This window comes from Nostoc commune NIES-4072 (genome assembly GCF_003113895.1).
GTDB lineage: Bacteria > Cyanobacteriota > Cyanobacteriia > Cyanobacteriales > Nostocaceae > Nostoc > Nostoc commune.
Genome location: NZ_BDUD01000001.1, coordinates 566,941 through 616,754, shown reverse-complemented (window position 1 = coordinate 616,754; position 49,814 = coordinate 566,941). Strand labels below are relative to the sequence as shown.

Sequence of the window (49,814 nt, the reverse complement as noted above, 5' to 3'; positions counted from 1 at the left end):
TAACCCCCAAGAATTTACATAAAGCCCATTCAATATATTTGTGATATATGATCGTGCCAACGATCTAACAACTCAGGGCTGGCGCGATCGCTATGACTACATTGCTGATAAAATATCCAAAATGCGAGAACTTTACCCAGCGATCGAGCCTTACTTAGAAGGTAATTTACAGGTTTCTGACCTTCATATCATTCATTTTGAAGAATCAGGCAACCCCCAAGGTCAACCCATCGTTTTGCTGCATGGAGGCCCTGGTGGTGCATGTCCAGCTTTTTATCGGCAATATTTCCACCCAGAAAAATGGCGGTTAGTCATGTTTGACCAGCGCGGTTGTGGTCAAAGTACGCCTCATGCAGAATTACGAGAAAACACCACTTGGGATTTAGTCAGTGATATCGAAAAACTGCGCCAACATTTAGGTATAGAAAAGTGGGTGGTCTTCGGTGGAAGTTGGGGTAGTACTTTATCATTAGCCTACAGTCAAACCCATCCCTCTCGCTGCACGGGATTAATTCTGCGTGGTATCTTCATGCTGAGGCAAAAAGAGTTGCGCTGGTTTTACCAAGAGGGTGCTAGCTATATTTTTCCTGATGCTTGGGAAGAATATCTCAAACCAATTCCCATAGATGAACGTGATGATTTAATCGCAGCATATTACAAACGCTTGACCAATCCAGATTTAGAAATTCAATTAACAGCAGCGCGTGCTTGGTCAATTTGGGAAGGTAGTACAAGTAGACTTTTCTTAGATCCAGAACTCATGGAAAAGTTTGGCGAGAATGAATTTGCTTCAGCTTTCGCACGTATTGAATGCCATTACTTTATGAATAAGGGATTTTTTGAAACAGAAGATCAATTACTTTTAAATGTAGACCGTATCCGCCATATTCCGGCTGTAATTGTTCAGGGACGCTATGATGTAGTTTGTCCAATGATATCAGCTTGGGAATTACATCGCGCTTGGCCGGAAGCCGAATTTATAGTGGTTCCTGATGCCGGACATTCGATGAGTGAACCAGGAATCAGTAGTGCTTTGATTGAAGCAACAGATAATATTTAATTTGGTTTAATATTTACATTTTTATAGCGTTTCCCAATCATATAAAGTAGATCATAGCCCCCTCCCCGCTCTTCCAGGGTGGTTTCATACAAGCAGAGAAAAAACTTGCTCAAGTTGGCGGACATGATATTAAAGCTGCTTCAATTTCTGATAAGCTAAACTACATCTAATTTGCATATCTAAAATTTATATAACTCTTGTGGGGTGGGCATCTTACCCGCCATAATTATGCAATTTTATTTGTGGAACAGCTTAGTAAATTAGCGTCAGTGTGTAATACCAATTTAAAAAAAGAATGCGACAAATAGACCATTTGTAGAGACGCGATTCATCGCGTCTTTACCCAAGGATGTGTTGCAATCATTAATTGAATTGGTATAAGTATGCAAAGATCAGGGGGACAAGGAAGTAAATTTTTTCGCTTATCTCCCCCTGCTTTGATACCTGAGCAACGAACTCAAATGGCTAGTTAGTTCAGGAAATTTGGAGTACCGTTACCACCATTCTTACCTACAGCAGGAATTTCTAGTAGGTTATCAGCAGCTTTGCCAGTACCATCATTGGCAACAAACATAGAGTTACCTAGATGTCCATTAGGAACGAACAGCTGCGGGTGGTCAAAGGGCGCTTTCTCAGAGACAACTCGCTCATCAGTGAGTCCTTTTAGGAAAGCTACCAAGTCCTCTTTTTCAGTTTCGCTTAATCCCAATGGGCGGAGAACCCCGTCCTGGCGGAAATCTCCACCACGATTATAGAAGTCTACCACTTGTGGCAAAGTCAAATAGCCACCATTGTGGAAGTAAGGAGCTGTGAGTTCTATATTGCGTAGTGCAGGAACCTTAAACTGTCCGTCTGCAACTACTGTGTCATTGGAACTAACTGTAATATTGGGGCTTGAACCAAAAAGTAGTGGGAATTTCCCCAAAGCAGCTACCCCCGACTCCGAAAGCGGATTACCAAATGGGTCTTTACCACCAAGACTGATATCTTCTAGGGTGGGTCTAACACCGATGTTGAAGAAACCTCTGTCTGAGACATTTCTGGGAGTGCTGGTGGTGGCTCTAAGTCTTTGATTTTTGACGTTGCTAACCGAGGCGCTGGTGAGTTCCAACCCACTATGGCAGAAGATGCAGGCAGCTTTACCCTCGAATAGTTGTTTGCCTCGTTGCTGCTGGACGGTGAGGGCAGTGGTATTTCCTTCTAAGAAGCGATCGTAGGGCGTATCGTTGGCAATGAGTGTAGACTCGTACAACTGAACTGCAAGCCCAAAGAATAGCGAGAAGTTATAATCCAACAGCCTGTACTCATTGGTTTGGGAAGAGTTATCTGGTTGGTTAACAAAAGTTCGTTTACCTTCAGCATCAACTTGGATGAGTTGATTAGAGTTCCACCACTCTGGCTTAAAGGCATCTTGAATCAGCTGCTCGTAGGTTTTATCCTTAAGTCCGGGTTGAGGCGAGTTACTGTCTGCACCTAAAACGCTATCTTGTGGATGCACAATCTGTTTGCCTAGTGGTGTGAGTCCAGACAACTTTTGCCCCAGGACTCTGGGGAGCTTTGTACCCCCGATTGACAGAATATTTTCCAGTGGACCCAGCGAGTTGTTGACAAATATAAATTTGCTGAGGTCAATTGGACCAAACTTACCACCAATTTCTTGAAAAGTGCGACCATCAGCAGACGACTCGAAGGAACTGAGTGGCGGGCCGACTGCCTGGGAAGCCAAAGACGCATTATTCAGGCTGACTTTGACAAATTTAAGCTGATTTGGGTTTTCTGCTTTCACTACAGAGGCGTTAGGGTCTCTTAAACCGAAGGGATTCACCCCATTAAAGATATCTTGTGCCCTTCCATCCCAGAAGTTGCGGAAGTTGAATGCTGCATTAATTACAGTTGGCGTATTACGCGGCTGGACGCGGCGCACATTGATACCTGCCACTTTAAACACTGGATCTGGCTCACTTGTTTCTAGGTCTCTTGAGCTACCAGGTATAACACCAACAAATTTTGTATTTGCGACTCCTTGAGAGGAGCTAACATCGTTACTGTCAGATACCACAGTCGTAGAATCATTTGGATTTGACAGCTTGTGAAAGGGAAAATCCTCTTTCCTTAGCTGGTAGTTTGGCGCACCACCTGTATTAAAAATTATATCTGGATTCTCTGTACGATCAGCGTTAACCCGCAAAAGCCCCGGAGAAATCTGATTTATGGATCTATTGTCGGCTCCAGCATGGAAGTGACAAGTAGCACAGGAAGTCACTCCGTCGCTGCCAACTTGTATATCCCAAAAAAGAGTCTTTCCTAACTTGATTGCAGCTGCTTTGTTTTTTACAAAGTCTCCAAGATTATCAGGTTCTGGAACCGATACGCTCTTGAGCGAAACTGGAGGCGACCCCGTAACCTGCGCGGATACACTATTTCCAGCTATTACTGCTACCATAACAATCACACCAATTGCTATAGTCTTTGAAAATCTTGTTCCTAGTTGGTTAAGCTTGCCAAAGCTAAGTCTCCACCATTGGCAGTTTATTTTTGTCATCAAAGATTTGAGCAAAATTCGACCTCTTGAGGTCAGTAGGAAGTAAATTGATAAGCTAGTAATAAAGGTTACTAAGCTTATTATTGGTATAATTCCCATGAGTTTTGTTATTAAATAACACCGAAAATCTTACAATTGTTACCACAATGCCAGATCAAGTAAACTTCAATTAATGCTCGTCAAGCAAGTATCTGTATAACTTACATTGGGCACACAACTTTTATGCAGAAGCAGGCAATTGTTTACAAAAGTTTATAAAAAATTCTGTCTGATAATTTGACAGGGTAATGTCTGTTGAGTTTTCAGCTCTATCTCATAAGTTTTTCGCAGACGACACGCAATATTTATAAAAGTTCGCTAACAGTGCTAAAGCCAATGTTTTCTCCGTAACCCGAAAATGAGAACGGGTAGCACAATGACTGAGGTCATCATGTTCATTGCAGTTTTTTATTGGCGCTCGAAATTTTCAAGTACCTAGAATGACGATTTTTCGTTCAAATTAGATTAATAAGACTAGAGCGTGTTTTCAGAGATTATTTATAAATTGTTTTGACAGCTGGTATCTTTTTTTTTGGCCTGTGCCTAAACTATAAATGCCACTCCCTGCATGAATATCTTACTTGCCTCTTGCCGAATGTTGCAGTAGCCAGCAATGTAACCCCACCATGACGATCGCCAATGGCATCATCAACATTGGAATAATTTCTAAACCTGCCCAACTTGCAATCCAGCCTGCTCCAGTTGGTATGAGCGCTGCTCCAAAACTAGCGATGCTGGTGGCGAAACTAACAGCCGCAGGAACGAGAGCATCTGGTAATCGTTGAGGTATTAACCTTCGCGCTAACCCCAGACGGTTACTCACCAGACTGCTGGTGAATGCTGCTAGAATGTAGCCGCTAATTTGACTCACAAACAGCAGGGTAACGGTGGCTGGAGTCAAGTTATATGTAGACACTATAGAGGGCAGTCCCAATGAAAAAATTTCATCACCATGAATGAAAATGTGATGTGAGACGGATCTATATAGATACTCATCGAAGGAGTATTTTCAAGTCAGAAGAACGCCTAATCCGCCTTCAGCAACACCTATGGCAATAAAGGCATATAAGGCGATCGCTACCCCAATCCACAAAGGCGGTAAGCTGCGTTGATCGTATCCCATCGGATAAAATGCTCTTGCTTCAGACGATTTGGTTGCTTAGATTTACTCAGTTGGTAATCTTCAAAAATAACTTCATACCCATCTCCTCTATTGGGTGGAATAGATAGCTTTATTTATAACTTTACCAGAGGTGCTAGCTTGATTTTTGAGAAATTCAGGCATGATAGATAGTGCATGAATTAGTTTAGCTCGATCTTTGACATAAAAACAGGTACAATCAAAATTAGTTAGCATCCATTTATGAGGATTAAAGCAATAGCTGTCTGCTAGTTCTAATCCTTGATGAATCCACTGATACTCAGGACATATAGCTGCTGTACCACTCATTGCGCCATCAACATGGAGCCAAATGTTATGTACTTGAGCGATCGCACCTATTTCTGTTAATGGATCTATGGCATGAGATGAGGTTGTCCCCACAGTAGCAGCAATATAAAAAGGGATTAACCCAGATTGAATATCTCTAACAATTTGCTGTTGTAGTAATTCTGGACACATTCTATAATCAGCATCAACCTCAATTAAATGAAAATTTTCTGGCTTAATTCCCGCTACTCTGGCAGCTTTCTCAATTGAAGAGTGTGCTTGCGTAGAAGTATACACAACCAGTTGATTAATATCTGCTTTTAACTGTTCTCTGGCTGCTATCAAAGCTACTAAAGAAGCACTACTGGCTGAGTCTTGAATTACTCCTCCTCCTGTGGTCGAAGATTTAAACTGCGAGGGAATAGACCGCTAAATTTTCAATGTTTAGGGGGTATTAAAGCCATTTATTCAGACGCCAGTTATACAGAACTCATCCTGAATTTTGACCATGCCAGTTTTCAAACATCCTTTTGGAGTAATGCAATCCACAACCTCAGAGTGATGTTTGTTTCATTAAATTAAGCCATCTTCACTTTGGGACTTATTAGCAAACATTTAGTGCATTTAGCTGTTAAAAGAGTTCGCTAATCCTCGACCGATTAATCCTACTGTTGCCGCTCCTGGCAATAAGATTCCTTAACAAAACAATGCCTGTGGGCTGGCTCAACCAAGTAACACAAGGTATTAAGCCAAATAATTTCGCTTCTTGCCGTGAAACCACGTAAATTTTTATTCTGAGATGAACATAGGAATAATCGAGCCAAAAAATAGCGGGTTTTTAGAAGTGATGCCAGAGGGAGAAGGCAGCGACTATTGGCAGATTGCAGCTGTACACATCAATGGTCAAGCCTTTTGCCCTAGCCCTCGTCTTTATCGCAGTGAGCAGGTGGCATTAGCACGAGCTGCACAAATTTATGATTGGCTAGCTGACCATGAGCCACAAATTAGCGGTGGCGATTGCTACTGCTTTGAGTTGAAGCTGGCACTGTGGCATCAACCGAAAGTATCTTAGTTGCACTTCTTAAGCTAGAGTTAAAAAACTTTAATATTTGTAATATTTAAAATTAAAAGTTATTTTGCTCTGGTTGTTGAATCATTCCGATGAGAGAACAACAGAGATTGTAGAAGAGGTTAGATGTAATTTAACAACAACCTTTTAAACCTTATGCAGCAGAATTTTTTGATATCAGTCGAGGAAAAAGAAAAAATATTCCATACAGAACTAGTCAAATATGGTGTGGGATATGAACAAGCTCGAAAAGCTGCACAAATTTTAGCTTGCAGTCAACCAGATGAGCTTTTATCACAGCAAGACAGACAAACAGTTATACAAGCATGTAACAAATGGTCAGCAGAGCGTAAACGCTACAAACGCATTACATCTGTTATAGATTCTTGAAGGGATTAAGCAGGTACTGTATGGAAATTTCAATTAATCACGATACACAAACCAACGACTTGCTATTTGCTGATTCAACAAAAGCAAGCATTCTCAACACCAGGTAGAACAGAAGATGGAATCTACGCAAGACAAATGGGCATTAGTCACAGGTGGGAATCGAGGGATTGGGTTTGCGATCGCTCAAGGTCTACTAGTAAAAGGCTATTCGATAATTATCACTTCGCGATCGCTTGATAACGCAAAACTTGCGGCCCAAAAGCTTCAACCAAAGGTAATTCCTCTCGAATTGGATGTCACTGACGATCGCTCTATCAATGAAGCAGTAAAAACCCTGCACCAAAAGATTGATCGCTTAGACGTTTTGATCAATAATGCTGGCGTCTATCCAGACAAGGATGTAAATATTCTTACCATTGACCGTGAGTTACTTGATTCCACAATGAACGCCAACACCTTTGGCGCAATTCGGATGGTGCAGGCATTTTTGCCCCTGTTGGAAAAATCTCCTGATGCTAGAGTTATTAATGTTTCAAGTGGATATGGAGCATTAGGAGGCTTGTCTTACGATGTCCCAAGTTACTGCCTATCAAAGCTAGCATTGAATGGCGCAACGATCATGCTTGCACAAGCTTTGCAATCCCTTGGGATCGTCGTCAATTCCATTTGCCCGGGGTGGGTCAAAACAGATATGGGTGGTTCATCAGCACCGCGAGAGCCAGAACAAGGAGCCGACACTGCAATTTGGTTGGCTACTGATGCTCCACGCAATATAAACGGTAAATTTTTGCGCGATCGTAAAGTAATTTCTTTTTAAATATCAATTGTCGTTATAGTTTTTTTACTTTGAAAAAGTATAAATCTTTTATGGCTGGAAAAACCCCACCTCCAAAGACGTATTAAATAATGGACTTATTTGACCAACATCTTGCAAAAATAAAGACCTCTTGCAAAAGTGCTTTTTGCCCTCTCGTCGGAAAAGGGACTCATGTTAAAGGGGAAGGGGAAAATAACCTTTACCCTTTCCCGACTTCTGCAAGAAGTTTATTGTACTTAAGCAATTGCGGCATTGTCTAATAACTCAAGTGTCAGGTTATTACGCAAACAGGGATATTAATTAGACCTCTTGCAATTGCGGCATTGTCTAATAACTCAAGTGTCAGGTTACTACGCAAATGACGAGAGCAAAATATAAAGAATACATTAAGCTCAGTGCTTATAATATCTCAGTAAGTAAGCGAGAATAAATCAAACTGTATTAAGTAATACAAAATATTTTAAAATGTTTTAGAGCAAGGGATTTAGCCCTTATTTGAGAATTAAAATCATCACTATAAACCTTTAATTATTTACGCCGCTCTACCTACATTTATAAATCGATAACATAAAGATTATGCGAAGATATTTCTGCAATGATAGACATATAAATAATTTTTCGCTATTGTTATCAGGTTATCAGCATGTTGCCTATTTCCAAGTGTCGAATAATAGATTATTTTTCGTTATTAACACTCTTAAAAGATGTTTTAAAATTTCTGAAGGGCATAATTTCGCACTTCTGAATTAAAACAACTTTAAGGAAAATCTAGGTTTTAGCCATATACTGACTGAGATGTTTTCTTGTGCTGGCACTTGAAAGCAAAAGACCTGACTTGCCAATGGGTGGTAACGCCAACGGCAATGACTTTAGCGGCTCAGGCACGGGCGACTACCTGACTTTTCACCTCATTTGGAAAAGCCGACGAAGAACCTAAACCCTTTCTCTATATGAGAGAGGGAAAATTTAGAATATCTCTAGGTCACAGAAGGCTACATGTACACAAGGTTTCAACTCTTTTAGTCCCATAAATACCCAAATTTTGGGCAACTTGAAACTCCATTTCTCCCCCTATTTTTACGACTATTAGTCTGTCCCAAAATTTTTGAGAGGTTAGTGGTGTTAAGATCCCCCACTTCCTTCAAGAAGTCGGGGATCTAGTAGCCCCGCAAAATTAATGGGACAGACCACTAGGGCAACGAAAGCAATTTTCAGGTGGGATTTATAGACTTGTGTGTACACCGTAGCTCATAGGAGGAGAGAGCTTTTCCAAATACGGGGAAAGTCAGGCACGACAATAAATGTAATATTTTATACCAAAAAAGGATTGGATTAACCTCAATGTCTATATTTACCGTAACTAACACCAAGAACAGTGATACAGGTTCTCTGCGGCAGGCAATTTTAAATGCCAATGCCTTGGCAGGAAAAGACATCATTAATTTTGGTGGACTGTTTAATGATGGACTCGCTCATACCATCAGTTTGACTGGTAGCAGTCTGAGTATCACAGATGACCTTAGCATTCAAGGCACAAATCCAGGCATACTAACTATTAGTGATAATAGTGCTGACCGTGTTTTTGACATTGGCAATGGTGTAACTGTTGCAATCAACGGGCTAACCATTACCAATAGCTACAAAAACGCCGGAGGAGGCGGTGCCATCTCCAATCAAGGCACTTTATCGGTGAGCAACACTACCATCACTGGCAATACTGCGGAATACGGCGGTGCTATCTTTAATCAAGGCACCCTATCGGTGAGTAACAGCACCATCACTGGCAATTCGGCGACAAACAACGGCGGCGGCATCTTCAGCTCTGGCATTCTATCAGTCGATAAAAGCACTATTAGTGACAACACTGCATATAGAGAAGGCGGCGGCATCTACAACTATGTTTTTAAGGAGAATGGCAACCGCAATATAGGCATCGTTACCGTGAGTAATAGCACCATTCGTGCCAACACTGCGGAATACGGAGGCGGCGGCATCTTTGGTTACGAGTTTGGCACTATAACGGTGAGTAAGAGCCTCATTAGTGACAACAGTGTTAGTTTCAGGTCTAACTACTACGGCGGCGGCGGCATCTTCAGTTCTGGCATCCTATCAGTGGATAGGAGTAGCATCATTGGCAACACTGCGGAATACGGCGGTGGTATCTATGGTAACTACGAAGGCGCTATAACCGTAAGTAACAGTCTCATCAGTAACAATAACGCCGGCAAGGGGGGCGGCATCTACAGCAGTGTTAGTCTCTCAGTAGAGAATAGTCTCATTAGTAGCAACACTGCGGAATACGGTGGTGGGATCTATGACGATATCAGTCTTAATCAGGGTGATGGCACTATAACGGTGAATAACAGCATCATTAGTGACAATTCGGCAGGTACAAAAGGCTCTGGTGGTGGTATCTACAACGAAGGCACTATAACTGTGAATAATAGTCTCATCAGTGAGAACCACGGCTACTTAGGCGGCGGTATCTACAACGAAGGCACTATAACCGTTAGTAATAGCACCATCGGTAATAACTATGCGAAATACGGCGGTGCCATCTATAACCCAGGCTTTATCATCCCCGGTTACCGTAGCCCAGATGTACTAGTATATGGCAGTATAACGGTGGAGAATAGTACTATCAAACACAATAAGGCTACCACTGGAGGTGGGATCTATAATCAAGGTGTTCTATCGGTAAGTAATAGTATTATTAGTAATAACTATGCTAGAGATTACGGTGGCGGTATCTATAACGAGCCGTTAGGAATCGTTGCCGTGGACTATAGTACCATTAGCGGCAATCAAGCACACTTTGGCGGTGGCATCTATAATACTGCCACCCTAACAGTGGGAAATAGCACTATCAAACACAATAAAGCTTTTGGGATCGAACTTAGTTTTGGTAGTTACGAGTCTGGACGTGGTGGCGGCATTTACAACTCTAGCCCTGGCACTGCTACACTGGACTACAGCACCATTAATTGTAACTTTGACACCCCACGAAAGAATTCAACTAAGGTTATCAAGCTGGATAATGTCGTAGGTAAATTGCTCACCAAAGCTTCACGCGTCAAAGTTTAAAACTTCTAATAAAGCTTAAAGACATGAAGAATTGACTTATAACTTATTGCTGCGGTCAAAAAACTTATCGCTCTAGAATGGAAGTGCATTTTTGTTGGTTCGGAACTGGGGCTATTTTCTTTTGGTAACTCCCAGATATCTCGTGTTTGCTGTTGTTCATTGAGTAATAGCTGAAGATGGTCTGGTAGTTGAGGCTGTTGCCCTAATAACCAAGGTACTCCATCTAATAACTCTCTTTCAACTTGTCCATTAAATATCTGCTCACCGTTGTTAGGCATAAGCTGTAATAAGTAAGTTGGCAAGAAAAATTCAATGTATATGAAGTAGGATATGTTATGTCATTTGGCTAATACACTTGGCTTGTTGACGGGTAACCGTTCACAGGATAGGAAACGCTACAGTCAAAAATGGGTTACTGAGGTAGTAGATTAAGAGGCATGGATGAAAACTGCCTCGCCTACGTGAGCGTTTAGCCGAATGATTTTAGATTTCTCTTCTTTCAATCTAGGCAACAGTGACTGTTTGTTGTTCTTTTCGCTGTACTTCTTTTTTTACCAACGGAATCACATCTCGACCGTAGGCGATCGCATCTTCCACGGGGTCAAAATAGTAGCTTTCTGTAGTAATGATGACTGTATGCGAACAAAGCGCCAAAGTTGGGGGAAGGGGCTTACACACCTACCTTTCTTGCGGAACGCTATGCAAACAGCGATCGCACTCTCATAAATACTACTTATTATCGGTGTTTTTACCGTACTTTATATAAAGAAGCTTTACACACTTTTTGTTAAAAATCAAGAGCTATGTTAATAAAAGTTAAACCCGATTGAATAAAGTTGTAAGAAATAGTAAAAACTTATCGAGATGCAAAAAGCTTTATTTCAAATAATCGAGCATCAAAAACTAAATTTGCGGCAATTTTCCGAATTTACTGGAATTTGGTATTTAAAAATACATATTATCAGATTTTTTTGAGCCAAGTAACTATATTTTGAGGTTTAAGTTTTAGCCGTAAATACCTATTTAGTGAACTACCTACACAGACGCTTCTCTACGAGAGGCTTTCGCCAACGCGTACAGTGTAGGCTTCCTGCCCAACAGAAAGCGTAGTAGTAGATTTCTTGCGTCCTCTATTACTCCGACTTACATCTGGACGACAGGCTTCTTGATGAAGTTGTTCATGGGGGAAACCCCCAACCCGGATTTTATCGCTTTATCCCCCGTTCCAGAGGTCATCAACTCACGTGCAATTCATCTCACGCTCCTATCGACAGTGAGACGTGAGATGAATTGCTGTTTCAGCTAAAATTTTTATGAAATGCTAGTATCTTATAAAAAATTAAATACTGTAAGCTGACTGATTTAGTGTAAATTAGGTAAAAATATAAATTTAGCAAACTCATCATAAATTACTTGCTCTAACGATACTGACAATCAATAAACTTAGCATTTTTCCGAAAAATAGGTCAAAATTAATGTTTGAATTTTTATTTAACCGCATAATAATCTATTGCAAACAATGGGTTATTTCCAGATTTGCTAGTCAAACACGGTTATTATCAAGTACTCCTATACAAATTACTGGATCTTTTATTACTGGCTTATGCCTCAGTTTACTATTTGCTGCGTGTACAGCAAATAATCCAAGTAATACTACAACTGAATCTGCCAATAATTCCACTCAAAATAAAGCATCAGTAGTCAGATTTGGCTATCAGAAATCAGCAATTCTCCTAAAAACTAAAGGGCTTTTAGAAAAGCGATTACAAACTGAAGGTGCATCTGTTGAATGGATTGAATTTCCGGCTGGCCCACAGCTTTTAGAAGCTATGAATGTTGGCAGTATTGACTTTGGGCATACTGGAGAATCGCCACCAATTTTTGCTCAGGCAGCAGGTGCTGCAATCACATATATTGCAGGAATTGCGCCAAGTCCTGCTAGTTCAGCAATTCTTGTTTCCAAAAAATCAGCTATCAAAACAGTCAACGATCTTAAGGGGAAAAAGATTGCTTTTCAAAAAGGTTCTAGCGCCCATTATATGCTGGTACAAATTTTAGAAAAATATGGTTTGAAATATAGTGATATTCAACCCATATATTTACCGCCAGCCGATGCTCGTGCCGCTTTTGTCAAAGGTAGTATTGATGCTTGGTCAATTTGGGACCCATTTTACGCAGCAGCCGAGAAATCTGCTGATGCGCGTGTATTAATTGATGGTACAGGAATTAATAAACAGGGAGGCTTTTATCTTGCTAGCCAAAAATTTGCTAGCCAGCAGCCAGAAATTATTAAGACATTACTAGAAGAAATTCAAAATTTTGAACAATGGGCTGATCAACATCGAGATGAAGTAGCTGCAAATCTCTCTCCCATTTTGGGCATTGATTTGGAAACAATGCAAAAAACTACTAAAAGAAGAAAGTTTGGCATCACACCAATTACTCAAGAATTAATTACTCTTCAGCAGCAAGTTGCTGATAAATTCTATGAACTGAAATTGATTCCCAAAGAACTTAACGTCAAAGAAGCGATGCTTAGACCTGAGCAATATGCAGCTTTTTCACCCAAAACTAATTGAAAAAGGCAGGAGGTAGGCGCATTTTTAGCGCCCACCTACTTACGAGTGTGATGCGTAAAGCCCCCCTTTTCTAAAGGGGGGATATAAGCGAATGGCTGAATTTATTCAGCCGTCAACATTGTATAAAGTTTTCAATCTTCCTAATATCTTATACCAAGCGTGGTAGTATAAGAAAGGAGGAAAAAAGATGCTAGTTTTTGAATTCAAAGCTTATGGAAAGTCAGCGCAATTAGTGGGTGAGATTGGTAAAACGTGCTGATGGCGTATATGTTCAATTTTGCATTGATGTAGACCGTTCTGAAAACATAGAACCAACTGGTAATACAGTTGGTTTAGACGTTGGGCTTAAAGAATATTACACATTGGAAAGCCACATCCGGGCTTTTGGCTACTGGGCTGAGGGTATTCTTTTTGATTCTCTACAGTGTCAGGCATCGAGACAGTTGACCCATCTATTACTTTGACATTTCGACCACACCATAAATATTCTGTTGCTACTTTCTGTTCTAAGCTTTGTGCCGAGAAATTGAAAAGTTTTTCTAATAACTTTTCTGGAAGCCAAGACAAGAGCTTGGCAGTAAGCACTCGTATCTGTTGTTCGCGGAGCGTCTCGAAGAGAAGGGACTTCTACTTCTTCACCAGCTTTTAGGTGCAATTATTTTACTCACAGCATTATTACAAGTTTTATCAGTATCCAGCACTTGTGATAAAAATGCCCATAAAGTTATTAATGGGTCAAATAACCGCTTTTTGTATTTAATTTTTAGCTCCGAGATTGCAAGTCTTATTACAGACTCTGGCAATAGTTCTTTAAACGGTAGTCCCAAACTTTGGCTAAATTTATCCTTGAGGATTTGTACTCGTAGTGTCACAGTAGTATTTATGATGTTTGCTTGCTCGTCTCAAGGAAAGTATTTCATGAACGAGCTTCGCTTTTCCTACCTACCAGAAATTTTTAGACAACTTGTACATCTGATTCCACTTTCTGGTGCAAAGCAAAGCGATGGCGTAGGCGATCGCAAACTCAGCGTGTCTTTCGTGGCGTAGTTTACCGCCGTAGGCATCGCTTCCATGATACTGCCATCTTGGACGACCGCCTGACCCCTCCTCCACTGTTCAATAGCTTTCAAAGCTGTAGCCCTTATTCCGTATAGCTTAGAGCTTTTCTTAGTGCCATTCGATTATCACCTGTATTAAGCGATCAATATTTTTTTGTAGCTCCGGCTAAGTAGTCAGCCCCTAAATTAAAGAAATGTTGTAGTTTATCATTCTAAAATACTACAAATCGACTGATTTACCGTAGTTTATCTATTTAACAGATTTTTTCACACTTACGAGAAAAATGCAAGTAGTGCTTAACACTAGTTTGCTAATTTTTTTACTTTAAAAATATATCTCAATAGGCTTGTTTTTTTAATTGTTTTATGCAATTATCCAAAGTTAATAGCAAAACTGCTAAATACCGATAAGTTTTTGGTACTTTGCTAACAACCACAAATTTAGGCTAATTCAAATTCTTTCTTCTTAAGAGAGCATCCCACTTTTCACCTCTCTTCTCTTGCCTCATGTCTAATCTGGATGTAAAAATTTTTTGGGGTGCTAGTACTCGACCAACCCCAAGATGACGGGTGAAGGCAGTGAGAGAGAACTTCATAAAACAACTAATTGGTAGCTTATGACTGTTACTTTGAAAAATAAAAGCAGCAAAAAATCCCTAGAAGTATTATTCAACAAGAAAATTGCTGATCCAATCATCCCTTGGATAGTACCTTTTATAGTGCTAATACTTTGGGAAGTTGCTTCTAGAACTGGTTTACTTTCCAGCAGAATTCTTCCAGCACCAAGTAGTGTAGTTTTTACAGCATTTAAGTTAGCCTCAACTGGAGAGCTTTTCCAACACATGGGAATCAGTGCTGCACGCGCTATATCTGGTTTTATCGTTGGTGGCGGAATTGGCTTTATTTTGGGATTACTCACTGGGTTTTCTCGCATTGCAGAACAATTGTTAGATAGTTCTTTACAAATGCTGCGTACTATTCCCAACTTGGCATTAATTCCCCTAGTAATTTTATGGTTTGGGATTGGCGATCAAGCTAGATTATTTCTAGTTTCTATAGGTGTATTCTTTCCAATTTATCTTAATACCTATCATGGAATTCGTAGTGTAGATCCCGCTCTAATTGAAATGGGCAGAGTTTATGGCTTAAAAACATCCCAGCTTTTGTGGCAAATTGTTTTTCCAGGAGCTTTATCTTCAATTTTGATTGGCGTCCGCTTTTCTTTGGGGATTATGTGGCTATCGTTAATTGTAGCTGAACAAATTGCAGCAGATTCCGGCATTGGTTATATGGCAATGAACGCCCGTGAGTTTATGCAAACAGATGTTGTAGTGTTAAGTATTGTCATCTATGCACTGTTAGGTAAACTTGCAAATTCTATTGCCAAAGCTCTAGAAAACAAATTTTTATCATGGAATCCTAATTACACATCTGCTGGATAAAATATGAAATCGAAGATTAAACATCGGTTTAGTTTTTGAATGTGATTATATTGATTTTAAAAAATCCATCCATCCAAATTCCCAATACCTAAATCACTCAACAAAAGAGAAATACACATGGTTTCGACTGTACAAGGTTCACAACTCAATATTTTGGATTTAAGCAAAGTTTTTGGAAATAAAACTGTCTTAAAATCATTAAATCTAGAAGTAGCACCAGGAGAATTTATTGCTATTGTTGGGCGTAGTGGTTGCGGTAAAAGTACCTTACTGCGCCTAGTGTCTGGGTTAGATAAACCCACTTCAGGCGGCATATTATTAGATGGGCAACCACTACATAAACTTAGTCAATCTGTAAGAGTAATGTTTCAAGACCCTCGATTACTACCTTGGAAACGTGTGATAGATAATGTGGGTCTGGGTTTGGAAGAAAATTGGCGTGCAAAAGCTGCGCGGGTATTGGAACAAGTAGGACTTAAAGATAGAGCTGATGAATGGCCTTACGTGTTATCTGGAGGGCAACGCCAACGAGTAGCATTGGCCAGAGCCTTGGTGAGTCAACCACAACTATTACTACTTGATGAACCTTTAGGAGCATTGGATGCGTTAACTCGCTTAGAAATGCAACATTTAATCGAGGATTTGTGGCAACAGAGAGGGTTTACGGCGTTTTTAGTTACCCATGATGTAGAAGAAGCTGTAGCACTGGCAGACAGAGTGATAGTAATTGAAGAAGGACGGGTTGCGTTAGATTTACCTGTAAGATTGTCGCGTCCACGAGACAGAGCTAGTGAAGTATTTGTAAATATCAGAGAAGCAGTACTAGAAAAAGTTATGAATAATGAAGGCACTCACGCACATCAATTATTGCAAATGAGTCATTGATACTCTACACCACCTTGACAATCCAACGGCAAAAGTCCATCACCCATTGCATGAATGGCTCACCGTCAAACCCGCCATCAACAAGCGAGGGTTGTTAAACCAATTCGCAATTCGCAATTCGCAATTACGTTTTGTGACGGGGATTTAGACCCCGACACAAAACGTGCTGCCTATCTTGCTGGGGACTTAAACCCCCAAAGTTCGTTAAACGAGATACCTGCTCCTGAGTTTACTGATACCATTTTGGATTTTGAATTTTAGATTTTGGATTGGAAACCGCTTAGTGTATCTGGGTTTTCTCTGTCCATCTGTCGCTGTTTGCCCCCTTCCTTTTCACTAGGATTTGTGTGTACACCGTAGCTTAAAAGGTTTTCAAAAAAAACTTCTTGCTTGGTTAATTAGAATATGTGATACTCTGAAAACTATCAGTAAAGCACGGTGATCCTATCAAATTACAGTAGTTTAAAAGGACAGGACTCATGCAGCTACTATGGTTTATCCCAACCCACGGAGACGGACGTTACCTTGCAACTGCTACAGGTGGGCGGGCAATAAGCTTTGCTTATCTGCGGCAAATTGCCCAAGCGGTGGATGACCTTGGTTATACAGGAGCATTGCTCCCTACAGGTCGGTCTTGCGAAGATGCTTGGATTGTAGCGTCAACACTGGTATCACTGACGCGACAGATGCGTTTTTTGGTAGCGATTCGTCCCGGCTTGGTATCACCTGGAGTAGCAGCGCGGATGGCGGCGACTTTTGATAGACTCTCTGGAGGACGCTTGCTGATTAATGTCGTGACTGGTGGCGATCCCGTAGAATTAGCGGGAGACGGCTTGCATTTGGATCACGATCAGCGCTATGAATTAACAGATGAATTTTTGACTGTATGGCGAGCGATCGCTAGTGGTGAACAAGCTAATCTCCAAGGCGACTATCTTAATATCCAAGATGGTAAGCTGCTGTTTCCACCCGTCCAGAAGCCATATCCTCCCTTGTGGTTTGGTGGTTCTTCTGCCGTTGCTCAAAAAATTGCTGCCAAGCACGTAGATGTCTATCTAACTTGGGGTGAACCACCGGCGCAAGTAGCCGAGAAGATTGCATCAGTTCGCAGACTTGCTTTGTCAGAAGGCCGAACTTTGCGGTTTGGGATTCGCTTACATGTGATTGTGCGCGAAACTGAAAGTGAAGCCTGGGATGCGGCGAATCAATTGATTAAGTATGTAGATGATGAGGCGATCACTAAAGCCCAAAAAACTTATGCCCGGATGGACTCAGTTGGGCAACGGCGGATGACTCAACTACACCACGGTAATCGTGAGGCATTAGAGATTAGCCCGAATCTGTGGGCGGGAGTTGGTTTAGTACGTGGTGGTGCGGGAACAGCCTTAGTAGGCGATCCCCAAACCGTAGCTGCCAGGATATTGGAATATGCTTCTTTGGGCATTGAGTCTTTTATTCTCTCTGGCTATCCTCACCTAGAAGAAGCTTATCGAGTTGCAGAACTTTTATTTCCCCATTTGCCATTAGAGAATCTGCCAGCAGTGGAAAAGCAACATGTCTTGAGTCCATTTGGCGAGATTGTGGCAAATGAAGATTTCCCTAAGGAGCAGCATCAGGAAAGAGCAACGTCCATATCCTAGTAATTAAGAACTAGAAAATTACCAGCCATGTTGCACCAACAAATTGACCAAAAAATCTCAGAAAAAGAAGCGTGGGCATTACGTCGCCAGTTGGGAATACCTAACAATAAACGCTTGTGGGTGCTGGCGTGCATGGATGAGCGATTACCGATAGAAAAAGTATTGGGAATTGCTGAAGGAGATGCTCATATTTTCCGTAATGCTGGGGGATTAGTTACGGATGATGCTATCCGATCAGCGATGTTAACTACACAGTTTTTTGGCACAAAAGAAATCATTGTCATTAATCATACCGAATGTGGCATGATGACAGCATCAGGAAACTTTCTTAGTGAGGTATTGCGAAATCAAGGTATTGACGTGGATCAAGTTAGTGTCGATCCTGCTTTGCCAGAGTTGAAGCTACCAAAAGGCGTTTTTTCCAAATGGATCAAAACGTTTACCGATGTGGATGAAATCTGCACACAGCAGGTAGAATTACTGCGTAATTCTGCTTTAATTCCCCAGGATGTAGTTATTCATGGCTACATCTGGGAAGTAGAGAGTATGAGTTTGCGCCGTCCCTACAAACGCCTGAGTGATCAGGTCAATACAGCATCAGCTATGAATAGCAAAACCACAAAACATACTGAACCGATTTTAGAAATTGGGAGTTTAATTGAATGACAAATATTTTAGCGATCGCTGGTAGTCCAACCCATCCATCTAGAACTTATGGTGTTGTCGAATACACTGCCAAGCTTTTACAACAAGAAGGCTTGCATGTAGACATTATTTCAGTTCGGGATTTACCTGCTGAAGATTTAGTTTTTGGACGTTACGATAGTCCTGCTTTAGAACAACCAAAAGCTTTATTAGCAAAGGCAGATGGTGTAATTATTGCCACCCCAATTTACAAAGCTGCTTACACAGGAGTGCTGAAAACATTTCTAGATTTGCTCCCACAAAAATCATTGACAGGTAAACCTGTATTACCAATTGCCCTTGGTGGGACGATCGCTCACTTATTGGCAATTGAATATGCTCTTAAACCTGTTTTATCTGAATTAGGAGCGCGGCATATCCTAGCTACTATTTATGCAGTAGACAAACAAATTCAACGACAAGCTGATAACAGCGTCGTGTTAGATGAGGAAATTGATCAAAGGCTTAAAGATGTTCTCAAGGAATTTGTGAAAGCTGTAGAATATGATGCCGCAGCGCCTCAAGAATTGGTTCATGCCAATTAAGTAATCAAGTTTATACCTCCGCATTTTTGTAGCAGATAGGTAAAAATTACCTCTCTGCTACCTTTTTTTAAAGTTAATCAGAGCAATACAAATTTATTATATAAATTCAACAGAAAAGCGGGATAAGAAAATTGAATTGAAAGACTAAAAACTTTGCAAGACCGAGTTGTATCGTCGCTACAAAGTTCACCTGACCCTGAGCTTGTCGAGAGAGATAATAATCTTTATTAACTTGCCCTCGAAAAAAACAATTGTGTGTTGCTTCTCTTCTCCGTCGCTTCAAGTGACTTTGCAACGTTACCGGATAGCCCACAGAAAAAAGCTAGGTATAACTTCGTTCTCTTCTCCGTCGCTTCAAGTGGCTTCGCAAGGTTTGTTTTAGCCAAAGATTGGATCTGAATCCAGTTCCCACTGATGTTTGAGCAATTCTTGGTAAGTCGTTTCCCTAATTATCATCTGCTTATAGAGCATCAGCAAAAACTCTTGAGCTTGTTCACGGGACATCTGCTGCACTTGATCAGAAAAGGTTCTAAGGCTAAATTCTTGTTCTAAAGATAATTTAATAGGTTCATTCATCGCTTATTTGGGTTTGCTTATATAAGCAAATATTGCTTTATATAAATAAATATTACGTTAGCTTTACAAAGATCAAAGGGTGGTAAACCGTACTAAGTTGGTTATAAATGCCGTATCTACTGCTGAAAAGCTTGATATCACTGCATTGTGGCAACCCAAGTAAAAACTTAAGTTCTAAGGATTTTTAGCCTCTGTTTGCGGCTGGCGATCGCTCAAAAGAAGAGATGAGCAATATAATTATTCCTTTGGGAAACGGTGGTGATGAAGGGATGGATGAAGGCGGCGGGTATTGCCATCGATGAGCGGCATTTTTGCAAGGTGGCTAAAGTTAAATTACTTTTAAAGCTGACAAATTGCTTTTAGAACTTGTAGCAACTGAGTTGAACGCTCTCTTTCCATTAAATTTAATTCTGGTAACAGATAATAAATAGGCGGATTTCCTGGTTCAAGATAGACAAATTGATAACTTCTACCATTAGCCGTTAATCCCCAAATTGATTTTTGATTATCTAAATTTTTATAAGCATACGTGAGTAGCTGAGGTAAACCTGTTGAAATATCAATTTGACTATTTTTAGATTCAATTAACAGTAGCCAAAAATATGTTTGAGGTTTTGTATGTTTAGCTTTACTAATAGCTAAAATATCAAATCTTCCTTTAATTCTGATATCTTCATCTTCAACTTCAATATCAGCAATATTCTCCTCCAAAACAATTTCGATAGGATAGCGATAAAAACCAGCTAATCTTAGTAAAGGAGCAACTGCAAGGAACTTTACCTGACCTTCGGAAACTTTACCTGCTGTAAGGTAGCGTCGAAAGTCATTTCTAATTTGCAGCATTTCTTGCTGTTCTGCTTCCGTAAGAGGTTCTAGAGATAAGTAGTTAGAAAATGAGTCACTGTATTGTTCTTGAAAGCCAAACAGACGCTGAACTTCTTCTAAGGATAAATTACGAGCGTTGAGAATTGTCATATATTTTATGTTTGCTTGATTAAGGTGCAACCCAATCGAAGTTACCTATATAAAACTTAAGAAACTCCTCTTTAACTTCGTGACTCTGTGTTCTCTGTGACTCTGTAGTTAAATAAAAAACTTTTGAACCGCTCCAGACGCGGAGAGAGCAGAGAGAAAAAGAGGTGTTAAAAGTAATTAGCCAAGTCTTCTTTTAACTTCTTCAGCCAAATTTACTAGTAGCACTTCTACTTGCTCACCTGTTTTCAAATCTTTCAGTGATGACTTTTGCGCTGCTGCTTCTTCAGATCCAATAATTACACAAAATTGAATTCCTTGTTTGTCAGCTAGCTGAAATTGTTTACCCAAGGGACGCTTATCAAAGTTAGTGAGCACATTAATTCCAGCCTGACGCAGATGTTGCGAAACTTTTAAATAAGTTGGCATTAAATCTTCTTGCATATTTACTACCATCACCTGGGCTGGTGTAGCAGCTAAAGTATTAAGAATACCTGCTTTTAACAAGCGACTAATTAAGCGAGTTAATCCTATAGAAATACCTACACCAGGCATTTTTTCACCCAAAAATACTCCGACTAATTCTTCATATCTTCCGCCAGAACAGATACTACCTAAAGCTTCATGCCCTAATAAGGTTGTTTCATAAACTGTACCAGTATAGTAATCAAGACCACGGGCAATGGATAAATCAATACAGAAACGATTTTCGGCAACTCCGAGATTACGCACGCCTGCAATTACCGTTTGTAATTCGGTAATCCCCAGGTTTAATTGCTCGGTTTCTGATAAATTTTGGGCGAGATACTTAAGTTTATCTAATACTTCATCAACAGAACCATCTATTTTAATAAAATCAATAATTTTTTGAGTTTGTTCTCCTGAAACACCCTCTTTTTCTAATTCTTGTTTTACTTTACTTTCACCAATTTTTTCTAAATTATCAACAATACTAATACACGATTTAATTTTATCTTCAGTAATTCCTACTGACTTAAAAAAACCTGTGAGAACTTTACGGTTATTGATGCGAATCAAAAAATCACCAATATTTATCGCTTCAAATATCTCAGTAATAATTGCAGGCATCTGAGCATCATAGAGCAAGCTGAGTTCACGACGAGCAACTACATCAATATCACACTGGCGGAACTGACGAAAACGCCCATCTTTTGCTCGTTCACCACGAAAAACTACATCCATTTGGTAGCGGGCAAAGGGAAAGGTCAACTCATTTAGGTGACGGGCAATATATGCTGCTAATGGAACTGTTTGATCAAACTTTAAAGCTCTTGCTTCTGAACCAGTTTCACCCGATTTATCTCTTTCGGCTTGTCGATTTGGTGGCAGGATGGGGTCAATACCATAAATGATATTGTCGCCTTGATTTCCTTTAGCTTGCAGCACTTCTAAACGTTCTACAGCAGGTGTTTCTATGGGCGTAAATCCATAGCTTTCAAAAACTCTACGGATGATATCTAGCAAATATAATTCTAGACGCTTTTCACTAGGCAGAAATTCTGGGAAACCACTAGGAGTAGAAAAGTTTATTTTGTCACCTTTTGCCATGCGTATACCTTACTAAGTTGCAATTTGAGATGAAACCTTAACGACAGGAAGTCCTGGCTACATATACAAAGTCCGCCTGCGCGGACTGGAGAATAATGAGTGATTATCTCTGAGCGAAGAAATTACTATCTTACCCGTTCTTCTTGAATTAAGGTGCGTTGAAAAATTTTGTTGTTCTTAAACCAATGCCAAGTACGGGCACGATTGTTATTGTCAGGGCTAATATAGATCATTTCGTATAAACTCATTTCTGGGTTTGTTTTATAACTAAACTGCAAAATCACAATTGAATCATCGGCTTCCCAAGCTTTTCCATCTATGCGATCGGTGTCAAACCACAGCTTATTATCTTTATAGCTTCCTGGAAATTCATACTCTTCTTGTTTCCCACCAGACCATTTATAGCGATTGATTTGGTAGTAGGGATGAGGGCCATTTTCTGGAAATTGACAAGTTAAGTGAGACTCATAACTGTCAAGGATTTTTCCGGCTGTATCAACTACTGTATAAGTTCCTACCCAATCTCCTTCATGACGGACAAGCACCGGCATCCCTTCTCGAATATTTGACATAGCAATTCACCTTTTATTGTTCTAACATTTGGAAAAATCAAGTAAAGTAATCGGGAAAAGTTTTAGCTGTACAACCACGCACGGTCTTTTATTACAATGCTTGGAACCTTTAAGCCAGTGACAGGAAATGCCAGTCTTCACTAAATAAGGCATTTTCTAAAATCGAGTCACTTGGCGCTAAGACCGCAACGAGTAACGCCCGATTGGTAATACTTTTAAAAACAGGAATCTCTACCGTGGCATCTACTGGGCGATTTAGAACAGGGATTGCAATGGTATCCATTTTAAATCTCTGTGCAGGTAGTCAGCTACAACTTAATTATGTTCGCATATTATGAGTAGGGAGTGGAGAAGGTTGTCAAAGAGGCTTTAATCATCGCTGGCATAACTTGACGCGAAGCATAACGAATTCCGTTTTTCTTCCAAGCGATGCCTGCTGTGGGCTACGCCTACGCGTTTATCGTCTCGTCGGTTTATAATGTTCTTGTGTATCCACACTAATATCTTTCATCAGTCCCGCCGCCTGCGATCGCCAGTTTACGCTTTTATTGTCCACGCCCTGGCTTGCAATCTGCAAAACCCAACGCCTCTGTGTCGAGAAAACTTGCGATTCTCTTTCAGAGACACTACGTGAACGCCATCTCAATAACTGCTTCGATTGGATATTCAATTTCAGTAGCGCGAGCAATTAGAGCGGCACGAATTTGTTCAGGTAAGCATCCTAAAATAACTTCGGCATCATGGGGGGAAAGTTGCTCTTGGAGTTTTGCTTGCATCACTTTCACTACCGTTTTCTTCCAAGCGATGCCTGCGGCGGGCTACGCCTACGCCTTTTTCATCGGCTTTTAACGGCTAAGTTAAGCGGTGGCTAGTATCCGTTGTATCACCACAAATATCCTTAACTCGTCCACTCCAACGTGTTGTTATACCGGGCTTCCGCGATAAATTCACGACTTCTCTGCCGCTTTCTGCTTCCTTCTTACGTAGGTCTGCAAATATTGCATCTAAATCATAGTTGAAAGACTTCGCATACTCTTCACGGATTTGGTGGATCTCTTCGACAATCTCATCTGTCCACATGACCTAATATCCCATTAGTTCGTTGGGTGTGCAAAGAATAGGCAATACATAGCCAAAATCAAGGCTAATCTCGGCTAACTTACCCTGAATTTGAGCATTAGCAATATGTTTACAATTCCACGTTAACAGATAATCCATGCCGTGGACGGTTGCTGCGGCAATGTGAATTGCGTCTACCTTTGCTTTCGGAGGCAGATTACTCTGGGTTAGGAATTGAATAGCTAAACTTTGTACGGCTTGATTCAATGCCAATAAAGGAAAGTCTTGCAAAATTTCCAATCGTTGAGTGGCGATCGCTGTATCTCCCTTAGCTACTTCGTCTAAAACAGCCTCCGAAGTGTAAAGAGTAAACTACCTACACTGTACGCGAAGCGTCAGTGTAGGCTTTTAGTAGCCCTGAACTATCCGTACTGAGTTCACAGCACAAACAGTTCGAGCCTCTGGGCGAGTTTACAAAATTCACCCCAATAGCAGCAATATTTTTTGCTCCGTTTAAATCAGCGTCACCATTCCAAGAACAAGCTTCATTAGTACATTTGAAACGCTTGTCAGAACGCAATCCAATGTGCAGACATTGATGGCAAGTTTGGCTTGTCCAAGCTGGAGGGACAGCAACTACCTCTACTCCGAACTGAACACCTTTGTATTCTAAGAAAGACCTTAACTGATAGAAAGACCAGGAATTTGAACGTCTACGTTCTGTTTTACTTCTTGGCAATTGAAGAGTTCTTTCACGAATACCTGTTAAGTCTTCAATTGCCACTTCTGCATTATTTTTTAATGCGTCCTGAATAATGGACTTGCTAATGTTGTGGTTTAGCCATTGCTGAAACCTTCTCTCCTTGCCCGACAACCGTTGCAAAATCTGTCTTGCCCTGCGGCGAGTAGACCTTGTGCCTTTCGTGGCAATATGCTGGAGAGAACTTCTTACTCTAGAAAACTTGTCTCTAACATCGTTGATTTGCTTTCCATCCCACTTATCACCATTGCTAGTTACAGCAATGTCTCTGCGTCCAAAATCAACACCAATTACATTACTCGATTTAATTGGTTCTGGTGCTTCATTTTTGATTTGGATCTGGATGTAGTAGTTGCCATCACGATGCTTACATAACTGTGCCGATGTAGGTTTTCTACCTTTTAATTTACCTCTTTGATAATTACCAATATCAATTTTAATGTGTTCCCTGCCGTTCATTAAAGTCAAGCTAACAGTCCAGTCTTTTTCTCTAAATGAGAAAATTCTGGCATCATAATCAGCCGATGTTGGCTTGAATGTTAAAACTTGTTTGTCTTTTAGTTTGGCAGTTTTGCGATTAGCTCCAACTCTGGCGCAAGCACGAACAGCTAAATTTGCGCTTAATCCAAACAAAGCACGAATCTCGTTATAGACCATATTTTGAATAGTCGTCTTACTGGTTATCTGAGGCTTAACTTTCTGATTGGCATAGTTACACGCATCAGCAAAAGCCTTTAATACCAATTCAATTTCTTCTACTTGTTTTTGAGAGGGGTTGAGTTTGCAAACTAGCGTCAGCACTTGTTCCATGACTTCGACCTAATCACATATGAACATAATACATTAAAATAGTCGTGTTGCATCAAAGATTTATTTGTTAAAAACTCAACTGTTCCCACTCCCTGAACAACCTGCGGTTGTTATTAGTCGGGGAACGTTTCGTTTTTAACCCGCAATTCCTCTCAACACTGACCTGAGTACAGGTTCAGTGTGAGCCTGCTTGCGGGAATAGGTGATGATGGCATTGGTCACTCCCCATTCCCAAACCACCAAGGGTCATTAGTATCGTTAGTTTTGATCAAAATAGCTTTTTTTCGCATGAACCGTTTCAGCGCCGCAGCACCCATGCGTGACCCTCCCAAACCGGAGAATTTGAAGGCGTTTTTTTCTCCTTCATGCATGATGGCAGTTAGTCCAGCATCGTTGATACTAATACCACCCGCATCTATCTGTTGAGCAACTTCTAAGGCTTCGGCTTCCGAGGCAAAGACAGCAGCACTCAATCCATAAATTGAGTCGTTCGCTAAAGACACTGCTTCTTCTAGTTTGGAAAAAGGCATTATTGGCATAATGGGGCCGAAAGTTTCTTCGGTCATCACTTTCATGGAATGATTAACCTGCGTGAGAACTGTCGGACGACACCACCAACCTCCACCTAAGTCTTCAATTACACCGCCGCAGTGAATTACTGCTCCCTTTTCCACTGCATCTAGGAGATGGTCGCTAATAATTGCTGCTTGTTTTTCGGCAATGATGGGGCCAATTTCTCCACTTTCGACTGTGGGGTAGGCTAGTTGAAGGCGATAAGCTTTGGCTACTAATTGATGGTAAAACTTTTCAAATATCGATTCAGCAACATAAATTCGCTCAATTGATAAGCATGACTGTCCGGTGTTGACGACGGAACCCCACAATATTGCTGAGGTTGCTAATTCTAAATTGGCTGATTCTAAAACGATCGCAGGGTCTTTTCCTCCCAATTCCAAAAAAGCCGGAATAAACCGTTTAGCAGCCGCTTCTGCTACTTTTCGCCCCGTTGCTACACTGCCTGTAAAGCACACCAAATCTACATTGTCAATCAAAGCAGATCCAGTTTCGCCAGCTCCTTCAACAAAAGTTAAAACATCGCGCAATTCAGGAACGGCGCTGAGTGCTATTTTCAGGGGTGCTACGAAGCGGGGAGCAATTTCACTGGGTTTAACAATGACAGCACAACCTGCCAATAATGCCGGAATGGTATCAATAGTTGACAGTAACAGTGGAAAATTCCACGGGCTAATAACCCCAACTAGGGGATAAGGAACGGATGTTTGTTGCAAAGCGATAAATGGAATTGCTGTGTTTTTGGCAGAGTCTTGTAGCAATTCCGGCGCTAACTTACACCAGCGATCAATGCTAGAGAGGAAGGAGTCTATTTCTAATACTGAGGTCGATAATCTTCCTGTATCATTTACCAAAGCTTCCGTCAAGCGATCGCGCCTTGATAATATCGCTTCCTTCCACTGCTGTAAGGCTTCAATTCTCCCGTCTAAACCCAGTTGCTGCCAGCGAACTTGCGCTCTGCGGGTACGCTTACATTGCTGTGCCAGCAGCCTGAGAGGCGGCGGGATAATTACGTAGTCAAATTTGCCAGTTCGAGGATTGCGGACTTCTATTGGATTTGTCATTTGTCATTTGTCATTGGTCATTTGTCATTTGTCAATAATTAATAGTTATTTTTCCCTTGCTTCCCGTACTCCCCACTCCCTACTCCCCACTCCCAAATTCAAATAATTCCCAGTTTGGCTAACCGCTCAATGGTGGCTTGCTGCGTTTGGAGGAAGTGTTTGCGGTCTACTTCTCCTTCCAGCATAGTATTAGCGGGGTAAAAGTATGATTGGCAATAACTTTCGGCGTAGAGTTCAAATCGTTGGCGTGAAAGTAAATTATTTAACCCTGGTCTGCGGCGATCGCGGCGTAATGCTCCTAAATCAATCTCTGCAAATGCTGCCATACTTTCACCTGCACCTGTTTCTGCTAAAACGATTCCGCGATGGTCAATGATTTTAGAACCACCATCAGCCGAAGCAATGGGGATAGCAATATTAGCGATGCCTGCGGTATTAGCTGAAACTACATAAGCCATATTTTCGACGGCGCGAGTAATTTTTGCTGCGTCTTTAGGTGTGAGGTTTTTGTTGTATACTTCCGAGGTGGAATGGACAAAAACCTCTGCTCCTCGCATTGCCAGACACCGCGCCACTTCTGGATACAAAATTTCTTCTGATGCTAAAGCTGCCAAATTACCGATCTCCGTTTTGGCTACGGGAAAAACTCCCTCTAAACCATAGCAGTCAAGATATTTATCCCAAACATCATGGGGTGTGGGAGCAAATAAAGAATTTAGCCGCCGATATCGCAAGACGATTGAGCCAGAAGGGTCAAGAATAAAGCAGCTTTGGAAGTACAATCCGGGGAAGTTGGGGTCAACTTCGTAGGCGTTACCAGCTAAAAAGATTTTATGCTTTTGGGCGATTTTACCAAGGGCTTCATACTCAGCACCAGCCATTTCTATACAAGCTTTTTCTGCCCATCCTGCTAAAGTATCTCCCATCGGAAAACCTGTGAGGAAATATTCAGGCAGTACAATTAAACGACAATCGAAGCCGATGAAAGCGATACTGGCAGCAATTTGTTGCGCTAGGCGGTTGATAGAGTTTTGCATGAGCGATCGCGCTTGTTGGGAATCATTTGTTTGGTTGACTGCATGACAGGTAACTTGCAGTGCTAAAGCGCGGTACGATTCTGGATTAATGGGCATGGGGCATTGAAAGTCATAACAAATGACTAATGACTAATTACTAATAACTAATTTTATAAAATGCGATGCCTACGACGGAACGCCTACGCCACCCCAGAGCGATCGTACAAGTTTATCTGTCATTTCTGCCCCAAATAGCCGCACAGCGATTTTGTTGTCTGGGTCACGTTCAGCAACAGTGCGGCGCACAAATAAATCACGCTCAGATAAAGCAGCCCGCTTGGATTCTGGTACTGGTTCAGCTTCATCTACCCAACCTAGCCAACGATCTATCATCTCATGCGCTACCGTGTGGACGCGAGCTAGTGTCTCCTCTGTAACTGGGCTGGTATAACACAAACTAGTATGGGATTGTACCTGACGAATATACAGCGTTTTGCTAATATACTGCTGAAAACGTGAATCTTCCAGAAACGCCAAATATGTCTGGTTTACAGGTTCGTAGTAACGATCCAAATAGTCTAGGTCAGTGAATAGATCACTGCGAGGGACGTAATCTATAAAAAAGAATAGTTCTGGAACCGTGGCAAAGACAACAGCCAAATGAGGAACACGAATCTGAGACTTGAGCCAAACAGTTAGGTGCATATTGCAAAAGCCTGATTTAGGTTCGCGCAGCCATGAATGCACCAGCCAATCAATTTCTGGCCCAGAAAAAGTATTGAGCGAACCGTGCGCTTCTCCAACTAAAGCAGAGTAGTTTTGAAAGTTCTTGGTAGACGGATCTGAATGTAATTCAAAACGAGCGTCTATTTTCTCACGGAGTTCATTTGTTAAGCCCCACAACTGGTTAAATAAGGCTGTACTATCTACATTAGGTTGCTGCTCAAACACTGTTTGTATGTACCCTTTTAGATAAGAATGCAAACAAACATAATATAAAAGCAAAAAACCAGCATCTAGCTTCTGTCAGAATTATTCGTTAAATCTTCCACTGAGCTAGAACAACTGTAAATGGCGTGGAATTATTGTTTGCTTTTCTTGTCTTTGGATAAACTTAGTTTAAATAAATAATTCCAGGTAGAAGAGAGAATGTCAAATTTCCCCGATCGCACAGAGTCAAACACTGATAAAGTTTTACTCATCGGAGTTACTGGCGGCACAGGTGGAAATGTCGTTAAGGGATTTCTGGAACAGAAAGTTACCAACCTGCGAGTTATCACTAGAGAAATTGATCTTAATCGTCCAACTCTTGCAAAACTCAACGATGCTGGAGTTGAACTGGTAAAAGCCAACCTCGACGATGAAGCCTCCCTCATAGAAGCCTTTACAGGAATTTCGGCTGTTTACTGCCACGCTACTTCTGCGGACTCCGCTAAAATTGACCCGCTAGAGGTGGAGAGAGCAAGGCGAGTTGCACAAGTAGCTAAACAGGCTGACATTAAGCACTTTGTCTACAATTCCGCAGGTGGGGCGGATAGGAATTCAGGAATCCCCCGCATAGAGCAAAAGTATCAAGTAGAGAAAATTCTCAAAGAAGCTGGCTTACCGACTACCATGTTGCGAGCTTGCTTGTTTATGGAGGAGTTTTGGAAGAAGTACACGCGACCTTCCATCCTTAAAGGTAGTTTCCCATTTTCCATTCAACCAGACAAGCGCCTTCATCTAATTACAACGAAGGACATGGGGCGCGTTGCTGCTTACATAATTAAACATCCCATCAAGTATATTGGTCAAGAAATTGAGCTAGCTGGCGATGTGCTAACTCCTCTTGAAATGGCACAGGCATTCTCCCAAGCGCAGGGGATGAAAGTTGTCTACAAAGAGACACCAGCCTGGATTTTCTTACTCTTGTTGCAAAAGGAACTGTTCGATTTGATTCAGTGGTATCGCAAGCAAGGTTATCAAGCCGATGTCCAGCATTTACGAGAAGAGGAGTTTCCTGGAATTCTGACCACATTTAGGGAATTTTTGGCAGAAACCAACTGGGCAAATACGCAACTTACCTACGAAAGCCTGTAATCGGAAGTATACTGTGGCAAAAGTAGGCGGTTATGGAGTTTTGCATGAGCGATCGCAATGACACTTCATCAGTCGATGATTCCTCATTTAAATGCATTTGCCCATACTCTAAATTCAGTAATAATACTGCAACTTTATAGAAAATAGATTTTATTATACTTAATTATAAAAATAAAAATAATTTTATGAGTAAATATAGACAAATCAGAGTAAAAACAAATACTACTAAGTTAGTTATTTGGTTACAAGTAAGAATATGGCTTTTGATTTAGATGAAAATTTTCAACTAGACATAGCTAAAATGAATTTAACAAAAGTACATGCAGTAATATTTAGTTTACATAAACCAAAAATTCCTTTTGTAATTTGGTTACTAGAGAACCCTAATAGTCCATTAGCATTACCCGGAAAAATTAGTCTGCGCCATCATGATTATATTCACATACTTTTAGGTAGAGGTATTTCTCCTCAAGATGAAGCTTTTGTAATTGGATTTACAATGGGTAATGACTTAAAGACTAATCAACTACATTTATTGATTTATAAAATTTTTGCTAAATTTATATATCCATATCCATACAAATTCTCATCATTAGATTTAATAAATTTTAATTTGGGTTTTATATATGGCAGAAACATTAAAATCAAACAAATAAATGAGATTAACTTTGAAACTTATCAAGATGAACCTATAGGAAATTTGAGAAATATTTTCGGTATTAATCCTGATGAGATTCAACTTAGAGAGTATTAAATTTGATTAATACTCAATGACCATATATCTAAAAAATATTATCAGAATGCACCTTTACTTTTCTAATAAACTAAGATTCCTTCCCTCTCAAATAGTAACTATAACGTTACTGCTAACATTAATCTTGTTTATTCCTCAAATTTGCCTCAATTGGCAAGCATATTATAACTTTAATAGTATTACTAAGTATGAATTTAAGCTGCAAATGCTGAGTGATGAGATTACTTATCTTGATGAAGTATTAACGATGTCAGCACGCATGAATGCTGCTACAGGAAAATTTATTTGGGAAGAACGGTATCGCCAATTTGAACCTAAACTTGATCTTGCTATTAAAGAATCTATTAAATTGGCTCCTAAAGTATATGAAAATGAGGATGCTAAAAAAGTTGATGCTGCTAATCAACGCTTAGTAGAAATGGAATATCAATCTTTTGAATTGGTTAAAAAAGATAAAAAAGAGACAGCACAAATATTACTTTCTAGTCGTGAGTATGAAAGTCAAAAACAAATTTATGCTGATGGTGTTGCTAAAAGAAAGCGTAATATTTCACTTCAGTTACAGCAAAAAGTTGATGATTATTACAAAAGAATGTTTTGGGCAATTTTAGAATCTATTATAAGTTTAGCAATGCTGATTCCAGCGTGGCTTTTAGTATTGCACTTATTACAGCAATACTTAAAAGCTAAAAAAATTGCTCAAGCCGCCTTAGAAGAAACAAATTATAGGTTAGAAATGCAAGTTGCAGAGAGAACGGCAAAATTAAAACACAAAAATAATCAATTACAACAGACACTACAAGAATTGCAACACGCTCAAGTACAACTTATTCAAACTGAAAAAATGTCTTCTTTAGGTCAGCTAGTTGCTGGTGTTGCTCATGAAATTAATAATCCAGTTAATTTCATTTATGGTAACCTGACGCATGTTAGAGAATATAGTCAGGATTTACTAAGTTTAATTAACCTGTATCAGCAACAAAAATTTAATTATAGCCCAGAACTAAGTAGTTTAATTGATGAGATAGATTTAGAGTTTATTATTGATGATATGCCGAAAGTCTTATCTTCAATGGCAGTTGGTACTGACCGCATTCGTGAGATTGTGCTAACTTTGCGGAACTTCTCGCGTCTTGATGAAGCAGAAATGAAACCTGTTGATATTCATCAAGGAATTGATAGCACTCTATTAATTTTACAATACCGTCTCAAAGGAAAGCATAAACAGCAGGAAATTGCAATAATCAAAAAATATGGTGATTTGCCTCTTGTTGAATGTTATGCAGGAGGACTGAATCAGGTATTTATGAATATTTTAAGTAACGCTATTGATGCTTTATCTGAGTGGGAAGAAGAGTGCTTAAGTTTAAAAGGGGAGGCTAAAAAACACCTTAGCTCTATTATTATCCATACTCAAGTTAAGAATGAAAACTGTGTGCTTATTAGTATTAAAGATAATGGGCCAGGAATACCAGAGGAAGTTAAGACTAAATTATTTGATCCTTTCTTTACTACTAAACCTATAGGTAAAGGCACTGGCTTAGGATTATCTATTAGTTACCAGATTATAGTAGATAAGCATAAGGGAAAAATCAAGTGTATTTCTGCACCTGGTAAGGGTACAGAGTTTTTGATTGAGATTCCTATCAAGCAAACGTGGTAAGCAAATATATCGACTGTGCAGCATTCTTTTCTATCTGATCCTACTTCCTTGCTCTGATTCAAGCTTATTATTTGTGGTCATACCTTTGACATAATTTTGTAATGCCTTTGTCAATATGATCTGCAATAGTTTACTCATCAAACTGTTTAACGGAACTAGGCAGGTAATCCCTGCCTTTTTTATCTATGGACGATTCCCCCTTACCTGAGAATTACTAATAGAAAATCCTCTACGTGTAGGTTTAATACTAGCTAATTCCACCTGAAAACTTACCTTGTCGGTCATTTCGCCGCTTCTTGCTTCCAAAGTCCACTTACCAGGACGCAAATTCCAAAATAAAGAATTAGCTGAGTTTGTATCTAGTTTTTCCCCATTTAGCCACCATTCAATAGACGCAGATTTATTTCCCGCTAGTTTAAATTCGAGTTTTTGCTTCGCTTCTTCACCTGGATACAGTAAAAATAAATCGCCATGATGCGGAGATAAAATTCTCAAATTGGTAGAAACAAGACTCGATTGGTGTTGTTTTGCCAACCACTCATCATACTCTGGTGATAAATTGAATTGGTTGTTACCTTCGTAGGCAATTTTATCTTCTGGATAGAAATATTCTTGCACAACTGAGGTACAATCTGGTGTTGGTCGTAACCCCGTAATTGCACAAATAGGTAATTGCACTAAACCTTCTGGAGGCGGAAAACCTGCTGGTTCTTGATGTTCGTGCAGGTGTAACATAATTCGATTCCACAAAGGTGCAGCCCCGGTAACGCCTGAAACCTGACGCATCGGTTCGCCGTTGAAATTACCTACCCAAGTAGCGACGGTATAATCAGTGGTGAAGCCAACTGTCCAAGTATCCCGAAAATTGGAAGAAGTGCCAGTTTTAACAGCAACCGGAAAAGGTAAATTTAACACAGAGTCTACACCAAAGGCTGTTGCACGAGCATGGTTGTCACTAAGTATGTTGGTAATTAATTGCCATATTGTGTGGTTGGGGAGTGGCGAGTCGGTAGAGACGTGATTCATCGCGTCTGTAGAGAGTGGGGAATTGGAAAATGTGCTTATTAGCGGTGTAGCTTCTCCGAGTCGTGCCATAGTAAGGTAGGCACGGGCTAATTCCCAGAGACTGACTTCGCCACTACCGAGAGTTAACCCTAAACCGTAATGTTCTGGGGTTTGATTAAGGTGTTCAAAGCCCAGTTGATGCAATCGTTCTAAGAAAGTTTCTACGCCTACTTTTTCTAAAACCCTCACTGCGGGGACATTTAGGGAATTTGCTAAAGCGATTCGCACCCGTACAGGGCCAAGAAAGCTTTCAGTATAATCTGTGGGGCTATAAAGTTTCGCGCCGGGAATTGCATAATGGGCGGGTACATCTGCCAAAATGGTATTTGGGCGAATTAAACCTTTTTCTAAAGCTAATTCATACACAAAAGGCTTGAGGGTAGAACCTGGTTGACGTAGCGCCTGTACTCCATCATTGCGTCCTAGTTTGGCTTCATTAAAGTAATCAGGCGAACCAACATAAGCCAAAACTTCGCCAGTGTGGTTGTCAATTACTACCGCAGCTGCATCATGGACATTGTTGGCAGCGAGAGAAGAAATCACCTGTTGCACCTGTGCTTCGACAAACTGCTGTAAAGGGCGATTTATTGTGGTGCGAATAACGGATTTATCCCCCCAACCCCCCTTAAAAAAGGGGGCTTGATTCTCTGCTTTGTAAGGCTTGCTAGGGGGGATTTGATTGGCTAACCAAAATAAAAAGTGTGGTGCGGCGATAATTCCCCGTTGGCGAGATTGAAACACAACTTTTTCGGCGGATGTTCGGGCTGCAATCGCCTCACTAATATACTTTTCCTGTACCATCCGATTAAGAACGTATTTTTGTCGCTGCTTCAGCCGTTCCCAATGCTGGTAAGGGTTAAAGTATGTGGGATTATTGGGAATAGCAGCTAACAAACTAGCTTGGGCAAGATTCAATTCACTAGCTGGGATGGAAAAATAAGTCTGCGCGGCTGCTTCTACACCATATATATTCCCTCCCATTGGCAGGCGATTGATATATGCAGAGAGAATTTGATCTTTATTCATCCCTGCTGCTAACCGCCAAGATAGCCAAATCTCACTCAGTTTACCAGAGAAACTGCGCGGCACTGGATCTAACATCCGGGCTAACTGCATAGTAATAGTAGAAGCGCCGGAAACAATTCGTTTGGCGTGGATGGCTTCTTTGCTGGCGCGGATAATAGCTTTCATATCCAACGCCCCGTGATGGTAAAAGCTGCCATCTTCGGCGGCTAAAATAGCGTGGATAAATTGGGGCGAAACCTGATTTAGTGGTACTACTGATGTATGCTCTTGGTCACGGGTGAGTAATGTTCCTAATGGTAAACCATTGCGATCGCTAAATTGCATTGCCAACTGATTTTGGGCAATATCTGCGGCACGAATGGGCGCAAAATAAGGTAGCAAGCGTACCACTAGGCAGATTAGCAGCCCAGCCAGGATAATCTTACTACTGTGCTTAAGTTTGAGTAGCGATCGTAAAATTAGTTTCATCAGGGAATCCCTGCCCAAGAAAACTTACCTTAATTTTGACGTAGCGATTAAATCTAAATCAGGAAATATGTCAAATCCTTAACAATTAATTTGTCATAACTTAGCAGATATAAATTAATATTTGCAGAACTTAAATACTTCTTCATAGTTAAGATTTGTAGTGATTTTGCGGAACAATCATACGGTATTGGTTATCTATGTAAATAAACATAGTTAAATCCAATATTTGAGTAAAAAATAGTCATCAGCCTTCCCTTATTAGTCTTGGCATTGTCAACTCAATGAGGGAATGCAAACTTTTGTTGTCTATAATTTGTGAATTTTTATTTTTAATTACTAAAAATATGATTATCAGAGCTTTCCTCCGTTTCCACCAAAAAATTCTCTATTTCTTTCTTGGCGTTCTTGGCGTCCTTGGCGGTTCGTTAAAAAAAATTAGTCATTCTTCAAGCCAGAAGAGAAAAATACAGTATCTTCTTCTTTTTACATTTATGCTAGGAATGGCAGGGTGTAATTTTTTTGGTATCAACTCAGGTAAAGAACAACTCCCAACAGTATCCGCACTCACGCCGCCTAAACTACCAGACTGGATTGAACAAATTAGTCCCATTGGAGATGCAAAATCTCTTAACCAAATCCGCATCCGTTTTAAAGAAGCTTTAATCCCAGTTGAAAACCTAGACAGTCCAGAACAACAGAAAATATTAGAAAAATTTGCCCTTTGGCCGCCTTTACCTGGCCAGTTTCGCTTTTTAACACCGCGCATGGTGGGTTTTCAAGCCGAGAAAGCATTGCCAATAGCAACAAGATTTCAAGTTACCCTCAAAACAGGTTTAGCCGATTTAAAAAATCATCGCTTAGATAAAGATTTACCTTGGACTTTTAATACTGAATCTATAAATCTGACTAATTTACCAGGTGTTAATCCCATTGAGAAAGCTGATATCGAACCAATTGATTTACAACAAAAGTTACAGTTTACTTCAAATGTCGAATTGGATTTAGGTTCTGTACAAGAACATTTACAGTTAATTCCTGAAGGAAAAAACAAGGGTGTAGGCTTTAAAGTCGAATTAAACAAAGAAGAAAAACCATTAAAAGATGAAGAACCTTTAGAAAAATTTGACCCTTCGGTACGCAATTGGATTTATAACCTCATTCCCCAGCAAAATCTCGAAAAAGCAACTCGTTATCGCCTGGTATTTTCTCCCGGAATCCGCCCTACTTATGGTAATCTACCTACAGAGAAAGAATTTGTAAGTAAGCTAGCAACTTATTCGCCTTTAGCATTTCAAAAAATTAACTTTTACGGACAGCCAGATGCAGGTGGAACTTTTGGAAGATTTATTAAAGGCAGTCCACAGCTAGAATTTAATAACGTCTTATTGCCAGATTCAGCTAAAGAAAATATTACTATTAATCCAGCACCAAAAGAAATTTCGAGAATTATCCAGATAAACGAAGAAGATAAAGTTGTCGGCATTAATCCTTACGCGCTAGAACCTGCCAAGACTTATACAATTACTATCGGCGAAAACCTTAAAGATAAGTTTGGGCAGACTTTGGGTAAACCTGTCACACTAAAATATGATACTGGAGATTTAGCTGGGGATATTTGGGTACCATCAGATTTGAATATTTTCCCCACAGGTAAGGATTTACAGCTAAATATTAGTACGGAAAATTTGCCAGAATCTAAGTACAAAGCAGCTTATAAAGTAGTTGAACCGACAGATTTAGTTTATTTTAATAATGGTAGTGATTTATTACCAGAACCTTCTAATTGGCAAAGCTTTAAGGTATCGGGTAAGAAAAATCAATCAGTTGACATTGCTGTTCTTCTGCGGGAAAAAATAAGTGCAGCTACGGGAATGTTAGCTTATGGAGTCCAAGCCCGCACTAATAAATATCAGGAGAATGGTAAGGAACTCTGGCGAGAACCTACAACTTATGGCATGGTTGAATTGACGAATTTGGGCGTATTTACTCAGTGGTTTCCTGAGTCGGGCTTAATTCGCGTCAATCATCTTACAGATGGTTCGCCAGTTCAAGCGGCTGCTGTTGAAATTTATCAATTAAAATTACAAGCTAAATCTCGCCCCGAACCTGTACCTTGTGCAACGGGTAAAACTGATGAAAATGGAACTTTTACAATTCTTCGTGAAGGATTACAGCAATGTTATTCGGGAAATGAAAGTTCTAGTAAATCACCACAATTATTAGTAATTGCCCGTGAAAATCAAGATTGGGCATTTGCCAGAGTTGAAGAATATAGCGGCGTTTATGGATATGGTATTGATGCAGGCTGGCAAGTTGGAAAACCTGAATCACGCGGGGTAATTTTTTCGGATAGACAGTTGTATCAACCAGGCGAAAAAGCTTGCTTAACTGGTTTTGCTGACTTTTTGCAAAATGGTGCAATCCAACAAGATAAAAATGCTGTTTACCAATTAACTTTGGTTAATCCTGATGGGCAAAAGACTAATTTAGGTACGCAAACTACAAATGAATTTGGTACATTTTCTCTAGAACTGCCAATTAAAACTACTCAGCGCTTAGGCTATTATACAATCCAAGCTAAAGGTAAGAATGGACAAGAAATTTCTGGAGAATTTCGGGTAGCTGAGTTTAAGCCGCCCAATTTTAAAGTCGAACTCAACTTAGATAAAGAATTTGCTCTCATTGACGAGAAAGTTAATATTAATGCTACAAGTAATTATTTATTTGGTGCGCCTGTAGAAGGTGGCGAAGCAAAATACTTTATTACTCGCCAACAGGCTAATTTTGTCCCTAAAGGTTGGGATGAATTTACTTTTGGTAGGCAATGGTTATGGCCAGAGGAAACCCCTACTATATCTAGTGATGTCTTACAAACTAATGTCCAATTAGATGCTAATGGTAAAAGTAGTCAAGCTGTTAATGTGGCTAATGATTTACCATATCCGATGACTTACCAGGTGGATGTGCAAGTTGCAGATGTTTCTAATCTATCTGTAGCGAATTCTAAAACTTTTACAGCCCTACCGAGTAATCGCCTTATCGGGTTAAAAAGTAATTTCATCGCTGATGCTGGTAAGGCTTTCCCTATTGAAGTGATTGTTACTGACCCTACAGGAAAACTGATAACAGGTCAACGAGTGCGGCTGGAATTACAACAGATTAAATACAGCAGCGTTACGCAGTTGGTAGAAGGTAGCCGAACTCCAAAAAATCAAGTTGAATATAAAACAGTCGGACAAGCAGAAATTACATCTGCTAGCAATCCGCAATCGGTAAATTTGACAGCACCCGAATCTGGTTCATACCGAATTAGAGTTAATTTTAGTGATGCCAAAGACGAATTAAGCGCCACAGATTTACAAATTTGGGCAACTGGGGAAAATCCAGTATTTTGGGGTTCTAAAGAAAAAGATGTCTTAGAAATTCAGCTAGATAAAAAAGAGTTTAAACCTGGTGAAACCGCTACTGTACTAATTCAATCTCCCTATCCAGATGCAGAATTGTACTTTGCTGTGATTAAAGACAAACCCCTTTATCAGCAAATTACCAAAACTCAGGGAAGCGCACCACAAATTCAGTTTAAAGTCACGCCAGAAATGCTGCCAAATGCAGCCATTGAAGCTATCTTAGTCAGACAAGGTAAACCCATCAACCAAGTGGAACCGGGAAGTTTAGATAACTTGGTGAAGATTGGTTTTACACCTTTTAAAGTTAACTTAGAAGATAAGTATTTAAAACTGCAAGTTAAGCCACTTCAAGCATCATTAGAACCTGGTGCGGAGGAAACGGTACAACTAGAACTGAAGGATAATCAAGGCAATCCCACCAAAGGACAGTTTACAGTCATGGTGGTAAATGAGGCAGTGTTACAACTTTCTGGTTATCGTCCGCCAAATTTGGTAGATACAGTTTATGCAGAACAGCCAATATCTACGCGCTTTAGCGATAATCGTCCAGATGTCATATTACAACCACAAGATGTAGCTAAACCCAAAGGTTGGGGTTATGGCGGTGGTTTCTCAACTGGTGCAGCCAATACTCGTACCCGTACCGATTTTCAAGCCTTAGCTTACTACAACGGTTCTGTTCTGACCGATGCTAATGGTAATGCACAGATAACCTTTAAACTCCCGGATGACTTAACTACATGGCGGGTGATGGCTGTCGCCACTGATGGAAATCTGCGTTTCGGGAATGGAGACGCGACGTTTATCAGCACAAAGCCACTGCTAACTAATGCCATCTTGCCACAGTTTGCCCGTCCAGGCGATCGCATCCTTGCTGGTTTATCTGTAACTAACAACACTGGGAATACAGGAAATCTCTCAATTAATGGCGAACTTAGCGGTACTGTGAAGTTTGCTGACAAAAACCCCACAGCTACTGCTTTGCAAACCAAAGCTGAATCCGCAACTCACGCTTATCGCTTTCCAATGGTAGCGGATAGTGTGGGAGTTGGGAAAGTTCGCTTTACTACTCAACTAAATGGTACAGCCGCAGATGCTTTTGAAGTTCCTTTAGAAATTAAGCCAATTGAAATTACGGAACAAGTCGTTGAAACTGGTGCTACTGAAAAACAAGTAAAAATTCCCCTGAATGTTGATAAAAATATCTTCCCTGATGCGGGAGGTTTAGATATTCAGTTGGCGAGTACCTTAATTCCAGAGATTCAAGCACCAGCAAAGCAGGTTTTAGAAGATGATGATTTACCGTTTACAGAACCTGCTGCAAGTCAGTTAATGATTGCGGCTAATCTGCAAAATCTTACACAAAAATATGGTCAGACATTTTTAGAATTTAATCCTAGCCAACAGGCAAAACAAGCTATTGAACAATTGCAAAAACTCCAAATAGCAGATGGTGGTTTTACTGCTTTCCCCAAACAAGAAAAATCTGACCCTTGGGTTTCTTCATACTCAGGTGAATCTTTGGCTAAAGCTAGTCAGGTGTTTCCTAATTTAGTCGATTCTGCAATGCTGTCTCGCCTGAAAACTTATCTGCAAAAAGTTCTAGCGAACCCTGGAGAATATGACTTTTGTAAACAGCAATTATGTAAAAGGCAACTGCAACTTAATGCTTTAATTGCTTTATCAGAATTGGGAGAAAAACGCAATACCTTCCTTGCAGACATTTATGAACAGCGCAATAATTTTGATTTAGTAACTCAAATCAAACTGGCGCGATATTTATCTCAATTCCCAGAATGGCAAGATGAATCTCAACAATTAGTAAACAAGCTGCAACAGAGTATATATGAAACGGGTCGCACAGCAGTTGTGAGTTTACCCAGCAGTTGGGGATGGATGAGTTCATCTACGACGACGCAAGCCCAAGCTTTACGTTTATTTATTGCCAAACAAAGTAAACCCGAAGTTATAGATAAGTTATTCCAAAGTCTTCTAGCACTGCGGCGCGATGGCACATGGCAAACTAACTATAATAATGCCCAAGCTTTAACAGCTTTGGTAGAATATAGCCAACTGCAACCTACACCACCTAATTTTGTTGCCACAGTACAATTAGCTGGTAATAAGTTAGGAGAAAATCGCTTTGAAGGTTACAAAAATCCTAGCTTACAACTAATTGTGCCGATGAATCTATTACCTCGTGGGCGTAATGATTTAACGCTGCAAAAATCAGGTAATGGCACTTTACACTATCTGGTTGCTTATAATTATCGCTTGCAAGGAAATCAACCAGGCAGATTTAATGGTTTACGCATCACACGAGAAATTGGTCAAGTAAATAAAGAGAAAGTTTTACAAAAAACAGGTCTTTACGCTTTCGATAAACCCTTGACTTTAGCCTCTGGACAGGTGTTTGATATTGGTTTAGAAATCATTGCCGATCGCCCCGTGGATCATATAGTAATTAAAGATCCGCTACCATCAGGTTTTGAGGCGGTGGATGCAAGTTTTCAAACTACCACAGCTGCATTACAAGCAAAAGCCGATAGCTGGGAACTTGGGTTTAGGGATGTGTACCGCGATCGCATTATCGCCTACACCGACCACCTGGAACCAGGAGTTTATAGTCTGCATTACTTAGTCCGTTCTGTTACTCCTGGTACATTTTCTTGGCCTGGTGCAGAAGTTCGTTTGCAATATGCACCAGAAGAATTTGGGCGTACTGCTGAGTCTACATTAATACTGGAGGATGGGAAATAATTATTTATGCCATCTTTGGCTACAACAAATCTAAAAATCTTTCCAAGTCTATACGGGCCTGCTTTAAAATCTTAGCTAGGGTAGAACGCTTAACTGGGCGATGGGCTGGAACAGTCAATTTCAAGACTTCATCCGGTATGCTTTTTTCCAATCTAATGTGACTACCTCGCTGGCGTACAACTATCCATCCATCCCGTTCTAAAGCAGCGATAATCTGAGTGTAGGGTAAATTAGGAACTTTGCTCACAATACCAATTCCCTGACAATTACGCCTTCTTGAGTAATCAATTCATCTTCTAATGGTTCAAGGTAAAGTTCTATTGCTTCTTGGATATTCTCTAATGCTTCTTCCACAGTTTCTCCTTCACTGATACAGCCAGGAAGTGAGGGAACATGGACGGTGTATCCACCTTCATCACTGGGTTCTAGTACAACTTTGAGTTTCATAACTTGACAATGAACCTACTTTTCTATTTTTAATGATTTTTGGCGATCGCGCAAAGGCACTGGATTTGATTATTGGTTAGGTAGTGAAGATGAAGCTGGTGAACTTCCGTTTCAAAATAAAGTAAGGCTGGAAGTTTCAGGTCTACGTAAAGCAGATGATAGCAGGGTTAGAGCTAGAGTCAAACAAAAAATCGAGCAAACTAATCCTTCTGATGGCGAATTTCCAGCCTACATTATTATTGTTGAATTTAGCAGACCCCTATCTTTTATTGTGGAAAAATGAGTCAGATTCTGGAGTTGCATAAACAGGCGATGGATTTGGCCGAAGCAGCTTTTACTGCTAAACTCAGAGGAGACTTAAAGCAATCTAGTCAAGTTTCTCGACAAGCTTTTGAAAAAGAATCTCAAGCTGCTGCACTGATTGCAAATCAACTTGATGCCGAGCCGACTCGTTCAGTATTACATCGCAGTGCTGCAAGCCTTGCAATAGACTGTGGTGAATTTCGAGCAGCAGAACGTTTGATTGCGATGCCTGCGGCGGGCTACGCCTACGCCTTATCAGGAAATCCACCCCAAGAAATTGCCCAGGAACTAAAAGATTTATTCATTAAAATAAATTTACGCCCATATTTAGAACGTCACGGGGTTAGTTTTGATGAAGAAAAGTTTAGGAATCTAATAGTAGATAAACAGGGTGCTTAAAACACAGGCGATCGCGCTTTTGCAAGGGTGATTATAAATAGCGATCGCATTATCGCGTTTCCTAACCAACTTCAGGATTTTTCTCGTGGTTCCTCACCAATGAACAATCCTTTTTTACTACGTTTCAACTGTTGCCAAAGTGCTTTAATCTGTTTGTAAGCATCTTCTGGATCAAGCTTTCCAGATGTTTCTAAACCGGTAATGTAGCCAACTTTTTGAGCAAATTCTTGAAGGTTGGCATTAAATACTAAATTCTCTGGCTTAACTTGACCGTAATAGCGACTACGAGGGTAAAGAAATTTATTTTTGTCGTCAAGATTATGCTCGTCCATTACTTCACCCCTAATAAGTGACTTTTTGTCAACGATAATCACAACAGAAATCGCTTCAATAAATAAATAAATTGCCGCGATTTTTGCAAACCATGAGCTAGTCTAAAAGGCAACACAAAAAGATTTTACAGCAATTAGCTGCTTATTAACTGTAGGAGAAGTAAGATTTTTCAATTATGAACATTGAGTGTGACCAATACCAGCTTCTGGTAATAGTGTTGTAATCATAAGTAATAGAAATTTAAATTTTAAATCAAGTTCCCTTAGCTTATGATTCATCTTGTTATTTGACAACTACCCATTGCGTCACACCCGCCATTCCTCGCCAGCCCAAAAATTTACCAATAGGTTCCGCCCGTTGAATGGCAATACGAGTTAAATCACCACCGATTCGTTGATGCCATTGAAATAAAGTTTGCTCACCCTCTACCGTCACCACATTTGCCACCAAACGTCCACCTGGCCGCAGTGCTTCCCAACAAACATCAAAAAGTCCTCTTGCTGTCACCCCACCACCAATAAAAATCGCATCTGGTGTAGGCAAGTCTTTCAGGGCATGAGGCGCTTTACCTTCAATGATTTGCAGATTTGGAGTACCAAGAGTAGCGGCATTATCAGCAATATATATTAGTCTAGAAGAATTTTGTTCGATCGCGATCGCTCGACATCGAGCATTACTCCGCATCCATTCAATAGAAATTGAGGCGCAACCCGCCCCAACATCCCACAATAATTCTCCCGGTGTCGGTGCTAAAGCTGCTAGGGTAATTGCCCTAACTTCACGCTTCGTTAATTGTCCATCGTGGTAATAGGCGTTATCTGGTAATCCTGGTAATCTTGGTAAAGGGATAACCCCAGCATCAGCAATACAATCAACTGCGATCGCATTCAAAGCAGCAATTTCAGTTTCACTCCAGGATGCAGCCGTACCTTCCACAATTCTTTCATGAGCGCCGCCCATCCGCTCCAGTACGGTAATTTTACTGCCACCATAGCCGCGATTTGTCAAAATCTGGGCAACAATGGCGGGTGTGTCCTTCCCCTCACTCAAAATCAACAGTCGCGCTTCTGGGTAAATATAAGACTGGAGTAGAGAGGATGGACGACCATTCAAACTCAAGGTTTCCACCTCAGTTAAAGACCACCCAACCCTGGCACAGGCGAGGCTGAAGGCTGAAGGTGCGGGGATAATCGTCATTTCAGAGACGGGAATTCGCCGCATCAAGGTAACTCCAATGCCATAACACATCGGGTCGCCACTTGCAAGTACGCAAATTGACTCACCTCGACGCGTAATGATTTCGTCAACTGAAGTACTAATGGGAGATGTCCAAACTAGTTTCTTACGTTGGTCATCTGTAGGGAGCATAGCTAAATGGCGATCGCCTCCTACAATTACTTTAGCTTGATCGAGTAAAGAACGAGCGATCGCGCTTAACCCCTGTAACCCATCTTCCCCAATGCCGACGATAGAAAGCCATTTCTGTGTCATGCTAATTCATGATTAATTATTACTTCATAACTAAGAGACGTAATTTTTACTACACGAATGCAGACTCTTATGAGCTTCTGGATGAGTAGTAAAATAGTCTTGAAGCCATTGACATCCCTGTGCAAGTAAATTATCTAACCGCAAACTCCACAAAATCACCTTGCCATCTTTACTAGCAGAAGCAATGATTTTTCCATCGGGGCTGAAACTGACGCTTGTCACTAAATCATTATGTCCAGTCAAGGTAGTAATAGGAGTTCCATCCTTTTTCCAAAGTTTTACAGTTTTATCTGTACTTCCAGAAGCAATGATTTCTCCATCATGGCTGAAACTGACGCTTGTTACTGAACCGCTATGTCCGATTAGGGTAGTGATAGGAGTTCCATTACTTTTCCAAAGTTTTATAGTTTGATCTGTACTTCCTGAAGCAATGATTTGGCTATCAGGACTAAAAATAATACTATTAATATCCTTTCTATGTTCAGTCAAGGTAGTAATTAAAGTTCCGTCTAAGTGCCAAAGTTTAATAGTTCCATCATCACCACCAGAAGCGAGAATCTTGCTATCAGGGCTGAAACTAACACTTGTTACCCAATTTTTATGCCCAGCCAAGGTTTTAATTAAAGTCCCGTCCCACTTCCAGAGTTTAATAGATCCTTGGTCAGTACCAAAAGCTATAATTCTTTGATTAGGACTGAAACTAACACTTGTTACCCCAACTTTATGCCCAGTTAGAGTATGAATTAAGGTTTCATTAATTTTCCAAAGTTTAGCAGTTCCTTGAGCAGTACCAACAGCAATAGTTCTAGCATCGGGGCTAATGCTAATACTATTTATCCAATCTTGATGTCCTCTGAGGTTAGCAATTACAGTTCCATTTTGTTGCCATAATTTCACAATTCCGTCTTTACCACCAGAAGCAATGATTTTGGCATCGGGGCTGAAATTTAAGCTGGTTATCTCGTGTTTATGCCCAGTTAATGTAGTCATTATATCTGGGTTCAGCTTCCATAGTTTCACAATTCCGTCGTCACTACCAGAAGCAATGATTTGACTATCTTGGCTCCAACTCACGCTAGCTAATTAATCGCTATGTCCAATGAAGGTATTAATTAAGGTACCATTTAGTTGCCAAATCTTTACAGTTTGGTCACTACTGCCAGAAGCAATTATTTTACCGTCATGACTGAAACTGACAGTATTTATTCTAGCTGTATGCCCCTGGATAATTCCACTTGAAGTACCATCGGCTTTCCAAAGTTTGATAGTTTTGTCATCACTACCAGAAGCAATATTTTCTCCATCAGGACTAAAGCTAATACTTGTCACCCAACCTTTATGTCCACCAATAGTTTTGATGAAAGTTCCATTGCTTTTCCATAGTTCAATATTTCCTTCTTCATTCCCAACGGCAATAATTTTACCATTAGGGCTGATTGTAGCGCTAGTGATTGCATTACTTTTAAGAGGAATAGTTTGAATCAGAGTCCCATCTGATTGCCAAAGTTTTACAGTGCCATCTTTGCTAGCAGAGACAATAGTATTATCAAAACTAAAGATGGCACTAATTACCCAACTTTGATGTCCCAAAAGTGTTTTAATTAGAGTACCATTTCGCTGCCAAAGCTTAATAGTTCCATCTTGGCTAGCAGAAGCAATAATTTTTCCATTGGGGCTAAAATTAAGACTTCTGATTTTATCTTTATGCCCTAAGATGGTAGCGATCGCAGTTCCGTTCTGATGCCATAATTTAATAGTACCATCATCACTACCAGAAGCAATAATTTTATCATCGGGGCTGAAAGCTAAATTATTAAGTGTTATTTGTCCAGTATCAAATTGATTATATTCATGAATATTGACAAGGATATTTAGTAAAGTAGACAAGGGAGTGATTGTTTGATATTCTCCCAAAGAAGACTGATTTTTAACCAGATGTTTTAAGTCTTCTCCAGCCTTCATAGCTAAAAGTAAACCTTCAAGTTGTTTAGATTGAAATTGTTGTGCAGCATTATACCCAACTTGTGTAAGCTTGGTAGCTTCCTTAGCTGTTTGCAGTTGATTTTGTCCGACAATCACACTTAGTAGTATGAGGATAGCTGCGATACTTCCACCAATCCAAACTATGTATTTTGCTTTTTTATTTGCATCAGCTAACTTTTGTTTAACGGTTAGATTAGCTTTAGTTAATTTTTGACTAGCTGATGCTAATTTCTGATTTACCTCAATTTGTAATTCTGTAGCAACTTTTTGACTTTCTTGCAAAAATTCATAATCTAAATTACTTAAACTTTTGCCAACTGCCCATAATAATGCCTCATCTAAGGCTTTACCTCGTAATAGCCAAGATGGATCTTGCTGGAAATTTAACCAGTTATTAATTGCCTCACTATAAGGGCGGAGTTTATCTAATTCTTGCCTGAGCCATTGTTGATTAAAGACTGCTTTATAGATAAAATTATATACTTTTAAATAACCGTCTTGTTTAACTACTAAACCTGATAATCTTAATTCTGTCTGCTCTTGACTGCCATCTATAATAACTCCTTGACTTGAGTGCAATACTTGCTGATATAATCCTAGTAATCTGCCAGCTTTTTGTTCATTTCGTAGAATGCGATCGCGGATTGTTCTTAAATGCTCTGGTTCATCTTGTGCTTCCCAATTCTGGATGATATAATTCTCAACCAATTCATTAACATTACTATAGCTATCTTCTGTTTGCTGCACAATTAAACTGCATAACTTCTGGGTAAGAAATGGTTGTCCCGCCGTCCAATTTAACACATCTTGTAACACCGCTTCCGGCTGCTCTACCTTGTGCGCTAATCCCGGAATTAAGGCATCTTTTGCTTCTGCAAAGCTAAACCCAGTTAGTTCTATGGAACTACCAATATTAAAAGGTGTGCGTTCTCTTTCTTGAATCAAATCTCCTGGTGTCGCTACTCCAAGCAAACAAAAAGTTAGACGCTCATATTTGGGAGATTCAGCCCGGAGATTATAACAAGCGCGAATTAAAGCAAAAAAATCATCTTTGAATTTACTTTTGATTAAGCTATCGATTTCATCAATAAAAATGATAACTTGAGAGCTAAATTTCTCTAGCAGCAATGACTCTAAAAGTAAGTTTAATCTCTGTACCTCCGTCGAAGAGTTATGCTGTAGCCACCAGGCATTAAAGTCTATATCATCTATTTCAAAACTAGATAATAACTGATTCGCAAATCCTTTATACCATTTTTCTGCACTGGCGTGACTACCAATAATCGTTAAATCAATAGAAGCACATTTTATTCCTGCTGTTCTAAGTTTTTTGATTGTTTGAACTCGCAAACTAGATTTACCCATTTGACGCGAGTTAAATACAAAACAATATTCCCTAGCTTTCAGCAATTCAAATATTTGTATATCTGCTTTTCTGACGACATAGGTGCGATGATTAGCATTTAAACTCCCACCGACTTTATAATAGTTACTAAGTCCCATTTTTTCCTCTGCGCCTTGGCTTCTTAGTGGTTCGTTTAGATTTAACTACAAGCGATAGCCAAAATATTCATGATACAATCTACAGCGTGACATCACAAAATTATTGCTAAATTTAATCACTCCCATACTATCTAATTGATAAAATTGCCGATTTTTACGCTCTACTTTAATCCCTTGAGTATTACTCACTATCTCTTGAAATACTCTTCCTAACTCTTGATTTTCTTGGAGAGTCTCCAAATGTCGGCGTAAGTGTTCAGTATAAATCCCTGTATCTGTAGTAGCCTCTTCAAGCAATTCCCCAATACTTGCATCCTGAGATCCCAAATAATAAAGTGCTAACCGCACCAAATAAGGATCTCCCCCCACTAGAGACATAATTGGAAGAATATTTTTACTATCTAATCCATGTCGGATAGCTAAACTCTTCACCTGTTCTTCAGTAAATTCTTCTAATTTAATTGGTAATCCAACATTAAAAGGAGATTGATTAATATCTAAACGTCCATAGTCTTCTGTAGAATGTGCTACTACTAGTCGCAATTTTTCCCATGTTTCTGACTCATTAGCATTTTCATTCCAATTACGCAACATTGGAAAAAAGTTTTCATAAATCTCTGGGTATTCAAATAATTTGTCTATTTCATCTAAAGCTAAAACTAAAACCCCATCTAATTGTTTTAGCAATCTGTGAAATGTTAAAGTGCAGTTCACCATACTGGGAGTGTCTTTATCCCATACACATAGTGGAGGTGCTGAAGGTAGTTGATTAATGACATAAGCATAAAAACTGCGGAGAAAATCATTAGCATTAGTAAATTTATTTTTTTCTATTAAGCTAAAATTCAAATAAACCGTATTCTAACTACTTTTCTTAGCTTCAGCTATAATTCTCTTCAGCAGCGAAGTTTTACCCATTTGTTTAGGTGCTTTAATCCGAATTAGTGCGCCTGGTTCTTTCATAGCAATATAACAACGAGATTCGATGGGAGAACGTTCTTGATAAAAAGCAGAATTTAGTGGTTCCGGCCCTTCTGGAAAGCGGATATTCTGAATGATATGCCCACATTTTTCTAAAGCTTTAACACTAACTAACTCTGGCTTATATTTAGCAAACATCTCAATCAGATTACACCGATAATCTGGTTCAGTCTCAGGGGGAAAACCAAATTTAGTAGATATATTTCTGAGTTGATGGCTAGCTGTAGAACGATGGGTAGCGCCAAGTTCTTTGGCTATCTGTTCATCTGTTTGTCCAGCTAAAAATAAAGGCAATACTTTCTTTTGTTTAGGAGTCAATTCATCCTGATATATTTTTTCAAAATTTTCTTGATTTATCAGCATTTTTCTAGTTCTAATTCACCTATTTTTAAGTAAAGGACTTACGCAAAATATCTCTCAAACTCTGATTTCTCCGTGTCGCGCCAGTTGCTACCCTGCGGGAACGCTAAGAGCGAACAAGTCGGGGAACCGCAAGGGCGCACTGGCTTCTCTGCGCCTCTGCGGTTCGTTATTCCGTAACTCTTGCGTAAGTCACGCGATGTGCAACTTAATATTTTGACCTCTCTCCAAACCTCTCTCCTAAAAGGAGAGAGGCTTTGAATTTTCCCCCTTCGCTCATAGGGAAGCAGGGTGGTTTCATACAAGCAAAGAAAAACTAAAACTGGGTTTCAAAGCCTCTCCCCCCGTGGGGGAGAGGAATGGAAGTGAGGGAAAAAGCTATGCCACAAAACAAGAAATCAAGACTTATGTATTTTTCTTTTTTCGGATGAAACCACCCTGCCCACAACATAAAAATAAGGGTTTGAGTGAACGTTAAGCAGTGTCCTCCCTACAAAAATTGCTGATTATCTTGGTAGATTTGCAAAATTGGGATGCTCCCTTGAATTCGAGTAGTCG

39 protein-coding genes and 6 pseudogenes are annotated in these 49,814 nt (G+C 40.1%); 19 read left to right on the top strand and 26 right to left on the bottom strand.

Annotated features, from left to right (window positions below; genetic code table 11):
* Window positions 1-121 precede the first annotated feature (121 nt).
* The gene (gene pip / locus CDC33_RS02715) at window positions 122-1,060 is read left to right on the top strand and encodes a prolyl aminopeptidase (protein WP_109012411.1); all 939 of its coding nucleotides are present in this window, start codon (window positions 122-124) and stop codon (window positions 1,058-1,060) included.
* Between the two features lie 469 nt (window positions 1,061-1,529).
* Here pip and CDC33_RS02710 read toward each other — a convergent pair whose 3' ends face one another.
* The 3 genes from CDC33_RS02710 to CDC33_RS02700 form a co-directional block, all read right to left on the bottom strand.
* Complete coding sequence (locus CDC33_RS02710) at window positions 1,530-3,503, bottom strand: cytochrome-c peroxidase (protein WP_244919115.1); 1,974 nt, start codon at window positions 3,501-3,503, stop codon at window positions 1,530-1,532.
* 715 nt (window positions 3,504-4,218) lie between these two features.
* Window positions 4,219-4,557: a hypothetical protein gene (locus CDC33_RS40145; RefSeq protein ID WP_244919114.1), complete on the bottom strand. Its 339-nt coding sequence runs from the start codon at window positions 4,555-4,557 to the stop codon at window positions 4,219-4,221.
* A 294-nt stretch (window positions 4,558-4,851) separates the two neighbouring features.
* Window positions 4,852-5,493 (bottom strand): pyridoxal-dependent decarboxylase, encoded by a 642-nt coding sequence (locus tag CDC33_RS02700; protein WP_280524444.1) that lies wholly within the window; start codon window positions 5,491-5,493, stop codon window positions 4,852-4,854.
* 376 nt (window positions 5,494-5,869) lie between these two features.
* Here CDC33_RS02700 and CDC33_RS02695 point away from each other — a divergent pair, with 376 nt between their 5' ends.
* The 5 genes from CDC33_RS02695 to CDC33_RS02680 all read left to right on the top strand — a co-directional run bounded on the left by CDC33_RS02695 (window position 5,870) and on the right by CDC33_RS02680 (window position 10,430).
* A complete protein-coding gene (locus CDC33_RS02695; protein ID WP_109007186.1) occupies window positions 5,870-6,142 on the top strand; it encodes a hypothetical protein in 273 nt (90 codons plus the stop codon).
* Between the two features lie 168 nt (window positions 6,143-6,310).
* Entirely contained in the window at window positions 6,311-6,529 is a 219-nt protein-coding gene (locus tag CDC33_RS02690) for a hypothetical protein (RefSeq protein WP_244919113.1), read from the top strand.
* A 115-nt stretch (window positions 6,530-6,644) separates the two neighbouring features.
* On the top strand, window positions 6,645-7,346 hold the full coding sequence (locus CDC33_RS02685; protein WP_109007185.1) for an SDR family NAD(P)-dependent oxidoreductase: 702 nt from the start codon (window positions 6,645-6,647) through the stop codon (window positions 7,344-7,346).
* A gap of 805 nt (window positions 7,347-8,151) precedes the next feature.
* Window positions 8,152-8,283, top strand: coding sequence for a hypothetical protein (locus CDC33_RS41115; protein ID WP_280524390.1), 132 nt, complete (start codon window positions 8,152-8,154; stop codon window positions 8,281-8,283).
* Window positions 8,284-8,687: 404 nt separating this feature from the next.
* Window positions 8,688-10,430, top strand: a complete 1,743-nt coding sequence (locus CDC33_RS02680; RefSeq protein ID WP_109007184.1) for a beta strand repeat-containing protein — start codon at window positions 8,688-8,690, stop codon at window positions 10,428-10,430.
* A 5-nt stretch (window positions 10,431-10,435) separates the two neighbouring features.
* Here CDC33_RS02680 and CDC33_RS02675 read toward each other — a convergent pair whose 3' ends face one another.
* Complete coding sequence (locus CDC33_RS02675; RefSeq protein WP_109007183.1) at window positions 10,436-10,708, bottom strand: hypothetical protein; 273 nt, start codon at window positions 10,706-10,708, stop codon at window positions 10,436-10,438.
* Window positions 10,709-10,934: 226 nt separating this feature from the next.
* Entirely contained in the window at window positions 10,935-11,108 is a 174-nt protein-coding gene (locus CDC33_RS38245; protein ID WP_219930113.1) for a hypothetical protein, read from the bottom strand.
* A 797-nt stretch (window positions 11,109-11,905) separates the two neighbouring features.
* Between CDC33_RS38245 and CDC33_RS02670 the strand changes: the two genes are divergently transcribed.
* Window positions 11,906-13,009: a sulfonate ABC transporter substrate-binding protein gene (locus CDC33_RS02670; RefSeq protein WP_109007182.1), complete on the top strand. Its 1,104-nt coding sequence runs from the start codon at window positions 11,906-11,908 to the stop codon at window positions 13,007-13,009.
* A gap of 236 nt (window positions 13,010-13,245) precedes the next feature.
* Window positions 13,246-13,371, top strand: a pseudogene (locus CDC33_RS02665) (RNA-guided endonuclease TnpB family protein); the annotation flags it as partial.
* 580 nt (window positions 13,372-13,951) lie between these two features.
* On the opposite strand, the gene CDC33_RS38235 reads toward CDC33_RS02665, so the two are convergent.
* Window positions 13,952-14,122: a hypothetical protein gene (locus CDC33_RS38235; protein WP_181373871.1), complete on the bottom strand. Its 171-nt coding sequence runs from the start codon at window positions 14,120-14,122 to the stop codon at window positions 13,952-13,954.
* 562 nt (window positions 14,123-14,684) lie between these two features.
* On the opposite strand from CDC33_RS38235, the gene CDC33_RS02655 reads away from it, so the two are divergent.
* The 6 genes from CDC33_RS02655 (at window position 14,685) to ssuE (ending at window position 19,263) form a co-directional block, all read left to right on the top strand.
* Window positions 14,685-15,509, top strand: a complete 825-nt coding sequence (locus CDC33_RS02655; protein ID WP_109007181.1) for an ABC transporter permease subunit — start codon at window positions 14,685-14,687, stop codon at window positions 15,507-15,509.
* Window positions 15,510-15,626: 117 nt separating this feature from the next.
* Entirely contained in the window at window positions 15,627-16,394 is a 768-nt protein-coding gene (locus CDC33_RS02650) for an ATP-binding cassette domain-containing protein (protein ID WP_109007180.1), read from the top strand.
* Window positions 16,395-16,448: 54 nt separating this feature from the next.
* Window positions 16,449-16,655 carry a hypothetical protein gene (locus CDC33_RS02640; RefSeq protein WP_109007179.1) on the top strand — a complete coding sequence of 69 codons (207 nt, stop codon included), beginning with the start codon at window positions 16,449-16,451 and terminating at the stop codon, window positions 16,653-16,655.
* Between the two features lie 218 nt (window positions 16,656-16,873).
* Window positions 16,874-18,034, top strand: coding sequence for an FMNH2-dependent alkanesulfonate monooxygenase (ssuD, locus tag CDC33_RS02635; RefSeq protein ID WP_109007178.1), 1,161 nt, complete (start codon window positions 16,874-16,876; stop codon window positions 18,032-18,034).
* Window positions 18,035-18,061: 27 nt separating this feature from the next.
* A complete protein-coding gene (locus CDC33_RS02630; protein WP_109007177.1) occupies window positions 18,062-18,700 on the top strand; it encodes a beta-class carbonic anhydrase in 639 nt (212 codons plus the stop codon).
* A complete protein-coding gene (gene ssuE, locus CDC33_RS02625) occupies window positions 18,697-19,263 on the top strand; it encodes an NADPH-dependent FMN reductase (RefSeq protein ID WP_109007176.1) in 567 nt (188 codons plus the stop codon). Before CDC33_RS02630 ends, ssuE begins: the two co-directional genes overlap by 4 nt.
* A 378-nt stretch (window positions 19,264-19,641) precedes the next feature.
* Here the strand turns inward: ssuE and CDC33_RS02620 are convergent, their stop codons facing one another.
* The 12 genes and pseudogenes from CDC33_RS02620 to CDC33_RS02565 form a co-directional block, all read right to left on the bottom strand.
* The gene (locus CDC33_RS02620; RefSeq protein WP_109007175.1) at window positions 19,642-19,839 is read right to left on the bottom strand and encodes an NblA/ycf18 family protein; all 198 of its coding nucleotides are present in this window, start codon (window positions 19,837-19,839) and stop codon (window positions 19,642-19,644) included.
* A 339-nt stretch (window positions 19,840-20,178) separates the two neighbouring features.
* Window positions 20,179-20,814 carry a restriction endonuclease subunit R gene (locus CDC33_RS02615; RefSeq protein WP_109007174.1) on the bottom strand — a complete coding sequence of 212 codons (636 nt, stop codon included), beginning with the start codon at window positions 20,812-20,814 and terminating at the stop codon, window positions 20,179-20,181.
* Window positions 20,815-20,991: 177 nt separating this feature from the next.
* Window positions 20,992-22,380: a histidine--tRNA ligase gene (hisS, locus tag CDC33_RS02610; protein ID WP_109007173.1), complete on the bottom strand. Its 1,389-nt coding sequence runs from the start codon at window positions 22,378-22,380 to the stop codon at window positions 20,992-20,994.
* Window positions 22,381-22,505: 125 nt separating this feature from the next.
* The gene (locus CDC33_RS02605; RefSeq protein ID WP_109007172.1) at window positions 22,506-22,952 is read right to left on the bottom strand and encodes a DUF3598 family protein; all 447 of its coding nucleotides are present in this window, start codon (window positions 22,950-22,952) and stop codon (window positions 22,506-22,508) included.
* Window positions 22,953-23,061: 109 nt separating this feature from the next.
* On the bottom strand, window positions 23,062-23,235 hold the full coding sequence (locus CDC33_RS02600) for a carboxyvinyltransferase (protein WP_244919112.1): 174 nt from the start codon (window positions 23,233-23,235) through the stop codon (window positions 23,062-23,064).
* Between the two features lie 262 nt (window positions 23,236-23,497).
* Window positions 23,498-23,728 (bottom strand): annotated as a pseudogene (locus CDC33_RS41565) (hypothetical protein).
* A gap of 76 nt (window positions 23,729-23,804) precedes the next feature.
* Window positions 23,805-24,032 carry a hypothetical protein gene (locus CDC33_RS02590; RefSeq protein ID WP_109007171.1) on the bottom strand — a complete coding sequence of 76 codons (228 nt, stop codon included), beginning with the start codon at window positions 24,030-24,032 and terminating at the stop codon, window positions 23,805-23,807.
* 3 nt (window positions 24,033-24,035) lie between these two features.
* A pseudogene (locus tag CDC33_RS02585) lies at window positions 24,036-24,383 on the bottom strand (type II toxin-antitoxin system VapC family toxin); the annotation flags it as partial.
* Window positions 24,384-24,387: 4 nt separating this feature from the next.
* Window positions 24,388-25,581, bottom strand: coding sequence for an RNA-guided endonuclease InsQ/TnpB family protein (locus tag CDC33_RS02580; RefSeq protein ID WP_109007170.1), 1,194 nt, complete (start codon window positions 25,579-25,581; stop codon window positions 24,388-24,390).
* Between the two features lie 218 nt (window positions 25,582-25,799).
* Window positions 25,800-27,218 (bottom strand): aldehyde dehydrogenase family protein, encoded by a 1,419-nt coding sequence (locus CDC33_RS02575; RefSeq protein ID WP_109007169.1) that lies wholly within the window; start codon window positions 27,216-27,218, stop codon window positions 25,800-25,802.
* Window positions 27,219-27,316: 98 nt separating this feature from the next.
* On the bottom strand, window positions 27,317-28,351 hold the full coding sequence (locus CDC33_RS02570) for a nitrilase-related carbon-nitrogen hydrolase (RefSeq protein WP_109007168.1): 1,035 nt from the start codon (window positions 28,349-28,351) through the stop codon (window positions 27,317-27,319).
* Between the two features lie 69 nt (window positions 28,352-28,420).
* Window positions 28,421-29,185 (bottom strand): red chlorophyll catabolite reductase, encoded by a 765-nt coding sequence (locus tag CDC33_RS02565; RefSeq protein ID WP_109007167.1) that lies wholly within the window; start codon window positions 29,183-29,185, stop codon window positions 28,421-28,423.
* A gap of 198 nt (window positions 29,186-29,383) precedes the next feature.
* Here CDC33_RS02565 and CDC33_RS02560 point away from each other — a divergent pair, with 198 nt between their 5' ends.
* The 3 genes from CDC33_RS02560 to CDC33_RS02550 all read left to right on the top strand — a co-directional run bounded on the left by CDC33_RS02560 (window position 29,384) and on the right by CDC33_RS02550 (window position 32,730).
* Window positions 29,384-30,313 carry an NmrA family NAD(P)-binding protein gene (locus CDC33_RS02560; protein WP_109007166.1) on the top strand — a complete coding sequence of 310 codons (930 nt, stop codon included), beginning with the start codon at window positions 29,384-29,386 and terminating at the stop codon, window positions 30,311-30,313.
* 256 nt (window positions 30,314-30,569) lie between these two features.
* Entirely contained in the window at window positions 30,570-31,067 is a 498-nt protein-coding gene (locus CDC33_RS02555; protein WP_109007165.1) for a hypothetical protein, read from the top strand.
* A gap of 46 nt (window positions 31,068-31,113) precedes the next feature.
* A complete protein-coding gene (locus tag CDC33_RS02550) occupies window positions 31,114-32,730 on the top strand; it encodes a sensor histidine kinase (RefSeq protein ID WP_109007164.1) in 1,617 nt (538 codons plus the stop codon).
* Between the two features lie 183 nt (window positions 32,731-32,913).
* Here CDC33_RS02550 and pbpC read toward each other — a convergent pair whose 3' ends face one another.
* Window positions 32,914-35,289, bottom strand: a complete 2,376-nt coding sequence (pbpC, locus tag CDC33_RS02545) for a penicillin-binding protein 1C (RefSeq protein WP_109007163.1) — start codon at window positions 35,287-35,289, stop codon at window positions 32,914-32,916.
* Window positions 35,290-35,780: 491 nt separating this feature from the next.
* Here pbpC and CDC33_RS02540 point away from each other — a divergent pair, with 491 nt between their 5' ends.
* On the top strand, window positions 35,781-41,456 hold the full coding sequence (locus CDC33_RS02540) for an alpha-2-macroglobulin family protein (RefSeq protein ID WP_181373870.1): 5,676 nt from the start codon (window positions 35,781-35,783) through the stop codon (window positions 41,454-41,456).
* Between the two features lie 19 nt (window positions 41,457-41,475).
* On the opposite strand, the gene CDC33_RS02535 is transcribed toward CDC33_RS02540, so the two are convergent.
* On the bottom strand, window positions 41,476-41,703 hold the full coding sequence (locus CDC33_RS02535) for a type II toxin-antitoxin system HicA family toxin (protein ID WP_109007162.1): 228 nt from the start codon (window positions 41,701-41,703) through the stop codon (window positions 41,476-41,478).
* Window positions 41,700-41,903 carry a type II toxin-antitoxin system HicB family antitoxin gene (locus CDC33_RS02530; protein ID WP_109007161.1) on the bottom strand — a complete coding sequence of 68 codons (204 nt, stop codon included), beginning with the start codon at window positions 41,901-41,903 and terminating at the stop codon, window positions 41,700-41,702. Before CDC33_RS02530 ends, CDC33_RS02535 begins: the two co-directional genes overlap by 4 nt.
* 279 nt (window positions 41,904-42,182) lie before the next feature.
* Between CDC33_RS02530 and CDC33_RS02520 the strand changes: the two genes are divergently transcribed.
* Window positions 42,183-42,605 (top strand): hypothetical protein, encoded by a 423-nt coding sequence (locus CDC33_RS02520; RefSeq protein ID WP_109007160.1) that lies wholly within the window; start codon window positions 42,183-42,185, stop codon window positions 42,603-42,605.
* A gap of 71 nt (window positions 42,606-42,676) precedes the next feature.
* Here the strand turns inward: CDC33_RS02520 and CDC33_RS02515 are convergent, their stop codons facing one another.
* From CDC33_RS02515 to CDC33_RS40135, 5 genes and pseudogenes are all read right to left on the bottom strand, one after another.
* Window positions 42,677-42,937: a DUF7219 family protein gene (locus tag CDC33_RS02515; RefSeq protein ID WP_109007159.1), complete on the bottom strand. Its 261-nt coding sequence runs from the start codon at window positions 42,935-42,937 to the stop codon at window positions 42,677-42,679.
* Window positions 42,938-43,220: 283 nt separating this feature from the next.
* Window positions 43,221-44,429, bottom strand: a complete 1,209-nt coding sequence (cbiE, locus tag CDC33_RS02510) for a precorrin-6y C5,15-methyltransferase (decarboxylating) subunit CbiE (RefSeq protein WP_109007158.1) — start codon at window positions 44,427-44,429, stop codon at window positions 43,221-43,223.
* A gap of 30 nt (window positions 44,430-44,459) precedes the next feature.
* Window positions 44,460-46,391: pseudogene (locus tag CDC33_RS41560) on the bottom strand (WD40 repeat domain-containing protein).
* A gap of 483 nt (window positions 46,392-46,874) precedes the next feature.
* Window positions 46,875-47,915, bottom strand: a pseudogene (locus CDC33_RS41555) (AAA-like domain-containing protein); the annotation flags it as partial.
* Window positions 47,916-47,960: 45 nt separating this feature from the next.
* A pseudogene (locus CDC33_RS40135) lies at window positions 47,961-49,034 on the bottom strand (AAA-like domain-containing protein).
* Window positions 49,035-49,814 lie beyond the last annotated feature (780 nt).

Coding starts and splice junctions, on each gene's coding strand:
- pip (WP_109012411.1), top strand. CDS start 122: ATGCGAGAACTTTACCCAGCGATCGAGCCTTACTTAGAAGGTAATTTA.
- CDC33_RS02710 (WP_244919115.1), bottom strand. CDS start 3,503: ATGGTAGCAGTAATAGCTGGAAATAGTGTATCCGCGCAGGTTACGGGG.
- CDC33_RS02695 (WP_109007186.1), top strand. CDS start 5,870: ATGAACATAGGAATAATCGAGCCAAAAAATAGCGGGTTTTTAGAAGTG.
- CDC33_RS02685 (WP_109007185.1), top strand. CDS start 6,645: ATGGAATCTACGCAAGACAAATGGGCATTAGTCACAGGTGGGAATCGA.
- CDC33_RS02680 (WP_109007184.1), top strand. CDS start 8,688: ATGTCTATATTTACCGTAACTAACACCAAGAACAGTGATACAGGTTCT.
- CDC33_RS02675 (WP_109007183.1), bottom strand. CDS start 10,708: ATGCCTAACAACGGTGAGCAGATATTTAATGGACAAGTTGAAAGAGAG.
- CDC33_RS02670 (WP_109007182.1), top strand. CDS start 11,906: ATGTTTGAATTTTTATTTAACCGCATAATAATCTATTGCAAACAATGG.
- CDC33_RS02655 (WP_109007181.1), top strand. CDS start 14,685: ATGACTGTTACTTTGAAAAATAAAAGCAGCAAAAAATCCCTAGAAGTA.
- CDC33_RS02650 (WP_109007180.1), top strand. CDS start 15,627: ATGGTTTCGACTGTACAAGGTTCACAACTCAATATTTTGGATTTAAGC.
- CDC33_RS02640 (WP_109007179.1), top strand. CDS start 16,449: ATGGCTCACCGTCAAACCCGCCATCAACAAGCGAGGGTTGTTAAACCA.
- ssuD (WP_109007178.1), top strand. CDS start 16,874: ATGCAGCTACTATGGTTTATCCCAACCCACGGAGACGGACGTTACCTT.
- CDC33_RS02630 (WP_109007177.1), top strand. CDS start 18,062: ATGTTGCACCAACAAATTGACCAAAAAATCTCAGAAAAAGAAGCGTGG.
- ssuE (WP_109007176.1), top strand. CDS start 18,697: ATGACAAATATTTTAGCGATCGCTGGTAGTCCAACCCATCCATCTAGA.
- CDC33_RS02620 (WP_109007175.1), bottom strand. CDS start 19,839: ATGAATGAACCTATTAAATTATCTTTAGAACAAGAATTTAGCCTTAGA.
- CDC33_RS02615 (WP_109007174.1), bottom strand. CDS start 20,814: ATGACAATTCTCAACGCTCGTAATTTATCCTTAGAAGAAGTTCAGCGT.
- hisS (WP_109007173.1), bottom strand. CDS start 22,380: ATGGCAAAAGGTGACAAAATAAACTTTTCTACTCCTAGTGGTTTCCCA.
- CDC33_RS02605 (WP_109007172.1), bottom strand. CDS start 22,952: ATGTCAAATATTCGAGAAGGGATGCCGGTGCTTGTCCGTCATGAAGGA.
- CDC33_RS02600 (WP_244919112.1), bottom strand. CDS start 23,235: ATGGATACCATTGCAATCCCTGTTCTAAATCGCCCAGTAGATGCCACG.
- CDC33_RS02590 (WP_109007171.1), bottom strand. CDS start 24,032: ATGTGGACAGATGAGATTGTCGAAGAGATCCACCAAATCCGTGAAGAG.
- CDC33_RS02580 (WP_109007170.1), bottom strand. CDS start 25,581: ATGGAACAAGTGCTGACGCTAGTTTGCAAACTCAACCCCTCTCAAAAA.
- CDC33_RS02575 (WP_109007169.1), bottom strand. CDS start 27,218: ATGACAAATCCAATAGAAGTCCGCAATCCTCGAACTGGCAAATTTGAC.
- CDC33_RS02570 (WP_109007168.1), bottom strand. CDS start 28,351: ATGCCCATTAATCCAGAATCGTACCGCGCTTTAGCACTGCAAGTTACC.
- CDC33_RS02560 (WP_109007166.1), top strand. CDS start 29,384: ATGTCAAATTTCCCCGATCGCACAGAGTCAAACACTGATAAAGTTTTA.
- CDC33_RS02555 (WP_109007165.1), top strand. CDS start 30,570: ATGGCTTTTGATTTAGATGAAAATTTTCAACTAGACATAGCTAAAATG.
- CDC33_RS02550 (WP_109007164.1), top strand. CDS start 31,114: ATGCACCTTTACTTTTCTAATAAACTAAGATTCCTTCCCTCTCAAATA.
- pbpC (WP_109007163.1), bottom strand. CDS start 35,289: ATGAAACTAATTTTACGATCGCTACTCAAACTTAAGCACAGTAGTAAG.
- CDC33_RS02540 (WP_181373870.1), top strand. CDS start 35,781: ATGCTAGGAATGGCAGGGTGTAATTTTTTTGGTATCAACTCAGGTAAA.
- CDC33_RS02530 (WP_109007161.1), bottom strand. CDS start 41,903: ATGAAACTCAAAGTTGTACTAGAACCCAGTGATGAAGGTGGATACACC.
- CDC33_RS02520 (WP_109007160.1), top strand. CDS start 42,183: ATGAGTCAGATTCTGGAGTTGCATAAACAGGCGATGGATTTGGCCGAA.
- CDC33_RS02515 (WP_109007159.1), bottom strand. CDS start 42,937: ATGGACGAGCATAATCTTGACGACAAAAATAAATTTCTTTACCCTCGT.
- cbiE (WP_109007158.1), bottom strand. CDS start 44,429: ATGACACAGAAATGGCTTTCTATCGTCGGCATTGGGGAAGATGGGTTA.